Source organism: Variovorax sp. AB1(2024), from assembly GCF_037482385.2.
Lineage (GTDB): Bacteria > Pseudomonadota > Gammaproteobacteria > Burkholderiales > Burkholderiaceae_C > Variovorax.
In genome coordinates this window covers 1,751,805-1,808,101 of record NZ_JBBHKP020000001.1, presented here as the reverse complement: position 1 = coordinate 1,808,101, position 56,297 = coordinate 1,751,805, and the positions used below count along the sequence as shown (strand labels likewise).

The 56,297-nt window shown below is 68.5% G+C and carries 52 protein-coding genes and 1 other RNA gene (2 of these 53 cut by a window edge); 29 read left to right on the top strand and 24 right to left on the bottom strand.

Annotation, left to right across the window (positions count from 1 at the left end):
- Positions 1-1,337: the 5' portion of a GNAT family N-acetyltransferase gene (locus WIX39_RS08470; protein WP_409194886.1), read on the bottom strand. 136 nt of this gene lie to the left of the window's left edge; 1,337 of the gene's 1,473 nt are visible here — the first part of the coding sequence; its start codon is at positions 1,335-1,337; its stop codon lies off the left edge, out of view.
- Positions 1,338-1,818: 481 nt separating this feature from the next.
- Here WIX39_RS08470 and WIX39_RS08465 point away from each other — a divergent pair, with 481 nt between their 5' ends.
- Both WIX39_RS08465 and dkgB read left to right on the top strand, forming a co-directional pair.
- Complete coding sequence (locus WIX39_RS08465) at positions 1,819-3,021, top strand: MFS transporter (protein WP_409194885.1); 1,203 nt, start codon at positions 1,819-1,821, stop codon at positions 3,019-3,021.
- Positions 3,022-3,068: 47 nt separating this feature from the next.
- Positions 3,069-3,890 carry a 2,5-didehydrogluconate reductase DkgB gene (dkgB, locus tag WIX39_RS08460; protein ID WP_409194884.1) on the top strand — a complete coding sequence of 274 codons (822 nt, stop codon included), beginning with the start codon at positions 3,069-3,071 and terminating at the stop codon, positions 3,888-3,890.
- A gap of 10 nt (positions 3,891-3,900) precedes the next feature.
- On the opposite strand, the gene WIX39_RS08455 is transcribed toward dkgB, so the two are convergent.
- The 7 genes from WIX39_RS08455 to WIX39_RS08425 form a co-directional block, all read right to left on the bottom strand.
- Positions 3,901-4,176, bottom strand: a complete 276-nt coding sequence (locus WIX39_RS08455; RefSeq protein WP_409194883.1) for a hypothetical protein — start codon at positions 4,174-4,176, stop codon at positions 3,901-3,903.
- A gap of 97 nt (positions 4,177-4,273) precedes the next feature.
- Entirely contained in the window at positions 4,274-4,642 is a 369-nt protein-coding gene (locus WIX39_RS08450) for a hypothetical protein (protein ID WP_106935730.1), read from the bottom strand.
- Between the two features lie 81 nt (positions 4,643-4,723).
- Positions 4,724-5,218 carry a nucleoside deaminase gene (locus WIX39_RS08445; protein ID WP_285413607.1) on the bottom strand — a complete coding sequence of 165 codons (495 nt, stop codon included), beginning with the start codon at positions 5,216-5,218 and terminating at the stop codon, positions 4,724-4,726.
- An 8-nt stretch (positions 5,219-5,226) separates the two neighbouring features.
- Positions 5,227-6,471 carry a cyanate transporter gene (locus WIX39_RS08440; protein ID WP_409194882.1) on the bottom strand — a complete coding sequence of 415 codons (1,245 nt, stop codon included), beginning with the start codon at positions 6,469-6,471 and terminating at the stop codon, positions 5,227-5,229.
- A 41-nt stretch (positions 6,472-6,512) separates the two neighbouring features.
- Positions 6,513-7,715: an amidohydrolase family protein gene (locus WIX39_RS08435; protein ID WP_409194881.1), complete on the bottom strand. Its 1,203-nt coding sequence runs from the start codon at positions 7,713-7,715 to the stop codon at positions 6,513-6,515.
- Positions 7,716-7,738: 23 nt separating this feature from the next.
- Positions 7,739-9,214 (bottom strand): sodium:solute symporter family protein, encoded by a 1,476-nt coding sequence (locus WIX39_RS08430; RefSeq protein ID WP_106935732.1) that lies wholly within the window; start codon positions 9,212-9,214, stop codon positions 7,739-7,741.
- Entirely contained in the window at positions 9,211-9,420 is a 210-nt protein-coding gene (locus WIX39_RS08425) for a DUF3311 domain-containing protein (RefSeq protein WP_081271377.1), read from the bottom strand. The genes WIX39_RS08430 and WIX39_RS08425 overlap by 4 nt, the downstream gene beginning before the upstream one ends.
- A gap of 165 nt (positions 9,421-9,585) precedes the next feature.
- Between WIX39_RS08425 and WIX39_RS08420 the strand changes: the two genes are divergently transcribed.
- The 3 genes from WIX39_RS08420 (at position 9,586) to WIX39_RS08410 (ending at position 12,246) form a co-directional block, all read left to right on the top strand.
- The gene (locus tag WIX39_RS08420; protein WP_081271402.1) at positions 9,586-10,347 is read left to right on the top strand and encodes a GntR family transcriptional regulator; all 762 of its coding nucleotides are present in this window, start codon (positions 9,586-9,588) and stop codon (positions 10,345-10,347) included.
- 67 nt (positions 10,348-10,414) lie between these two features.
- Positions 10,415-11,365 (top strand): DMT family transporter, encoded by a 951-nt coding sequence (locus WIX39_RS08415; RefSeq protein ID WP_409194880.1) that lies wholly within the window; start codon positions 10,415-10,417, stop codon positions 11,363-11,365.
- A 50-nt stretch (positions 11,366-11,415) separates the two neighbouring features.
- Positions 11,416-12,246 (top strand): TorF family putative porin, encoded by an 831-nt coding sequence (locus tag WIX39_RS08410; RefSeq protein ID WP_409194879.1) that lies wholly within the window; start codon positions 11,416-11,418, stop codon positions 12,244-12,246.
- Positions 12,247-12,522: 276 nt separating this feature from the next.
- Here the strand turns inward: WIX39_RS08410 and WIX39_RS08405 are convergent, their stop codons facing one another.
- On the bottom strand, positions 12,523-13,518 hold the full coding sequence (locus tag WIX39_RS08405) for a Bug family tripartite tricarboxylate transporter substrate binding protein (protein ID WP_409194878.1): 996 nt from the start codon (positions 13,516-13,518) through the stop codon (positions 12,523-12,525).
- Between the two features lie 119 nt (positions 13,519-13,637).
- On the opposite strand from WIX39_RS08405, the gene WIX39_RS08400 reads away from it, so the two are divergent.
- The 3 genes from WIX39_RS08400 to WIX39_RS08390 all read left to right on the top strand — a co-directional run bounded on the left by WIX39_RS08400 (position 13,638) and on the right by WIX39_RS08390 (position 16,719).
- Entirely contained in the window at positions 13,638-15,317 is a 1,680-nt protein-coding gene (locus WIX39_RS08400) for an MBL fold metallo-hydrolase (protein WP_409194877.1), read from the top strand.
- A complete protein-coding gene (locus tag WIX39_RS08395; RefSeq protein WP_409194876.1) occupies positions 15,314-16,039 on the top strand; it encodes an RNA pseudouridine synthase in 726 nt (241 codons plus the stop codon). The genes WIX39_RS08400 and WIX39_RS08395 overlap by 4 nt, the downstream gene beginning before the upstream one ends.
- 134 nt (positions 16,040-16,173) lie before the next feature.
- Positions 16,174-16,719 (top strand): hypothetical protein, encoded by a 546-nt coding sequence (locus tag WIX39_RS08390; protein WP_409194875.1) that lies wholly within the window; start codon positions 16,174-16,176, stop codon positions 16,717-16,719.
- Here the strand turns inward: WIX39_RS08390 and WIX39_RS08385 are convergent.
- The 7 genes from WIX39_RS08385 to rnpB all read right to left on the bottom strand — a co-directional run bounded on the left by WIX39_RS08385 (position 16,709) and on the right by rnpB (position 23,694).
- Positions 16,709-17,950, bottom strand: coding sequence for a multidrug effflux MFS transporter (locus WIX39_RS08385; RefSeq protein WP_409194874.1), 1,242 nt, complete (start codon positions 17,948-17,950; stop codon positions 16,709-16,711). The genes WIX39_RS08390 and WIX39_RS08385 overlap by 11 nt on opposite strands.
- Positions 17,947-19,395 (bottom strand): efflux transporter outer membrane subunit, encoded by a 1,449-nt coding sequence (locus tag WIX39_RS08380; RefSeq protein ID WP_409194873.1) that lies wholly within the window; start codon positions 19,393-19,395, stop codon positions 17,947-17,949. The genes WIX39_RS08385 and WIX39_RS08380 overlap by 4 nt, the downstream gene beginning before the upstream one ends.
- Complete coding sequence (locus tag WIX39_RS08375) at positions 19,392-20,333, bottom strand: efflux RND transporter periplasmic adaptor subunit (protein WP_409194872.1); 942 nt, start codon at positions 20,331-20,333, stop codon at positions 19,392-19,394. The genes WIX39_RS08380 and WIX39_RS08375 overlap by 4 nt, the downstream gene beginning before the upstream one ends.
- A gap of 14 nt (positions 20,334-20,347) precedes the next feature.
- The gene (locus tag WIX39_RS08370) at positions 20,348-20,554 is read right to left on the bottom strand and encodes a DUF1656 domain-containing protein (RefSeq protein WP_081271386.1); all 207 of its coding nucleotides are present in this window, start codon (positions 20,552-20,554) and stop codon (positions 20,348-20,350) included.
- Positions 20,551-22,695, bottom strand: coding sequence for an FUSC family protein (locus WIX39_RS08365; RefSeq protein WP_409194871.1), 2,145 nt, complete (start codon positions 22,693-22,695; stop codon positions 20,551-20,553). Before WIX39_RS08365 ends, WIX39_RS08370 begins: the two co-directional genes overlap by 4 nt.
- 3 nt (positions 22,696-22,698) lie before the next feature.
- Complete coding sequence (locus WIX39_RS08360) at positions 22,699-23,166, bottom strand: MarR family winged helix-turn-helix transcriptional regulator (protein ID WP_106935743.1); 468 nt, start codon at positions 23,164-23,166, stop codon at positions 22,699-22,701.
- Positions 23,167-23,365: 199 nt separating this feature from the next.
- An RNA gene (gene rnpB / locus WIX39_RS08355) (RNase P RNA component class A) lies at positions 23,366-23,694 on the bottom strand.
- A gap of 97 nt (positions 23,695-23,791) precedes the next feature.
- On the opposite strand from rnpB, the gene cysK reads away from it, so the two are divergent.
- The 5 genes from cysK (at position 23,792) to WIX39_RS08330 (ending at position 28,678) form a co-directional block, all read left to right on the top strand.
- A complete protein-coding gene (gene cysK / locus WIX39_RS08350; protein ID WP_409194870.1) occupies positions 23,792-24,712 on the top strand; it encodes a cysteine synthase A in 921 nt (306 codons plus the stop codon).
- A 75-nt stretch (positions 24,713-24,787) separates the two neighbouring features.
- Positions 24,788-26,434 carry an NAD(P)/FAD-dependent oxidoreductase gene (locus WIX39_RS08345; RefSeq protein ID WP_409194869.1) on the top strand — a complete coding sequence of 549 codons (1,647 nt, stop codon included), beginning with the start codon at positions 24,788-24,790 and terminating at the stop codon, positions 26,432-26,434.
- Positions 26,434-26,991: a VUT family protein gene (locus tag WIX39_RS08340; protein WP_409194868.1), complete on the top strand. Its 558-nt coding sequence runs from the start codon at positions 26,434-26,436 to the stop codon at positions 26,989-26,991. Before WIX39_RS08345 ends, WIX39_RS08340 begins: the two co-directional genes overlap by 1 nt.
- A gap of 8 nt (positions 26,992-26,999) precedes the next feature.
- Positions 27,000-27,623 carry a flavin reductase family protein gene (locus tag WIX39_RS08335; protein ID WP_106935745.1) on the top strand — a complete coding sequence of 208 codons (624 nt, stop codon included), beginning with the start codon at positions 27,000-27,002 and terminating at the stop codon, positions 27,621-27,623.
- A gap of 50 nt (positions 27,624-27,673) precedes the next feature.
- Entirely contained in the window at positions 27,674-28,678 is a 1,005-nt protein-coding gene (locus tag WIX39_RS08330) for a ProQ/FinO family protein (protein ID WP_409194867.1), read from the top strand.
- Between the two features lie 59 nt (positions 28,679-28,737).
- Here WIX39_RS08330 and htpX read toward each other — a convergent pair whose 3' ends face one another.
- From htpX to WIX39_RS08295, 7 genes are all read right to left on the bottom strand, one after another.
- Positions 28,738-29,613 (bottom strand): protease HtpX, encoded by an 876-nt coding sequence (gene htpX, locus WIX39_RS08325; RefSeq protein ID WP_081271393.1) that lies wholly within the window; start codon positions 29,611-29,613, stop codon positions 28,738-28,740.
- A gap of 103 nt (positions 29,614-29,716) precedes the next feature.
- A complete protein-coding gene (locus WIX39_RS08320; protein WP_409194866.1) occupies positions 29,717-30,478 on the bottom strand; it encodes a DUF3025 domain-containing protein in 762 nt (253 codons plus the stop codon).
- The gene (locus tag WIX39_RS08315) at positions 30,475-31,275 is read right to left on the bottom strand and encodes an NYN domain-containing protein (protein WP_409194865.1); all 801 of its coding nucleotides are present in this window, start codon (positions 31,273-31,275) and stop codon (positions 30,475-30,477) included. Before WIX39_RS08315 ends, WIX39_RS08320 begins: the two co-directional genes overlap by 4 nt.
- The gene (pyrC, locus tag WIX39_RS08310) at positions 31,272-32,303 is read right to left on the bottom strand and encodes a dihydroorotase (RefSeq protein WP_409194864.1); all 1,032 of its coding nucleotides are present in this window, start codon (positions 32,301-32,303) and stop codon (positions 31,272-31,274) included. The genes WIX39_RS08315 and pyrC overlap by 4 nt, the downstream gene beginning before the upstream one ends.
- A gap of 85 nt (positions 32,304-32,388) precedes the next feature.
- Positions 32,389-33,123 carry a papain-like cysteine protease family protein gene (locus tag WIX39_RS08305; protein WP_159053666.1) on the bottom strand — a complete coding sequence of 245 codons (735 nt, stop codon included), beginning with the start codon at positions 33,121-33,123 and terminating at the stop codon, positions 32,389-32,391.
- A gap of 134 nt (positions 33,124-33,257) precedes the next feature.
- Positions 33,258-34,769, bottom strand: a complete 1,512-nt coding sequence (locus tag WIX39_RS08300) for a UdgX family uracil-DNA binding protein (RefSeq protein WP_409194863.1) — start codon at positions 34,767-34,769, stop codon at positions 33,258-33,260.
- Between the two features lie 22 nt (positions 34,770-34,791).
- Entirely contained in the window at positions 34,792-36,045 is a 1,254-nt protein-coding gene (locus WIX39_RS08295; protein ID WP_409194862.1) for a putative DNA modification/repair radical SAM protein, read from the bottom strand.
- Between the two features lie 128 nt (positions 36,046-36,173).
- Between WIX39_RS08295 and WIX39_RS08290 the strand changes: the two genes are divergently transcribed.
- The 3 genes from WIX39_RS08290 (at position 36,174) to WIX39_RS08280 (ending at position 38,742) form a co-directional block, all read left to right on the top strand.
- Positions 36,174-36,548, top strand: coding sequence for a Rieske (2Fe-2S) protein (locus WIX39_RS08290; RefSeq protein ID WP_409194861.1), 375 nt, complete (start codon positions 36,174-36,176; stop codon positions 36,546-36,548).
- Between the two features lie 23 nt (positions 36,549-36,571).
- On the top strand, positions 36,572-37,165 hold the full coding sequence (locus tag WIX39_RS08285) for a YbhB/YbcL family Raf kinase inhibitor-like protein (protein WP_409194860.1): 594 nt from the start codon (positions 36,572-36,574) through the stop codon (positions 37,163-37,165).
- 89 nt (positions 37,166-37,254) lie between these two features.
- Positions 37,255-38,742 (top strand): sensor domain-containing diguanylate cyclase, encoded by a 1,488-nt coding sequence (locus tag WIX39_RS08280; RefSeq protein ID WP_409194859.1) that lies wholly within the window; start codon positions 37,255-37,257, stop codon positions 38,740-38,742.
- Here WIX39_RS08280 and WIX39_RS08275 read toward each other — a convergent pair whose 3' ends face one another.
- Positions 38,743-39,636 carry a LysR family transcriptional regulator gene (locus tag WIX39_RS08275; RefSeq protein WP_106935754.1) on the bottom strand — a complete coding sequence of 298 codons (894 nt, stop codon included), beginning with the start codon at positions 39,634-39,636 and terminating at the stop codon, positions 38,743-38,745.
- A gap of 141 nt (positions 39,637-39,777) precedes the next feature.
- Here WIX39_RS08275 and WIX39_RS08270 point away from each other — a divergent pair, with 141 nt between their 5' ends.
- From WIX39_RS08270 to WIX39_RS08210, 13 genes are all read left to right on the top strand, one after another.
- On the top strand, positions 39,778-41,913 hold the full coding sequence (locus WIX39_RS08270) for a 3-hydroxyacyl-CoA dehydrogenase NAD-binding domain-containing protein (RefSeq protein WP_409194858.1): 2,136 nt from the start codon (positions 39,778-39,780) through the stop codon (positions 41,911-41,913).
- A 32-nt stretch (positions 41,914-41,945) separates the two neighbouring features.
- Positions 41,946-43,136, top strand: coding sequence for an acetyl-CoA C-acyltransferase (locus WIX39_RS08265; RefSeq protein WP_081270840.1), 1,191 nt, complete (start codon positions 41,946-41,948; stop codon positions 43,134-43,136).
- 10 nt (positions 43,137-43,146) lie between these two features.
- Entirely contained in the window at positions 43,147-44,355 is a 1,209-nt protein-coding gene (locus tag WIX39_RS08260; RefSeq protein WP_106935757.1) for an acyl-CoA dehydrogenase family protein, read from the top strand.
- Between the two features lie 10 nt (positions 44,356-44,365).
- On the top strand, positions 44,366-45,520 hold the full coding sequence (locus WIX39_RS08255; protein ID WP_409194857.1) for an acyl-CoA dehydrogenase family protein: 1,155 nt from the start codon (positions 44,366-44,368) through the stop codon (positions 45,518-45,520).
- Positions 45,517-46,344, top strand: coding sequence for an oxepin-CoA hydrolase, alternative type (locus WIX39_RS08250; RefSeq protein WP_081270837.1), 828 nt, complete (start codon positions 45,517-45,519; stop codon positions 46,342-46,344). Before WIX39_RS08255 ends, WIX39_RS08250 begins: the two co-directional genes overlap by 4 nt.
- A 61-nt stretch (positions 46,345-46,405) precedes the next feature.
- The gene (locus WIX39_RS08245) at positions 46,406-47,614 is read left to right on the top strand and encodes a CaiB/BaiF CoA transferase family protein (protein WP_409194856.1); all 1,209 of its coding nucleotides are present in this window, start codon (positions 46,406-46,408) and stop codon (positions 47,612-47,614) included.
- Between the two features lie 40 nt (positions 47,615-47,654).
- Entirely contained in the window at positions 47,655-48,644 is a 990-nt protein-coding gene (locus WIX39_RS08240; RefSeq protein ID WP_409194855.1) for a Bug family tripartite tricarboxylate transporter substrate binding protein, read from the top strand.
- 55 nt (positions 48,645-48,699) lie between these two features.
- Entirely contained in the window at positions 48,700-50,652 is a 1,953-nt protein-coding gene (locus WIX39_RS08235) for an acyl-CoA synthetase (protein ID WP_409194854.1), read from the top strand.
- A 35-nt stretch (positions 50,653-50,687) separates the two neighbouring features.
- On the top strand, positions 50,688-51,689 hold the full coding sequence (locus WIX39_RS08230) for a Bug family tripartite tricarboxylate transporter substrate binding protein (RefSeq protein ID WP_285413559.1): 1,002 nt from the start codon (positions 50,688-50,690) through the stop codon (positions 51,687-51,689).
- Between the two features lie 46 nt (positions 51,690-51,735).
- Positions 51,736-52,485, top strand: coding sequence for an electron transfer flavoprotein subunit beta/FixA family protein (locus tag WIX39_RS08225; RefSeq protein ID WP_106935764.1), 750 nt, complete (start codon positions 51,736-51,738; stop codon positions 52,483-52,485).
- Positions 52,486-52,499: 14 nt separating this feature from the next.
- Positions 52,500-53,432: an electron transfer flavoprotein subunit alpha/FixB family protein gene (locus tag WIX39_RS08220; protein ID WP_409194853.1), complete on the top strand. Its 933-nt coding sequence runs from the start codon at positions 52,500-52,502 to the stop codon at positions 53,430-53,432.
- Between the two features lie 18 nt (positions 53,433-53,450).
- Complete coding sequence (locus WIX39_RS08215) at positions 53,451-54,422, top strand: NAD(P)H-dependent flavin oxidoreductase (RefSeq protein WP_205367801.1); 972 nt, start codon at positions 53,451-53,453, stop codon at positions 54,420-54,422.
- Between the two features lie 1,099 nt (positions 54,423-55,521).
- Positions 55,522-56,297: the 5' portion of an AAA family ATPase gene (locus WIX39_RS08210; protein WP_409194852.1), read on the top strand. It continues 265 nt past the right edge of the window; the window shows 776 of its 1,041 coding nt (coding positions 1-776); it begins with the start codon at positions 55,522-55,524; its stop codon lies off the right edge, out of view.

Here is a 56,297-nt window from a genome sequence, read left to right as displayed (position 1 = left end):
CGGAAGAGGATTACTTTGGTTTTTCGATTTGCCATTGCCTCGATCTCGTCGAGCGCGTAGACAGTACGACGGCTAACCAAGCTAGCGATTTTCGCCGCGTCACTCAAGATTTCGAACCGATCTACCACTCCGATGGATGTCACAGCTTTCTCGTCTTCCGTGCGATAGAAAAGTACAACATCCCCTGGATGGATCGCGTTAGTTTGCGCATGGCAAAGGTAAGCCAGCTTGATCGCATTGCCTACGTTGCCTATGACGCCAAAGAGCCGCTGCTGCTGAGACTTGTAGTCTGGAAAAAGGGTTTCGTGAAATGGTGGTTGGATCGGAATCAGGAACTTCTGAACCGAGCCATCTTTTCGGAAATGAGGAAAGAAGCGGCGCGTGTAATCGAGTGGTGGCAGTGTGTCCCAAGTAGGAGCAACTTGGGGATGTGGTTTAACCAGCACGAGATCGCCAGCATACTGTCCACGCTCTGCAAAACCAAAGTCTTGTAGCAGGCGAATCAGGTAGTCGTGCCGCTCCGGATCAGCATGGATAAATACATGCTCACAGGCATTCTCCGTGGCGAAACGGAACGCCGCCTTGAGAAAAAGCTCACCGATTTTTCGACCTCTGACAGCCTCCCCTACCTTGAAGGTACAGAGCTTCAACGCGTGGCCAGCCAGTTGCTCACCGGCTTCATTGATCCGCTCATCGGTTTGCGAGGCGTAAACACATATCGCAGCCAGGGTTTCACTTTCGTCTCGATAGACCCAAGCCATGCGATTCTCTCGTGCTTTGCGGCGAAACCAATCATCAAATCCGTCGTAGCCTTCTCGCAGACTATCGAAGAACGTGGATGCCAACAGTGGCGTCAGACTGTGGAGAGGCACATCTTGGATGTTCGGCAGAGAGACTTGGCGGGGTTCATGCAAGCGCCGAAGCCAGTCCTCCGCTGTCTGGATCGTGTAGACACGATCACTAAGGCCACGAACTCTGGCCTTGGCATGGATGCGTCGATCCTCCGTGACAAGTGCATGCACAGCATCGCACTCAAGCGCGTACAGAATTTCGTTATCGCATGCGTCGTTTGCGTTTGTGGTGGGTGTATTCCAAGGACAGGAAGCCACACACTCCAACGCTGGGTACTGCTTGATGCGCTGCAGACTGCGCTCACGGCGACGTTCGTCGACATCACGTTCGAGATCGGTGATTGTTGCGGGGTGGTAGAGCAACGGATGCCCCCCCACACTCGCCAAGCGAACGAAGTTCGCGAGGTTCTGTTCTAAAACTTGAAACGAGTCCTGCAGCGGTATCAACACGTTCGTGTCGAGCAAGAAGCGCAATCGTTGGGTCAAGAAGCCCTCCTGCGCAAAGGTTTTGGCTCGTGCGCGAACAGCAAATCGGGCTCGAAGGAGAGAAACCCACATAGTCCGAACGTGCGGCAGGCCATTCGCGATCCTGCGTCCAGTGACGGCGGCATCACTGGGCATAGCGCTGCACTATTGCATCGTCGCCCCGAACGAAAGGTGGGGTGGCGGGATGATTCCAACTGGATCTCCTCCTAGACTTTGTGTCCGGATGTTAGACCAGATTGTTTCAGCATCCTCAAACGGTCTCTCTCGCGCAACCCGTGCCGCCCCAAGCCTTCCTCCCATCTCTCACGACTATGCGAGCACTGGATAAGACGACTCTCCACGCTGGCAGGAGGTCCAATTCGGCAACCATCGGAGGCAAAAATCATCTTTGACTAGGAAGCAACTATCTTCTGCCCCAACCCCCATTTATCCGCAAAGGTAACCGCAAGACACTCCTCCCCATCCAAGAAGGAGTGCCCTCATGCCAATCGCCCTACTGGCGCTAACCCTCAGCGCCTTCGCCATCGGAACGACCGAGTTCGTCATCGTTGGCCTCATCCCCACAGTTGCAACCGACCTCCACATCGGCCTCCCCTCCGCCGGCCTGCTGGTCAGCCTCTATGCACTGGGCGTCGCCATCGGCGCGCCGGTGCTCACGGCCCTCACGGGCAAGCTGCCGCGCAAGGCGCTGCTGCTCGGGCTGATGGCGCTGTTCACGGTCGGCAATCTGCTGGCGTGGAAGGCGCCGAGCTATGAATCGCTGATTGCCGCCCGCGTGCTCACGGGGCTGGCGCACGGGGTTTTCTTCTCCATCGGCTCGACGATTGCCACCGGCCTGGTGCCGAAGGAAAAGGCGGCGAGCGCCATCGCGATCATGTTCACGGGCCTCACGGTGGCGCTGGTCACTGGCGTGCCGCTGGGCACGTTCATCGGGCAGCACTTCGGCTGGCGCGAGACTTTTCTGGCCGTGTCCGCGCTGGGCGTTGTCGCCTTCGTCGGCAGCTGGGTCTTCGTGCCCTCCAACATCCGCCACACGCCGCCGGCCTCGCTGGCGCAGCAGGCCAAGGTGCTGGCAGAGCCGCGCCTGTTGCTGGTGTACGCGAAGACGGCCATCGGCTATGGCGGCTCGTTCATTCCGTTCACGTTCCTGGCGCCCATCCTCACTGACGTGTCGGGCTTCAGCGCGGGCGCCGTGGGCTGGGTGATGCTGGTGTACGGTGTGTCGGTGGCGGTCGGCAACATCTGGGGCGGCAAGCTGGCCGACCGCATGGGCCCCATTCCGGCGCTGAAGGTCATCTTCGCGCTGCTGGCGGCCGTGCTGCTGGTGTTCAACTTCGCGGCGCCGCACAAGTGGCTGGCGCTACTGGCGGTGCTGATGTGGGGCGCGGTGGCGTTCGGCAATGTGCCGGGGCTGCAGGTGTATGTGGTGAAGCAGGCCGAGCGCTTCACGCCGCAGGCGGTGGACGTGGCCTCGGGCCTGAACATCGCGGCCTTCAACCTGGGCATTGCCGGCGCGGCCTGGGCCGGTGGGCTGATCGTGACGCACCTGGGGCTGATGCACACGCCGTGGATTGGCGCACTTGTTGTGCTCGTGTCGCTGGCCCTCACGCAATGGAGCGGCGTGCTCGACCGCCGTGCCGGCATTCCGGTTCGCGCTTCGGGGCCGGTGCCGGCCGGCCACTGAACTTCTTTTTTTTCTTCTTCTCTTTTTTCAACGCACAAGGACAACACATGAATACGAACAACAGCAACCCCATTCCCGCCTTCGGCCTCGGCACCTTCCGCCTGAAGGGCCAGGTGGTGATCGACTCTGTGAAGAACGGCCTCGACGTGGGCTACCGCACCATCGACACGGCGCAGATCTACGGCAATGAAGCCGAGGTGGGCCAGGCCATTGCCGAAAGCGGCGTGGCGCGCAAAGACCTGTTCATCACCACCAAGATCTGGACCGACAACTACGCCAAAGACAAGCTGGTGCCCAGCCTGAAAGACAGCCTCGCCAAGCTGCGCACGGACCACGTCGACCTGACGCTGATCCACTGGCCCTCGCCCGGCAATGCGGTGCCGGTGGCCGAATTCATGGGCGCGCTGGCAGATGCCAAGGCGCAGGGGCTCACCAGGCACATCGGCGTGTCCAACTTCAACATCGCGCTCATGAAGGAAGCCATCGCTACCGTGGGCGCGCAGAACATCGCCACCAACCAGATCGAGCTGCACCCGTACCTGCAGAACCGCAAGGTGGCGGAGTTCGCGAAGAGCCAGGGCATCCACATCACCTCTTACATGACGCTGGCCTACGGCAAGGTGCTGAACGATCCGGTGATCGATGCGATTGCCAAGGCGCACGGCGCGACCACCGCGCAGGTCACGCTGGCATGGGCGATGCAGCTGGGCTACGCGGTGATTCCGTCGTCCACCAAGCGCGCGAACCTCGAAGGCAACCTGCGCGCGCAGCAGCTCAAGCTGACGGACGCGGAGATGGCGCAGATTGCCGCGCTCGACCGTGGCGAACGCCTGACCGACCCGGCCGGCCTGTCGCCGGCCTGGGACTGATCGCCAAAGCTCATCGGCACACCGACTCTTCCGGCGTCTCCACCGCGTTCACTACGAAGAAGCGGTTCATTCCGTCCATGGTGTCGAAGAAGCCACGCTTCGAGCGGCGCAGCGGCGTGCCGTCGAGCAGCCTGTAGCTCACCGCGCCCTTGATGGTCGGATAGCGCTTGGAGATGCTCACGCGCACCAGGCACTCCGTGCTCTCGATGACCGTGTGCGAACGCTCGCGCGCATCCACGACCTCGAAGCGGCCGGTCTCCTGCAGGACGGACTCGTAGGTTGCCATGACGCGGTTTTTCAGCGCAATCGCGGCGCTGGATGCCGAACAAGACGCAAATCGTGGGTAGGACGGTTCCTGCACCAAGCCGTTGCGGCGCGCCGCGCTAGTGGCCGGGAAGGCGCTCCGACTCCAGCACGAGGGCGCTGGCCTGCTCGGCGGCGCTGGCGGCCAGGCAATCGGCTCTCAGCGCAGCGGCGACTTTCTCGGGCGCCTCCTGCAGCTCGGCAATGTCGCGCTCGCCGACGCAGTAGCCGTCGAGCCGCACGTAGATGCGATGGAAGTTGCCGCCCAGCGCCCGCGCCACGTCGAGCAGGGAATCGGCAAGCGTCGGGAAGCCGCCGTTGCTGTATGAGCTGGGCGGTATCACGCCCTTGTAGCGGGGAGCACGAACCGAATAGGCATAGAAAGCGCCCTCCTTGCGGAGTTCAACCACGGGCTGGAGGCTGCGCGGAGCTTCCTTCTTTGCTTGCATGGCCGCAGTGTAGTGCGATGCATCGGCCCGCTACAGAGACCGGAGGTTCGCATGGACCGGGGCATGCCGAATACGTTTGCTCTACCTTGCCCGTCGCGTCGCAGCCCACTCCGCAAGGATGCGAACGGCCTCGCCATCGAGCTTCTGCTCGGCGGGCAGGCGGCGTTCGTCGAGCGGCGCACCGGCCTCGGCGCGCAGCGCCTCCACGTCGATGGGGTGCCGCGCCTCGACCGTCACGCCCTCGAAGGCCTGGCCGGACTGCGCCAGCGACGCCGCGTAATACAGCCTCGCGATGCCCGCGATGTGCATGGCCGCCGCGCACATGGCGCAGGGCTCGCACGATGTGTAGAGCTCGCAGCCCGACAGGTCGACGGTGCCCAGCCTGCGGCAGGCGTCGCGAATGGCTTCCACCTCGCCGTGGGAGGTCGGGTCCGAGTGCGCGACGGAATGATTGAAGCCTTCGCCGACGATCGCGCCGTCTTTCACGACGACGGCGCCGAAGGGCTCGGTTCCGGGCTGCGTCAATGCCTGCGCCGACAGGGCCAGTGCCCGTTGCATGAATTCTTGTTGGTACATGGTGGTGCTCAGGTCTTTCCGGTCGTGGCGCTGTCGAGTGCGGCAATTGGATGGGCAGCGCCGTGGCGCGGCTGCGGCTGCGGGCCGAACAGCCCGGCCGTGGCAGCGGCATAGCGGCGCGGATCGAAGCGCAGCACCAGCGGCAGCAGCACCACGACCACGGCGGCCAGGTAGGCCCACGCCATCGTGAAGCCGCCGGTGTGCTCGCGCACCCAGCCGGTAACGAAGGGCGCGAGCGCCGCGATCATGAAGCCCACGCCCTGCATGAAGGCAGCGAGCGCGCCGGCCTGCGCGGGGTCGGGCAGGTGGTCGAGCGCCAGCACCATGCACAGTGAGAAGGCACCGCCCAGGCCGAAGCCCAGCACCACCGCGATGGCGACGGCCGGCACGGGCGCATCGAAGGTCAGCGCGCAAAAGCCCGCCAGCTGCGCCGCGAGCGTGAGCGCCAGCCAGGGCCGCAGATCGCGCCCCCGGCTGCGCGCGATGGCGGGCATGGCAAGCGCGGCAATCACCTGTGCGGCCGTCATCAGCGCGAGGACCGAGCCGCCCTGCTGGGCGGTCCAGCCCTGCTGTGCGTAGAAGTGCGGCAACCATGCGACGAGGCTGGTGTAGCCGCCGTTGATGAGGCCGAAGCACGCAGCAAGAAGCCACGCGCGGCGGCTTGCGAAGCAGCGCAGCCACGAGAGGTTCTGGCGCGGCGCATCGGCAACGGTGAATTCCATGCGACGCATGTTCAGCCAATACAACAGCGCGAAGGTCGCGAGCAGGGCCCATATGGCAAGGCCCGCGTGCCAGTCGGGCCGCGCGCCGCCGACTGCATGCGCCACCCACGGGCTGGCGATGGCGCCGAGCCCGCCGCCGCCCATGATGGCGGCGGAGTACAGCCCGGTCATCACGCCGATGCGCGCCGGGTAGGCCTGCTTCACCACGCCAGGCATCAGCGCCTGCACCAGCCCGACGCCCGCACCCGCGAGCGCCGCACTCCACAGCAGCGCAGCCGCGCCGCCCGCCACATAGCGGCTCGCGCAAGCCAACGCGATGGCTCCGAGCCCGAGCGCGACGCCGCCGCGCGCGCCGATGCGCTGGCCGACCGCCGCGCCGCACAGCGACGTGGCCCCCATCGCGAACATCGGCAGCACGGTGAGCAGCGCCACCGCATGAAAGCCGATGCCGGTGGCAAGGCGGATGGGCTCGAGCAGCGGGCTGCTCGACGTGAGAAAGGCGCGCAGGTTGAGCGCCACCAGCACGATCACAACCGCAAAGGCGACGCCTGCGTCACGACTTCGCGCTGCCCTCACAAGGCAGCCAGGTCGGCCTGCAGCACGCCGTTGCGCGCCACGATGCGCCCGCCCGCCACCACCAGCTTGCGCACGGGCCGCGAGACCACGGCATGAGCGACGGTCTGCGCATCGACCAGCACCAGGTCGGCGCGGTTGCCGGGCACCAGGCCATAGGCCTCGAAGCCGCAGCCGCGCGCGCCGGCGTGCGTGACGGTGTCGAGCGCCACTTCGATCTCGTCGTCGCGGCGCAGGTTGTAGCGCAGGCCGATGATCATGGCGCGCTCCAGCATGTCGGGGTTGCCGTAGGGCGACCAGGTGTCGCGGATGCCGTCGTTGCCGCCGACCACCGTCACGCCGGCCTGACGGCAGGCCATGAGCGGCGGCACGGTGCGCGAGGGCGGCGCGCTGGTGACCAGCACCACGCCCAGCCTGGCCATGCGTGCGAGCAGCGCGTCGCGCTCGCGTTCGCTCACATCGCCGAGGCAGAAGCCGTGGCTGATGGCCACCTTGCCCTGCATGCCCAGCGCCTCGGTGCGCTGCAGGATAAGGTCGAGCGAGAAGGCGCCCATGGCGCCGGGTTCGTGCAGGTGGATGTCGACAGGGCGCTGGTGCCTGTGGGCAATGCCGAACAGCACGTCGAGCGACTTCACCGGGTCGCCGTCGATGGCGCAGGGGTCGAGGCCGCCGAGCACGTCGGCGCCCATCGCCAATGACTGGTCGAGCAGTTCGGCCGTGCCCGCCCGGCCCAGCAGGCCCGACTGCGGGAAGGCGACGACCTGGATCTGCTGGACGTCGCGCAGCGCCTCGCGCGTGCGCAGGGTGCCTTCGAGGTGGCGCAGGCCGGCCTGCGTGTCGACGTCGACGTGCGTGCGCAGCCGCGTGGTGCCGAGCGCGAGAAAGGCCTTGGCCAGCACCAGCGACTGCGCGGCGGCGTCGTGCCCGCTCGCGTGGCGGAAGGCGCGCTCGTTCTCGATCTTGTCGGTGAGGTTGGTGCCGACCTCGTTGCGGTACCAGTCCATGCCCCACATGGTCTTGTCGAGGTGGGTGTGGCCTTCGACGAGGCCGGGCAGCAGCAAGGCGCCGCCGCCCTCTTCGACGGCAATGCCGGCGGGCGCGGCCAGCGCGGGCCCGGCACCGGCAATGCGCCCTTCCTGCACCAGCACGTCGACCGGGGAAGCGCCCATGGGGCGCACATTGCGAATCAGCAGCGAAGACATGGCGACGGGTTCCTTGAAAGTCATCAGGCGGGCTGCGGCGCGGCGCCGCGCGGCAGGATGCGCGGCGTGCACAGCGCCACCAGCACGAACACCAGCGCGTTGGTCGCCAGCGCCACGAGGCCGGTGTTGAGCGACTTGAACACGACCGGTGCCGCGGGGAACAGCGTACCCAGGTTCGAGCCCGTGGTCATCATGAAGCCCAGCACCGCGCCGCCGGCCAGGATGCCCGCGAAGGCTGCATGCTTGTTGCCGAACGGCTTCTTCATGAGGCTGAACAGCAGCGAGGGCAGCAGTTGCGTGAGCAGGCTCGACGCGAAGATGGCCACCGCCACGATGGTGGTGCCGCCGCGCAGCACGAAGTACACCGCCACCAGCGCAAACACCGGCAGCACGCCGCGCGCCACGCGCGACACCTGCTTGTCGGTGGCATGGGGCGCGAAGCCTTCCTTGTAGACGTTCTTGCCGATCACGGTGGAAGCCGTGAGCAGGATCATCGAGCCCGGCACCAGCGCGGTGAGCACGCCCGTGCCGCCGATGACGCCGACGAACCACGGGTCGAAGGTGTGCTTCACCAGGCCGAACAGCGCCAGGTCGACCTCCGAGCCCTTGAGCCCCGGCACCTGCAGGATGGCCGCGAAGCCGACCAGGAACAGGAAGGCGATGACCACCTGGTACAGCGGCATCAGGATGGTGTTGCGCCGCACAGCGCTGGCGCTCTTGGCCGCATACACCGAGGTCAGGTTGAACGGATACAGGTAGTAGCCCAGCGCCGTCAGCAGGATGGTCGAGTTGTACCAGGTGAGGTTCAGGCCCTCCTTGGGAAACTCGAAGAAAGTGGGGTTGGCCGCGTGGATGGCGGTGAACATGGGCGTGACGCCGCCGTAGTAGTGCCACGGCAGGTAGATGCCGAGGAACACCGCCAGCGCAAGGATCAGCACGTCCTTCACGATGGCGATGCTGGCCGAGCCGTGGATGCCCGAGAACAGGATGTAGCTCACCATCACCACCGTGCCGATCCAGATCGCCACCTGCGGCGCGATGGAGCCGTATGAAGCTTCCGACACGATGATGCCCAGGCCGCGCAGCTGGATGGTCAAGAGCGCCACCATGCCCATGAGCGCGACGACGGACACCAGCACGCCGAGCGGCCGGCTGTCGTACTTGTGCGCGAAGAAGTCCGAGAACGACACCAGCTTGTGCGTGGTGGCGTAGCGCCACACCGCCGGCAGCATCCAGAAGGCCATGAGGTAGGCCAGCCCGCCGTACGCCAGGATGTAGAAGGCCGGCGTGCCCTTGCTGTAAGACCAGCCGCTCGCGCCCAGGAAGGTGAAGGTGGAGAACGACTCGCCCGCCATCAGCAGGAACACCATGATGGCGCCCAGCCCGCGACCGCCGAGCGCCCATTGCTCCAGGCTCATGGTGCGCCCGCGCCGCGCCAGCACCGCCAGGCCCAGCGCGCCGATCACGAACAGCGCAATGACTGCCAGCGCGGCGTTCATGGCGTGCCTCCGGCAGCGGGTGCGTCGATGTCGCCTTCGGCGCGGTCGATGACCACCATGATCAGCGAGGTCAGCACCAGCCAGCTGACGTTCCACACCATCAGGAACGGCATGCCGAGCACGAAGGTGGGCGCGACGGACGACAGCCATCCGCCGCTGAAGAAGGCGAGCACCGGCAGCGCTGCCAGCCATTTGACGGATTTCATCGGGAGCCTCGAATCATGGTTTGGTTGGGAATGTTGATTAATTTTGGTCAACCATACATATTTATTTTGGTTAACCAAACGGAGCGAATGGTAGGGAGGCGGGCCGGCCGAGTCAATCCGGGGGCTTTCCCGTAGGCGCGGGCCGCAGGCAATAATCCGGTGCCCATGCCTGCCGCCACCCGCCGAACCCCAGCGCCCTCCCCCGCCCCGGAACCCATCGACGCCGAAGACGCGAACGTGGACGAACGCGTCTACGCCGCCGTTTCCAAGGCCCTGCTCAGCGGCAAGCTGCGCCCCGGCACCCCCCTGCGCGAGCGCGCGCTGGCCGAGGCCCTGGGCTGCACGCGCGGCGCGGTGCGCAAGGTGCTGGCGCGGCTGGGCTCCGAAAAGCGGCTGGTGCTGGAGCACAACCGCGGCGCCTTCGTGCCCAACCCGTCCATCGACGACATGCGCGGCATCTACCGCGCGCGCCGCATCGTGGAGGCGGGGCTGATCACCACGCTGTTCGGCAACCTCGAGCGCGAGCAGGTGGCCGCCCTGCGCAAGCACGTGCAGGCGGAGCAGAAGGCGTTCAAGGAAGGCCGGCGCGAAGACTCGATACGGCTGGCCGGCGACTTCCATCTGCTGCTGGCGCAGATGGCGGGCAGCGACGAGCTGCTCTCATACATACAGCGGCTGATTTCGAACACCGAGCTGTACAAGGCGCTCTACGACTCCGCCGAGGCCGCGAGCTGCGCGCCCCGGGAGCACGAGCAGATCATCGAGGCGCTGACCACCGGCAAGTCGCTCGACAAGGCGCTGGCCGTGGCGATGGAGCATCTGGACGAGCTGGAGCAGCGCGTGATCGCCGGCGCGGCGGCCGAACAGGAAGTGGACCTGGCGACGCTGCTGAACGGCGGCGGCAAGCCGCACGACCACCCGCACTGACAGCGACATCCACGCTTCGCCCGCGGGCGAAGTGCCGGTGCGCCGCCGCCGGGATGATCGGCGCACCATGCACGCATCGACGCCCTCTTCCGCCTCCCACGCCCCGGTCAACCCCGCCTTCGAATGGGCGCTCCTCGCGGTGCTCGCCACCTGCTGGGGCGCTTCGTACACCTTCATCAAGATCGGCGTGGCAACCATCCCGCCGGTCACGCTGATCGCGGCGCGCACGCTGGTTGCCGGTGCGCTGCTGCTCGCGGTGCTGCGCATGCGCGGCGTGAAGCTGCCGAAGGAGCCGGCGATGTGGGCCCGCTTCGCGGCGCAGGCCTGCCTGAACAGCGTGCTGCCGTTCACGCTGATCGCCTGGGCCGAGCGCAGCGTGGACGCGGGCCTGGCGACCATCCTGAACTCGACCTCGCCGATCTTCATCTTCCTGCTGGGGCTGGGCCTGGGCAGCGCGGGCAGGCCGACGCTGCAGCGCTTCTTCGGCGTGGGCGCCGGGCTGGCGGGCATCTGCCTGATTGTCGGCCTGGAGGCGCTGAACGGGCTCGGGCATTCGCTGCTCGCGCAACTCGCGCTGGTGGCGGCGGCCGTGTGCTACGGCTGCGCCGCGATGTTCGGCCGGGTGTTCAAGGGTCTGGACCCGATGGTGCCGGCAGCCGGCTCGCTGCTGAGCGGCACCGCGATGCTGCTGCCCGCGAGCCTCGCCATCGACCGGCCCTGGACGCTGGCGCCTTCGGCCGCATCAATGGCGGCAGTGCTGGCGCTGGCGGTGCTGTCGACGGCGCTGGCCTTCACCATCTACTTCCGCCTCATCAGGACGCTGGGGCCGATGTCGACTTCCGCGCAGGCCTACCTGCGCGTGCCCATCGGCGTGGCGGTCGGCGTGCTGTTCCTCGGCGAAACGCTCGCGCCCACGGCGTGGATCGGGCTGGGGTGCGTGGTGGCCGGCGTGATCGCGATGACGATGCCCGAGGCGAAACTTTTGCGCCGCGGCCTGCATTTTTTACGCGGCTTTTAGACGCCCGCTCCTACGCTGCCGGCTCCTCTACAAGTTGGCTTTTTCCAGCAATGAAACATCTGATCCGCATCGCCCTGCCGGTGCTCGTTCTCCCCACCCTGGCCGCCCTGCCGATGCTTGCGAACGCGCAGCTCTCGGGCAACGTGGCGTTCACCACCGACTACAAGTTCCGTGGTCAAGACCAGGACATGCTGGGCAAGAACGACTACGCCAAGACCAAGGCCTTCAAGCCGGCCATACAAGGCGGCTTCGACTACGCCTTCGGCGACAGCGGCTTCTATGTGGGCAACTGGAATTCGAGCGTGAACTGGCTCAAGGGCAACAGCATCGAGAGCGACATCTACGGCGGCTACAAGTTCAAGGCCGGCGTGTTCGACATGGACGTGGGCGCGCTCACGTACATCTACCCTGGCAATTCGTCGGGCAACACGACGGAGATCTACGGCAGCGCGGGCTACACCGACGAGGCCATCGGCTCTTTCACGCTGAAGTATTCGCACACGGTGTCGAAGGACTACTTCGGCTATGCGGGCAGCAAGGCCGGCTCGGGCCTGAAGGGCACGAACACGGGTTACCTGAACCTGGCCTACAGCAAGGAGATTGTTCCGAAGGTCACGCTGAAGGCGGCGGTGGGCTACACCAACATGTCGAGCGACATCCGAAGCCTGGGCTACAAGAGCTATGTGGACTACAACGTGGGCGCAAGCTACGACTTCGGCAACGGGTTGTCGCTGGCGGGCTCCGTGCAGGGCGCGAACAAGCAGAGCTCTTATCTTGCGGTGAGCAATCCGGGAGTCGACCTGGGTTTTGGTGCGTTCGGCAGGCAGACCTACTCGCCCAACAAGGCGCGCTTCGTCGTTACTCTTACCAAGACGCTTTGAGCTGCTTTGTTCGGGGCGTGTGCACAGGCCACCGGGTACTCCCCTCCGCGAATGTCCCCCGGGGCTGCGCCCCTCCTCCTTTATTTCGCTGCGGGGAGCACCCGGCGCCCTGCGCACGATGGACGCAGCGCTTGTGCCGGCTGATCAACAAGTGCTCTGAACGCTCACGACGGCGGGGTGCCTTGCGCAGCGAAATAAAGGAGGAGGCCGAAGGCCGGGGGACATTCGCGGAGCAAGGTACCCCGGCGGCGTGAGCGAGCCCCGAAACAGCAGCGCTCAATCGATGCTGATATTCGCCGCCTTGGCAACTTCAGCCCACTTCACGCGATTCGCGTGCACGGTCTTCTTGAACTCGGCTGGCGTCTCGATGCGCACCGTGTTGCCCTGGCTCTCGAAACGTTCGCGAATCTCCGGCGTCTCCAGCACCGCCTTCACCGCCGCGTTGAGCTTGTCGACGATCTGCGGGTCCGTGCCCTTGGGCGCGAAGATGCCGAACCAGATCGAGCTGTCGAAACCCTTGGTGCCCGGCAGGCCGCTCGATGCAATGGTGGGCACCTCCTTCACCGCCGGCACCGGCGTGGCGGTGGTCACGCCCAGCAGCCGCACCTTGCCGGCCTTGTAGTGCGGAAGCACCGTCTGCACCTGGTTCATGATGCAGCAGGTCTCTCCGCGCACCACCGACGTGATCGCCTCCGGCCCGCCCTTGTACGGCACGTGCACCATGTTCAGGCCCAGGCGCGAGTTGAACTCGGCAAACGCCATGTGCGTACCCGCGCCGTTGCCTGTAGACGCATAGTTGTACTTGCCGGGATTGGCCTTGACCAGTTCGACAAACTCCTTCAAGGTCCTGACGTTGATCACGTCGGGATTGATGGTGAGCACGTTCGACACGTCGAGCACCGGCGCCACCGCAATGAAGTCGGCCTCCACGTCGAAAGGCAGCTTCTTGTAGAGCGCGGCATTGCTGCCGTGCGTGGCGGCGGTGCCGAAGGCGAGCGTGTAGCCATCGGGCTTGGCGTGGGCCACGTAGTCGCTGGCGATGTTGCCGGCGGCGCCGGACTTGTAGTCGATGATGACGGGGCGGCCCAGCTGTTTCGACAGCGGCTCCTGGATGGTGCGCGCGACAACGTCGACGCCCGAGCCGGCCGGGAAGCCCATGATCAACGTGACGGGCTGTTGCGGCCAGTCCGACTGGGCCGGGGCCGTGGCGGAAAAGAGCGCGGCGGCGGCGGCCACCAGAAGCGAACGACGCGAAAAGGGAGAATGAGCCATGACAGTCTTTCTTCGAGGCAAGCGGTGCATGCGCGAATTGTGGCGCGGCACTCATGCCCGAATCCACATGAGCTTATGCGCGACACACGCGCACGGCACCTGCTCCCGATAATCCCCCCATGGTCCGTTCCTCCCAACAAATTCACCCCGCACGCGAGCCCGCGCCCGTGCGCGCGGCAGCCACCGTGCTGCTGCTGCGCGACACCGCCGCCGGCGTCGAAGTGCTGATGACGCGCCGCTCGGCCACCGCGAGCTTCGCACCCGGCGCCTATGTGTTCCCCGGCGGCCACATCGACGCGGCCGACGAAGCCGCCAAGCGCATCGCCACCCGCCGCCCGACGCAGAGCCGGGTGCAGCGCACGCAGGCCATCGCAGCCATTCGCGAAGCCTTCGAAGAGCTCGGCATCCTGCTCGCGCACCATGCTGCCGACGGCCGCCCCGTGAGCGCCGCGGACATCGCCGCGATGGACCGCGCCGATACGGCCGGCACCGCCTTCGCCGACCAGTGCGCCGCGCGCGGCCTGGTGCTCGACTCCGACAAAGTATTCACCTTCGCGCACTGGATCACCGACCGCGACCTGCCCAAGCGCTTCGACGTGCCATTCCTGGTGGCGCGCATGCCCGAGGGCCAGACGCCCACGGCCGACGAGAGCGAGCAGTTCGAGCCCTGCTGGGTGCGCCCGGCCGATGCGCTCGCGCGCCACGCGGCAGGCAGCTTCTTCATGATCTTCCCGACCGTGCGCACGCTGCAGCGCATGGCCGCCTATGCCAGCGTCGACGCGGTGCTCGCGGCCTGCGCGCCGGGCGGTGCCGGCGAGGCGCCGCTTTGGACCAGCTGCCCGCGCGCCGGCCTGCTCAAGGGCGAGGACGCGCGCTACATGGAACACGAGTCGCCCTTCGGCGAGCTCGCGCTGGTGTGCCCCGACGGCCAGATCGCGCATGCGCTCGACTGGCAGAGCGAGCACCCGGTGGCGCTGCTGAAGAACGTGATGCGCCTCACCGCGCCCAACCCCAGCGCCATGACCGGCCCCGGCACCAACAGCTACATCGTGGGCGACGCGGCCACCGGCTACATCGTCATCGACCCGGGCCCGAACGACTTCGACCACATCGGCCGCCTGTGGCGCGCCACGCATGGCGACATCCGCATGATCGTCTGCACGCATTCGCATGCCGACCACTCGCCCGGTGCCGCGCCGCTGCAGGCGCTGTGCAAGGAAACGAGGCCGCCGATCCTCGGGCTGGCCTCGCGGCCGACCGCCCGTGCCACGGCGCGCTTCACGCCCGAACGCGAACTGGACGACGGCGAGCGCCTCGCGCTCTCGGGCACATCGCCCGAGGGCACGGCCATCACCCACACGCTGCGCGTGATCCACACGCCCGGCCATGCGGCCAACCACCTGTGCCTGCTGCTCGAGGAAGACGGCCTGCTGTTCTCCGGCGACCACATCCTGAACGGCAGCACCACGGTGGTCGACCCGCCCGACGGCGACATGACGGACTACCTCGAATCGCTCGACAAGCTCGACGCGGCCTGCGAGGCCGGCGGCGTCGAATTCATCCTGCCCGCGCACGGCTACGTGATCGGCTTCGCGCGCACCGCCATCTCGATGCTGAAGGCGCACCGCCTGAAGCGCGAGGCCAGGATCGCCGCCGCCATGCAGAAGCTGCCCGACGGCACGCCCGAGCAATGGCTCCCCATCGCCTACGACGACGTGCCCGAGCGCATGTGGCCGGTGGCGGCACGCTCGCTGGCCGCGCATGTGGCGCGCATCCAGCAACTGAATGCGGCCCGATGAACAGAAGCGCCCCTGAAAAAGACGACGGCGAAGGCATCCGCCTGGCCAAGCGCGTGGCGGCCATGGCCGGCGTGTCGCGCCGCGAGGCCGAGCTGCTGATAGAGAACGGCGCCGTGCGCGTGGACGGCGTGCAGCAGATGCTGCCGCAGTCGCGCGTGCTGCCTCGGCAGCAGGTAGAGATCGCAGCCGGCGCCAGGCCGCAGCCCATCCTTCCCGTCACGCTGCTGCTCTACAAGCCCGCGGGCATGCCGACCGACAAGGCGCACAGCCTGCTGGTGGCCGCGAACCACCACGAGCCCGAGCGCGCCGGGCAGCGCTTTCTGCCGGCCCATGCGAAGGGGCAGCAATGCATGACGCCGCTGGAGACCGGCGCCAGCGGGCTGGTCGCGTACACGCAGGAGTTCCGCATCGAACGCAAGCTGCACGAAGACGCCGGCATCCTCGAGCACGAGGTGATGGTCGACGTGGCCGGCCCGGTGGCCCCCGAGGTGCTGGCGCGGCTGGAGCGCTCGCCCGCGCGGGTGAGCATCGGCCGCCAGAGCGACGAACAGACCGGCCTGCGCTTCGCGCTCAAGGGCGCGCAGCCGGGGCAGATCGCCCACATCTGCGACAACGTGGGCCTGCGGATCCTGGCGATGCGGCGCATCCGCATCGGCCGCGTGCCGCTGGCGGGGCTGCAGCCCGGCCAGTGGCGCTACCTGGCACCCCAGGAACGCTTCTGAACGACGACAAAAACCACAACCACGAGACAAAGACGATCGAACGGAAGAGGACGACCCCCGACGATGCACCGCATGTTCGCGGCCTGCAATTTTCAGCCTGCGGCCTTGAAGCGCCGCCGACAGGAGACTCAGCCATGAAGTTCGGATCACCGAGCGCCGCCCTTGCCCTCACCGTGCCGCTGGCACTGGTGACGGGCTGCAGTTACTTCTCCCCCGCCCCGCCGCCCGCGCCGGCGGCTCCGCCACCGCCGCCCGTGATCTCGAAGGACGGCCTCGCGCCCATCACCGGGGAACAGGTCGAGCGCATCCGCGAGGCCATCGGCGGCAAGGCGCCGAGCCCCGCCGTCGGCAAGGTGGTGCGCAGCGCGTCGCCGACCATCGAGTCCTTCGTGCGGACCGAGGGCTGCATCACCGCGCACAACGGCGCCGTGCTCAACCCCTTTGCCGCGCCGGGCCGGCTGTTCGACGGCAACGGCTTCCAGGGCGGCCCGATGACGGAGATGCAGTTCCACGACAAGACCTCCTGCGTGACGGTCAAGCGCATCCAGAACTGGAAGATGGTGTCGCCGAAGCTGCTGCGCTTCGAGGTGGTCTACGTGGGCGACGACGGCGAGGAACACGCCGTGAAGCGGCACGAGCTGATGCGCCAGCCCAAGGGCGGCTGGCTCTTCACGCGCTGAGCGTCTTGGCGGCGGCGGCGGCGGCATCGGCGCGCCGCTGCGCGCGCAGCGCTACCGCAAACGACAGCTGCGCCACGATGCCCGCCCCCGCCAGCACGATGGCCGATGCCAGCGCGGGGTTGCGGTGGCCCATTCCCGCAAGCGCGGTGCACAGCGCGCCCACGGCCATCTGCGTGAAGCCGTAGAGGCCCGAGGCCGAGCCGATGACCTGCGGGTTCACGCTGATCGCCTGCGTGAGCGCGGCCGGCGACGCCATGCCGACGCCCACCGTGAACATGAACATGGAAGCGACGATGAGCGGCACCGACAGATGGCCGCTCAACGCCGCGCCGAGCAGCACGAAGGCCGCGGCCACGCTCAGCGCGTTGGAGCGGATCATGAGCCGGTCGACCCGCACGCGCGAGATCAGGCGGCTGGTGAGAAAGCTGCCGAGCCACACGCCCGACACCAGGATGGCGAGGTAGATGCCCGCCTCGTGCGCGGGCCGGTGCAGCTGGTCCACGAAGATGAAGGGCGCCGAGGCGATGAAGGCGTACATCGACGTGGTGGCGCAGCCGCCGCCCACCGAAAAGCCCAGGAACGCGGGCGAGCGCAGCAGCTTGCCGTAGTTGCGCGCGAGGTCTCGCGCACTCACCGCAGACCCGGGCGCACCCGTCTCCGGCAGCATGCGCCAGGTGAAGAGAAAGCCCACCACGCCCAGGCCGAAGAGCGCATGGAAGATCGATCGCCAGCCCAGCGCGGTGGCCAGCGCGCCGCCGATCAGCGGTGCGAGGCTGGGGCCGATGGTGACCATGAGGTTCATCAGCGCAAGGCGGCGCGTGGCCTCCTGCGGCCCGGCGGTGTCGCGCACGATGCTGCGGCCCAGCACCAGGCCGGCGCAGCCGCCCATGGCCTGGAACAGCCGCGCGGCGATGAGCGAATGCACCTCGGGCGCGAGCGCCGCGGCCAGGCCCGAGACACAGTAGATGCCGAGCCCCCACAGCAGCACCGGCCGCCTGCCGAAGCGGTCGGCCAGCGGGCCGTACACCAGCTGCCCCACCGCGAGGCCGAAGATGTAGAGGCTCACCGTCATCTGCATGGCGCCGACGCTGGCGCCCAGGCTCGCCGCGGCGATCGGCAGCGCGGGCACGAAGATGTGCATGGCCAGCGTGCCGCTGAAGGTCACCAGCGCGAGCAGCCACAGCGGCGCGTGCGCCCGGTGCTGCGGCTCGGGTGGCGCGGCGGCGGTCATTGCTTCGCGGTCGCGGTGTCGGGCTCCCAGCCGCCGCCCAGCGCCATGAACAGCACCACCTGGTCGTCGGAAAGCTGCGCCTCGCTGGCCGCGAGCGCGGCTTCGCTGGCGGCCAGCGAGCGCTCGGCGTCGAGCGAATCGAGGTAGCCGGTGCGGCCGTTCTGGTAGAGCTGGCGCGCCTGCGCGGCGACCTTGGCGCTTTCGTCGCGCGAGGCCTGCAGCGCGGCGCGGCGGTCGAGTTCGCGGGCGTAGGTGGCCAGCGCGGTCTCGGTCTCGCGCAGCGCGGTGAGCACGGTGCCGTCGAACCTGGCGAGCGCGGCGCGCGTGCCGGCCTCGGCCTGCGCGATGTGCGACTGAACGACGCCGGTGTTGGGCACCGTCCACGAGATCAGCGGGCCCAGGCTCCAGGCGAAGGTGTCCTTGCGGCCGAAGCCGTCGGCATGGCCGACGGAGGAGCCCGAGAGCCCCAGCGTGATCTTCGGATAGAGGTCGGCCGTGGCCACGCCGATGCGCGCGGTCGATGCGGCGAGGCTGCGCTCGGCCTGGCGGATGTCGGGGCGGCGGCGCAGCAGCGCGGCGCCGTCGCCCATCGGCAGCACGCCGGCCACGCGCGGCGGCACGGTGCAGTCGGCCACCTCGCGCGGAAAGTCTTGCGGCAGCGCGCCGGTGAGCGTGGCAAGGCGGTAGAGCGCGCCCTGGCGCTCGGCCTTCAGCGGCGGCAGCGCGGCATTGAGCTGCTGCAGTTGCGAACGGGCGCGGCCCGCGTCGATGGCGCCGGCGCGGCCGGCGCGCTGCAGGCGATCGGTGACGTTCACCGCGTCCTGCTGCAGCGACACCGACTTCTGCGCGATCTGCAGGCGCAGGCCGGTCGAGCAGGCTTCGGCATAGGCGCGCGCGGTACCGGCGGCGACGTTCACGCGCACCAGGTCGAGCGCGGCTTCGGCCGCCTGCGTGCCGGCCTGCGAGGCCTCGATGGCGCGGCGGATCTGGCCGAACAGGTCGACCTGGTACGACAGCGAAGCGCCCGCGCTGTAGTTGAATGTGTTCGGCGGCTCGTAGCCCTTCTGCAGCAGCGACAGGCCCGACACGTGGCCGTAGGAAGGCCCGCCGTTCACGCCGATGCTGGGGTACCTGGCGCCGGCCACTTCGTCTTCGATGGCGCGTTCGCGCTCGAGGTTGGCCACGGCCTGGCGCAGGTCGGTGTTGTGCGCGAGCGCCTGCTCTACCAGCTTGTCGAGCAGCGGGTCGTGGTACAGGCGCCACCAGTGCGGCGGCAGTGGCGCGGCGTCGGCCGGTGCCTCGGCGAAGGGCTTGCCGGCGGCGCTCTGGCTGGCCAGCGCCTCGGGCGGCTGGTGGTAGTCGGGGCCGACCGCCGCGCAGGCCGCGAGCCCGGCGGCGACGGCCAGCGATGCGAGGCGGAATGCGAAGCTGGTCATGTCGTTCATCCCTTCTGCTGCGGCGCGGTGGCCGGTGCGGCTGCGTTGTGCGCCGGCTTGTTCTCCAGCACCTGCACCGTGACGGTCTGGCCCGCGACGAGGCGCGCGCCCTGCGGCAGCGGATCGAGCTTGATGCGAACCGGAATGCGCTGCGCGAGCCGCACCCAGTTGAAGGTCGGGTTCACGCTGGGCAGCAGGTTGGCGCTGGTGGAGCGGTCGTGGTCGGCAATGCCGGCGGCCACGCTGTCGACCGCGCCTTCGAGCACCGCGCCGCCGCCCATGGGCGTCACGCGCACGCGGTCGCCGAGGTGGATGCGCGGCAACTTGGTTTCCTCGAAATAGCCCTCGACGTAGAACGACTGCGCATCGACCAGCGCGAGCACCGGGCGGCCCGCCGCGGCGTAGCTGCCCTGGCGCAGGTCGAGGTTGGTGACGAGGCCGCCGGTGGGCGCGCGCACTTCGGCGCGCTGCAGGTTGAGGCGGGCCGAATCGAGCGCCACCTCGGCCTGCGCGACGGCGGCCTGCATCTGCTCGACGCGCGAGCGGGTCTGCTCGCGCGACTCCTTCGAGATCAGGTCGTCGAGGCCTACGTTGCGCGCGTTCTCGCGCTGCACCTGCGCGCTCATGGCGCGCTGCGCGGCGAGCGCGGCCTGCGCCTGGCGCACGGCGAGGTCGTAACGCGCGCGGTCCACCTCGAACAGCAGCGTGCCGGCGGCCACCGGTTGGTTGTCGCGGATCGGCACCGATGTGACGAGGCCCGACACGTCGGGCGCGATCTGCACGACGTTGGCGCGCACGCGGCCGTCGCGCGTCCACGGCGCAAGCTCGTAGTGGTCCCACAGTCGCAGGCCGGCCCAGACGGCGGCGGCTACCACGAGCACGGTGAAGAGAACGCGCCCCAGGCGCGGGGCCCAGGGGTTGTCGGAGGAAGAACGGACAGCTTTCATTGGAATCTCGTTTCTTATTGGAAGCAGGAGGAGACGCGGCTCAGCGCGTAGAGCAGCAGCAGGTACAGCGCCATGTCGAACAGCGCCGGGTGCCACACCCAGCGGTAGGCGCCGGTGGCGGCCAGCAGGCGGCGCACCGCCCACAGCGCCAGCAGCGCGCCAAGGGCCAGCACCATGATCCAGGGCAGGTACAGGCCGTAGAAACTTGCTTCGCCGATCATGCGGAAGCTCCTTGAATGGGTGCGCCGGCCAGCACGGGCGGCGCGTCGGGGAACAGGTTGCGGCGCAGGCCGACCAGCGCGGTGACGGCCGAGCGCGAAGCGGCGGGCGCAGCGGATGCCGGCGCGTCGGGCACGGCGTCGAGCACCGCGTTGAGCACCGCGTTGAGCGCCTCGTCGATCTGCGGCAGCAGGTCGGCCGGACGCGGGTTCATGCGGCCTTCGCCGCGCTGGCGGAAGAAGCGTGCGATGCCGCCCAGCAGCGCGGCCGAGGTGCTCATCGGCAGTTGCGCGCGCACGCGCTGCAGCACTGCGATGTCGGCGCCCATGCGCAGGTCGCGCAGCGCGTCGTTCGCGGCCACGCCTTCGACGGTGCCGCCGGCCTGCGCGATGCGCGGCGCCAGCAGGCCGATGCGGTCGAGCATGCGCACGGCATAGGCGTCGCTCTGCGCGTACTGCGGCTGCGAAGACGCGGCCATGTCGCCCAGTTCGCGCCAGGTGGCGCGCTGGATGCGCCGCGCGCTCCAGTCGGCGCCCACGGAGCGAACCAGCCGCGTGACGCGCGCCGCGACCACCACGCCGACGATCTGGCCGATCATGCTGTTGATGAAGCTCACGAGGTCGGAGCTGGCGGTGTCGTGCAGCGCGAGCGTGCCGCACACGCCGAAGATCAGCGCCATCGCGGCCATGAAATGCGTGGGGCGCGGCAGGTACAGGCCCAGCAGCAGAAAGAGCGGCGCGCAGATCAGCACCAGCATGCCGAAGTCCTGCACCAGCGGCATGAGCACCAGCACGTAGAGCGCCGAGATCGGAACGGACCACAGCGTCCACTTCAGGAAGCCGTGGATGGCCGGCACCGGGTCGTCCATGGTGGCGAAGAAGCAGCAGAAGACGGCGGCCATCATGGTCGCGGCCGAGCCCATGGGCCAGCCGGTGAGGATCCAGAACGCGCCGCACAGGCAGATGGCGATGACGGCGGCCAGCGCCGACAGCAGCGCCATGCCGTAGTCGCGGTGCAGCACGCGGCTGCCGAGCGCGGCAGTGCGGCGCAGCGGCGCGGCGCCCTTCAGGCCATCGTCGATGTCCTGGCGCAATTGCGCGCAGGCGGTCCAGCCGTCGACAAGTTCTTCGAGCCGGCCCGCGAGTCCGATGCGCAGCGCGCGGCCCCATGAAGTCTGCTGCTGCGCGTTCGCGGGCGTGGCGCTCAGCGCGTCGAGGGCGCGGCGCAGGGCCTGCAGGCGCCCGGCGCGGGTTGCCGCATCGGCGGCGGGCTCGGCTTCTTCGCGCAGCCACTCGGCGGCCTGCGCGAGCACGGCGGTCACGTCGGGAGCGAGCCGGCCTTCGGCCTGCACCAGCGCCTGCAGCCGGTCTTCGACGGCGGACAGCGCGGGCGTGAGCGCGGCGACGCGGTCCTGCATCGCGCGGATGGCGCCGGCCGTCCAGCGCAGGTGCGTGGTGTCGAAGGGCACGTGGGTCGAAAGCAGGCGCAGCTGCGTGATGTCGCCGGCGAGGCGGCGGCGGTCGTCGTCCAGGCGCTTCGGGTCGCCGCCGTTGCCGCCGCTGCGGGCGGCGGGCTGCAGCAGGTCGCCCAGCCACTTGCGCGCGTCGAGCAGCGTGCGGTCGAGCAGGCCCAGCACGGTCGGCGCGAGCCCCGCCGGCAGCACCAGGCTGTGGACCAGCGTGGCGCAGAAGATGCCGAGGCCGATTTCCTCGACGCGCGCCACGGCGGTGTCGAACAGCGCGAGCGGCGTCTGCACGGAAGGAAAGCCGATGAGCGCGGCGGTGTAGCCCGCGAGCATGAACACGTACGAGCGCGGCGTGCGGTCGAACAGCGAGATGCACAGGCACAGCCCGACCCACAGCGCGAGCACCAGCGTCAGCAGTTCGGGCGCGTTGGACAGCGCGGGCACCAGCAGCACCGTGGCGGTGCTGCCGATGAGCGTGCCGCAGAAGCGGTACACCGCCTTGGAGCGCACCGCGCCGGCCAGCGGATGGGCGACGACGTAGGTGGTCATGAGCGCCCAGAACGGGCGCGGCAGGCCGGCGCGGCTGGCGAGGTACATCGCCAGCATGGCGGCGACGAAGCTCTTGGCGGAAAAGAGAAGCTCCGCGCGGCTGAAGCGCGGCAGGCTGAACGCGGACATCGACTACCTGCGCCCTTCCTGAGACGGCTGCTGCTGCGGCGGCAGGCTCTGCACGGCGCGAACGCCCATGCGCTCTTCAAGCACCGAGAACACGCGCAGGCAGGCGGCAACGTCCTCGTCGGGCACGCCGTCGAACAGCGACACCCGCATCAGCGCCAGCGCCGCCTCGATGGGCTCGCAGACGGCCTTGCCGGCCTCGGTGAGATGCAGCGTCTTGGCGCGGCGGTCGGCCGGGTCTTCGCGGCGTTCGACGAGGCCGGCTTCCACCAGCTGGTCGACCGAGCGCACCAGCGACGGCCCTTCGATGCCCAGCGCCTCGGCCAGCACGCCCTGGCGCACTTCGCCGTTCATGCGCCCGAGCATCACGATCGGGTAGGCCAGCGTCTGCGACACGCCGACGTGCGCCACCGCCTTGTCGGCCGCGGCGCGGTAGCCGCGCTGCAGCACCGCGAGCGACGTGCCGAGGCGCATCAGCGATTGTTCGCGCGTCGGTTCAAGCGCCTGTTCAGGCGCTGTTCGGGGAGTGGTCGGGTTGGTCACGATAGCCGGCTATTAATTAGCATGCTATCGATTGTACGGGTAACTACCAATCCCTGCTGGCGGCAAGGCTTACGCCCGCCCTGGCGGGGGCCGAGGGCGCGAGAACGCGAAAAGGGGGAAAGAAAGAAAAGTGTGAAGCTCGCCGATAAGCCGGATTCTGTGCACCGGAGGCCTCTTGCGAAACCTCCGGCGTGACCGCCATTACTCTGGGCCGTTTGTCGCCAAACGGCTCGATGCCACCTACCCGCCAGCTCAGCGGAACCACCTCAATACTGGCCTACTTGGTGTTGCTGCGCGCAGAGATTGCCCGTTTCACCCGAACTCAATCGGCTCGTCTCTGTTGCTCTGATCCTCACCTCACGGTGGAGAGTCGTTAACTCCTGCGCTGTCCTGTGCAGTCCGGACGTTCCTCCAGTGCGGCCTTTCGGCACTTGCACCAGCGGCGGTCTGGCGTGCTTCACGGGGTGGATTATCGCCTGTGCCCGGGCGTGCCTTCGGGCTGGTCTCACAATGCGCGCTGTCCGTCCGACAAACGCATCGATCCAAGGAGATTCCCATGAAGGCCCAGAACATCCTCCAGACCATCGGCAACACGCCGCACGTGCGCATCAACCGCCTGTTCGGCAATGCGAAGCAGCAGGTGTGGATCAAGTCCGAGCGCGCCAACCCCGGCGGCTCCATCAAGGACCGCATCGCGCTCGCGATGGTCGAAGACGCCGAGAAGAGCGGCGCGCTCAAGCCCGGCGGCACCATCGTCGAGCCCACATCGGGCAACACCGGCATCGGGCTGGCCATGGTGGCGGCCGTCAAGGGCTACAAGCTGATCCTGGTGATGCCCGACAGCATGTCCGTCGAACGCCGCCGCCTGATGCTGGCCTACGGCGCCACCTTCGACCTGACGCCGCGCGCCAACGGCATGAAGGGCTCCATCGCCCGCGCGGAGGAAATCGTGGCCGGCACGCCCGGCGCGTGGATGCCGCAGCAGTTCAACAACCCCGCCAACGTCGAGGTGCACGTGCGCACCACGGCCGAGGAGATCGCGGCCGATTTTCCTGACGGCATCGACGTGATCATCACCGGCGTGGGCACGGGCGGCCACATCACCGGCGTGGCGAAGGTGCTGAAGAAGAAGTGGCCGAAGCTGCAGGTGTTCGCGGTGGAACCGGTGGCCTCGCCTGTCATTTCGGGCGGCGCGCCGGCGCCGCACCCCATCCAGGGCATCGGCGCGGGCTTCATCCCGAAGAACCTCGACACCTCGCTGCTCGACGGCGTGCTGCAGGTCGACGCCGAGCCGGCGCGCGAAATGGCCCGCCGCTGCGCGCAGGAGGAAGGCATCCTGGTCGGCATCTCGTCGGGCGCCACGCTCGCGGCCATCGCGCAGAAACTGCCCTCGCTGCCCGCCGATGCGGTGGTGCTGGGCTTCAACTACGACACCGGCGAGCGCTATCTGTCGGTCGAAGGCTTCCTGCCCGCCTGACCCGCTATCCCTTTCATAGCGCCCCGGGCGCTTAAAATGCGCGGCCTGCTTGATAACCACAAGCCCCACGCCGCCATGCTGAGAATCTCCGAACTCAAACTCCCGCTCGACCACGCGCCCGACGCGCTGGCCGCACTGATCGCCAAAACGCTCGACGTTCCGCTCGACGCGATCGCCTCCCACAACGTCTACAAGCGCAGCTTCGACGCGCGCAAGGCCGAGCTGCTCACGGTCTACATCTGCGACGTGCAGCTGGCAGACGCGAAGCTCGAAGCCGGGCTGCTCGCCAAGCACGCGGGCCATCCGCATATCCAAAAAGCGCCCGACATGCGCTACACGCCGCCTGCCAATGCCCCCGAGGGCACGTCCCGGCCGGTGGTCATCGGCTTCGGCCCCTGCGGCATCTTCGCGGCGCTGATGCTCGCGAAGATGGGCTTCAGGCCCATCGTGCTCGAACGCGGCAAGACCGTGCGCCAGCGCACCCGCGACACCTGGGGCCTGTGGCGCAAGAGCGTGCTCAACCCGGAGTCGAACGTGCAGTTCGGCGAAGGCGGCGCCGGCACCTTCTCGGACGGCAAGCTCTACAGCCAGATCAAGGATCCGCGCTTCCTCGGCCGCAAGGTGATGGAAGAGTTCGTGAAGGCCGGCGCGCCGCCGGAAATTCTCTACGTCGCGCATCCGCACATCGGCACCTTCAAGCTGGTGAAGGTGGTGGAGAACATCCGCGAGCAGATCGTGGCGCTGGGCGGCGAGATCCGCTTCGAGCAGCGCGTGACCGACGTGCGCATCGAGGACGGCCACCTGCGCGGCCTCACCGTGCTCGACCAGACCACGGGCACCAGCAGCGAACTGCGCGCCGACCACGTCGTGATGGCGCTGGGCCACAGCTCGCGCGACACCTTCGAGATGCTGCACAAGCGAGGCGTGCACATCGAGGCCAAGCCGTTTTCCATCGGCTTCCGCGTGGAGCATCCGCAGGGCCTGATCGACCGCGCGCGCTGGGGTCGCCATGCGGGCCACCCGCTGCTGGGCGCGGCCGACTACAAGCTGGTGCACCACGCGAGCAACGGCCGCTCGGTCTACAGCTTCTGCATGTGCCCCGGCGGCACCGTGGTCGCGGCCACCAGCGAGCCGGGCCGCGTGGTCACCAACGGCATGAGCCAGTATTCGCGCAACGAGCGCAACGCCAACGCGGGCATCGTGGTGGGCATCGACCCGCGCGACTATCCCGGAGATGCGCTCGCCGGCATCGCGCTGCAACGCGAACTGGAGAGCAACGCCTTCGTGCTCGGCGGCGGCGACTACCGCGCGCCGGGCCAGCTGGTGGGCGACTTCATCGCCGGCAAGCCGTCCACCGCGCTGGGCAGCGTGATCCCTTCGTACAAGCCGGGCGTCACGCCGACCGACCTGCACAAGGCCCTGCCCGCCTACGCCATCGAGGCGATGCGCGAGGCCTTTCCCGCCTTCGGCCGCAAGATCAAGGGCTTCGACACGCACGACGCGGTGCTCACCGGCGTGGAAACGCGCACGTCCTCGCCCATCAAGATCACGCGCGGCGACGACTTCCAGAGCCTGAACGTGCGCGGCCTCTACCCCGCCGGCGAAGGCGCGAGCTACGCGGGCGGCATCCTGTCGGCCGGCGTGGACGGCATCAAGGTGGCCGAGGCCGTGGCGCACAGCGTGCTGGCCGAAGCCGAACGCGAACGCACCGCCAGCGTCTGATGCCGGCCATGCACTTCGAACGCCCCACCTTCGGCCAACTGACCGCGGCCACGCTGGCCATGGCCGCGGTGGTGCTGGCCTCCAACATCCTGGTGCAGTTCGCCATCAACGACTGGCTGACCTGGGGCGCCTTCACCTATCCGGTGGCCTACCTCGTGAGCGACCTGGTCAACCGGCGCTTCGGTCCCGGCATGGCGCGGCGCGTGGCGTGGGTGGGCTTTGCGGTTGCCGTGGGCGTGTCGCTGCTGCTTGCGCCGGTGCGCATCGCGGCGGCCTCGGGGCTGGCCTTCATCGCCTCGCAGCTGCTCGACATCGGCGTGTTCGACCGGCTCCGGCGCGGCCTCTGGTGGCGTGCGCCGCTGGTGGCCACGGTGATCGCCGCGGTGCTCGACAGCATCGTGTTCTGGGGCATCGCCTTCGCGGGCACCGACGGCCCCTGGCTCACCTGGGCGCTCGGCGACCTGGCGGTGAAGCTGGGCGTCGGCGTGCTCATGCTGCTGCCGTTCCGGCTGCTGATCGGCCGGCAGGCCGCGCGGGCATCGGCCCTGAGCCGCTGAGGACATCGATGGCGAACGACGACTTCCACTTCTACGAACCCGCCAAGGGCCACGGCCTGCCGCACGATCCGTTCAACGCGATGGTCGGGCCGCGCCCCATCGGCTGGATCTCGTCGCAGGACGAGCACGGCGTGCTCAACCTCGCGCCCTACAGTTTCTTCAACGCCTTCAACTACACGCCGCCCATCGTCGGCTTCGCGAGCATCGGCGCCAAGGACAGCCTGCACAACATCCGCCAGACGCGGGAGTTCGGCTGGAACCTGGCCACGCGCCCGCTGGCCGAGCAGATGAACCGTTCCTGCGCGGCCGTGCCACCCGAGGTGAACGAGTTCGAGCTGGCCGGCCTGCAGACCGCCGCCTCGCGGACCATCGCCGTGCCGCGCGTGGCCGAAAGCCCCGTGTCCTTCGAATGCCGGCTCACGCAGATCCTGCAGCTCGAAGGCGTGGACGGCGTGCCGGTGCAGACCTGGCTGGTCCTTGGCGAAGTGGTGGGCGTGCACATCGCGCGCCGCCTGCTGAAGGACGGCATCTACGACACCGCTGCGGCGCAGCCCATCCTGCGCGGCGGCGGGCCGGCCGACTATTTCGAAGTCGGCCCCGACAATCTCTTCAGGATGTTCCGGCCGCGCTGAACGCGCACCGCCGGCATTCTTTTTTCCATTTCATTCCACCGCGCCCCCGCATGACCGACGCTTCCACCGCCACCCCGAAGACGAACGCACGCCCTCCCCGGCGCCAGCAACTGGACATGGCCGACCAGCTGAAGCAGCTGAAGGCCGGAGCAGACACGGACACCGGCACCGACGAGGCGCCCGCTCAACAGCAACCTCGGCAGCAGCAGCGCCAGGACGCGCGCCCGCCCCGGCAGAAGAACGGCGGCGGCCGCAACAACCAGCGGCGCCCCCAGCAGCCCCGCCAGGAGCAGCAACAGAAGGCGCAGGCGCCGCAGCAGCAACAGCCGCAGCGCGCCCCGCGCAAGGTCAACCCGGTGCTGGAACGCCTGTTCGAGCTGTATCCGCAACTCTTCGGCGCGCGCTTCGTGCCGCTGAAGCTCGGCGTCTACGAAGAATTGCTGGCGCGCCACCCCGAGGACTTCAAGGCCGAAGACCTGAAGATCGCAATGGGCCAGCACGCGCGTTCCACCCGCTACCTCGAGGCCGTGGCCGCCGGCCTGGCCCGCCACGACCTCGACGGCAACGCGCTCGACCCGGTCGCGCCCGAGCATGTGCACCACGCCATCCTCGAGCTGCACCGCCGCCGCCAGCAGCGCAACCCCGGCGGCGAAGACCTGCGCCCGCAACTGGTGGCGCGCATCGCCAAGGCCATCGAAGCATCGGGCCTCGACCGCGAAACCTATGCGGTGCTGGTGCGTTCGCGCGACCAGAACAACAACGCCGTGGTCGACGAAGCCCTGGCCGAACTCGCCCAGCAGGCCGCCAAGCGCGAAGCGCTGCTGCGCGCCTTCGAGGCCAGCGGCCGCACCGAGCAGGAGTTCGCCGACATGTACGGCATGAAGCACGGCGAGGTGACGCGCACGCTGCAACGCGTGCGCAACGACCAGAAGGCGGCGCAGGCGGCTGCGGAAGCTGCTGCTGCAGCAGCGGCAGCGGCACCCGTGGAAGCCGCGCAAGCCGCGGAACCCGCCGCGGAGGAGCCTGCCGCCGCCCCGGCCCCCGCCAGCGACTGACCGGGCGCGCAAAAAAAACGCCACCCGGAGGTGGCGCTACAAAACAGTAATAGCGGGTTTCAGCGCTGCGCGTTCTGCAGCGCGGCAATGCGCTCTTCGATCGGCGGGTGCGTGGCAAACAGCTTGCCCATGCTGCCGGTGATGCCCATGGCTTCCACGGCCTTCGGCAGTTCGCCGGCAGGCAGGCCGCCCAGGCGCGCGAGCGCGTTGATCATCGGCTGCTTCTGGCCCATGAGCGCGGCGGCGCCGGCATCTGCACGGAACTCGCGGTGGCGGGAGAACCAGGCCACCACCATCGCGGCGGCAAAGCCCAGCACGATGTCGAGCACGATGGTGCTCACGTAGTAGCCGATGCCGGGGCCCGAGCTGCGGTCGTCGCCGCGGCGCAGGAAGCTGTCGACCGCATAGCCGATCACGCGCGACAGGAACACGACGAAGGTGTTCATCACGCCCTGGATGAGCGTCATGGTGACCATGTCGCCGTTGGCGATGTGCGCCACCTCGTGGCCGATGACGGCCTCGACCTCTTCGCGCGTCATGTTCTGCAGCAGGCCGGTGGACACCGCCACCAGCGACGAGTTCTTGAACGCGCCGGTGGCGAAGGCATTGGGCTCGCCTTCGAAGATGCCGACCTCGGGCATGCCGATGCCGGCCTTGTCGGCGAACTTGCGCACCGTGCCGACGATCCAGGCCTCATCGGGCGTCTGGGGGTTGTCGATCATGTGCAGGCCGCTGGTCCACTTGGCCATGGGCTTGCTGATGAGCAGCGAGATGATCGCGCCGCCGAAACCCATCACCAGCGCAAAGCCGAGCAGCGCCGTGAGGTTGAGCCCGTTGGCCGTGAGGAAGCGATTGACGCCGAGCAGGCTGGCGACCACGCCGAGCACCGCGACGACCATCACGTTGGTCAGGACGAACAGAAGGATACGTTTCAAGTTGAATTCTCCGTGGGGAACGCTTCCATCCAGATAAGGGCCGCGGGGCTCACTTCAACCCGTGCGCTGCATGGAGGTGGCAACCATGATAGGAGCAAAAGTTCTAGCGCCCGTGTATTCCCCGCTCCGGCAAAGGCCTGAAAACCTGCGGGTCGTCATAGAAAGACGCGGCCTCGTTGCCGGGCCACCAGCCGGGCACGCCGAGCAACGGCAGCGGCACGAAGGGCTTGCGCTCCAGACGCGCCGGGTCGAGCGCCTGCGCCATGCGCGCGTCGTCGAAGGCCACGGCGCCCGCCGCCTCGTGCGCCAGCAGCACGTGCGCGGTGATCGGCTTGCGCGGCGCGGCGAGCTTTTCGAGCAGCGCATGGCCGAACACCAGCAGCCGCGCCTGCGCCCACCACTCGCGCCGCTCGACGAACAGCGTGTGCCAGTCGCGCGCGACCAGCGCCTGCCACAGCGCGGGCGGCGCATCGAGCACGGCGCCGTTCTCGTCGAACAGCGTGAGCGCGTCGCGCAAGGGGCCGCGCACCGCCGCGACGCCGTGGCGCGCGATCTCGCCCGCCTGCAGTTCGTTGAGCCGGCGCTTGGCAAGCGGAAACGCAAGCCACACGAGTCCGTTGAAGAAGTCGTGCAGGTTGTCGCGCGTGGGCACCGTGCGGGTCTGGAAGATGTGGGCCTCGTAGGCCTGCCCGGCGGGCAGCGCGTGCTGCTGCACGAAGTCGGGCACGGATGCATGGGCCGGCCTGGCGCCCTGCAGCGCTTCGGCGACCGAGCCGTGCACGGAGGCGGCCTGCGCCACGGCTCGGCCACGGGCGCGGTAGGGCGCGAGCCAGGGCTGCGCCCAGTCGACCGCCGGCAGGGTCAAGACGCGGGCGCGTCCGTCCAGCGGATGCGGTCGGGGTGCTGCATCACCGCGAATTCCGCCGTGAGCTTGTCGAACAGCTTGAGCGAGCTGCCGTGCTTGCCCAGCAGGCCCGCCGCGCGCAATGCCTGCGCCACGTCGTTGAGCGGCACGTCCTTGCCGCTGCGCAGCGCGGGCACGGCCTGCAGGATGAACTCGGCCGCCTCGGAGGTCTGCGGTTGCGGCGCAGGTGCGGGCTTGGCCGCCTTGGTGCTGCTCTTGCGGGCCGCCGTCTTGGTGGCGGCCTTCTTCGCAGCCGTTTTCTTGGCGGCAGGCGCGGTCTTGGCAGCGGCCGTCTTCTTCGCGGCGGCGGTGCGGGCCGCGGGCTTCGCGCTGGCGTGGTGCTCGAGGTCCATGAACGCGTCGTAGATGCCGACCGTCTCTTCGCCCGTCTTGCCCCGCTGGCCGATGCCGCACACGCGGCAGCCCTTTTCGCGCAGCCGGATCACCAGCGGCGCGAAGTCGGAGTCGGAGGACACCAGCACCACCACGTCGGGCCGCTCGTCGATGACGAGGTCGATGGCATCGACCGCGAGCGCGATGTCGGTGCTGTTCTTGCCGGTCGAGAGATTGACCATCGGCCGCACCGACAGCCGCTTGAACATCGCCTGCCGGTTGACGGCCATCTCGGCGTTGCAATAGGCGCGGCGCACGTGGATGGCGCCGTATTCGTCCATGGTGCGCTGCACGGCCTGCTCGATCACGTCGGCCGAGACGTTGTCGGCGTCGATCAGCAGCATCACGCGCGGTGTGGGCGTCATGCCAGCTTCCAGTGGATGGTTTCGCCGCCTCGCAGCGGCTTGAGCGTGGCGTCGCCGTAGGGCACGGTCTCCGGCACGGCCCAGCTTTCGCGCTTGAGGGTGACGGTGTCGGCGTGGCGCGGCAGGTTGTAGAAGTCGGGGCCGTTGAAGCTGGCGAAGGCTTCGAGCTTGTCGAGCGCGCCCGCGTTGTCGAAGGCCTCCGCGTACAGCTCGATGGCGGTGAGCGCGGTGTAGCAGCCGGCGCAGCCGAGTGCGTGTTCCTTCAGGTGGGCCGGGTGCGGCGCGCTGTCGGTGCCCAGGAAGAAGCGGTCGCTGCCGCTGGTGGCGGCCTCCACCAGCGCCACGCGGTGCGTCTCGCGCTTGAGCACGGGCAGGCAGTAGTAATGCGGGCGGATGCCGCCGGTGAAGATGGCGTTGCGGTTGTAGAGCAGGTGATGCGCCGTGATGGTGGCTGCCGTGAAGGGCCCGGCGTCGCGCACGTAGTGGGCGCCTTCCTTGGTGGTCAGGTGTTCGAACACCACCTTGAGCTCGGGGAAGTCGCGGCGCAGCGGGATCATCACGCGGTCGACGAACACGGCTTCGCGGTCGAACAGGTCGATGGCGGGGTCGGTCACCTCGCCGTGCACCAGCAGCAGCAGGCCGTGCTTCTGCATGGCCTCGAGCGTCTTGTAGGTGTGGCGGATGTCGGTCACGCCGGCATCGCTGTTGGTGGTGGCGCCGGCCGGGTACAGCTTGAGCGCGCGCACGCCGGCTTCGGCGGCCAGCGCGATTTCTTCGGGCGGCAGCTTGTCGGTCAGGTAGAGCGACATCACGGGCTCGAAGGCCACGCCCTGGGGCACGGCGGCGCGGATGCGGTCGCGGTACGCCACGGCCTGCGCGGCGGTGGTCACGGGGGGGCGGAGGTTCGGCATGATCAGCGCGCGGCCGAACTGGCGCGCGCTGTGGGGAACGACGGCTTCGAGGGCGGCGCCGTCGCGCACGTGCAGGTGCCAGTCGTCGGGGCGGGTGATCGTGAGGGTGTCTGTCATGGCGGGGCGATTGTCGCATCGCCCCCTGGAAGGCAAGGAGGCGGCGAACCCGCCGAACGGTTCGCGGAACTCCGCAAATCTCTTTCTACTTGTGGAACACCCGGCAGGTGCGCGAGGCGGCGCCCTGCAGCCACTTGACGAAATTGACCGATGTGCGCGCGCCCTTGTGCGGGGGCCAGGGATCGAGGATGCGCAGCGTGGTGCCCCGCCCGCTCGGGTCGTCGTCGCCGCGGATGCCGGCGATGACGACCATGTGCCCTGGCCGGCCGGCGCCGGCCGCGTAGCCGCCGCGGTTGGTACCCCACAGCATGTCGAACATGAGCGGGCCGTCCTGCAGCGCCGCGCGCAGCGCCTTCAGCGACCATGCCGACGGCGGGTGCACTTCCAGGCCGTGAGCGGCGGCCACGCGCTGGCCGACTTTCATTTGCGCGTCGTGCGTGTCGACGCTCTCCTGCAGCCCGCCGTCGGCCGCGACCAGTTCGGCCGGGGTGCGCGCGAGCACTGCCTGCACGGTGGAGCGCGTCATCATCGCGACGCCGGCGGCCCAGCACAGCGCGGCGGCCGGGGGCGGGATCAGCGCGACGGGATGCAGGATGGGCGCGTCGCGCTCGCCGTCGAACGCGACGTTCTGGGTGCAGGGGCCGGCCTCGCCGTCTTCCACCAGCCAGTGCGCGGCCTGCAGGCGCAGCACGGCCGCGCGCGTGAGCGGGCCGAAGTCGCCGTCGGTGGCGAGCCGCGGGCTGGGCTGCAGCTTGCGGTTCAGCGCTTCCTGCAGGCGGCGGACGTCGGCTCCTCGCCAACCCTGTTTGAGCGTGGTCATAGGCATGCTTTCCTTCACCCCTCGGTGGAATCGCGGACTTTGGAATACGGGCGTCGGAATTGTCAAAACCGCGGCCGCGGGCGTCTACTCGCCGTATGGCGTAGTCGGCGGCGCCCGATCAGGGCGCCTGCCTGCTACTCGAGTACGCGCGCGGGAGCCGATTGGATTTCGCCGCTGTCGCCTTGGAGACTCTGGGGATTCTCGAACGCACCCGCCAGGTCGGCCAGCCAGCGGTCGTAGGCGGTGGCGCGCTCGGCGTCGGGCAGGCGCAGCAGCGCGGACGGATGCAGCGTGACGAACACGGGCCGGCCATCGGCGCGCTCGTGCAGCCACGCGCCGCGCTCGGCCTGCACCGCCACCGGCCGGCCGAGCAGGGCGCGCGCGGCGGTCGCGCCCAGCGCCACCAGCGCCTGCGGACGCACCAGCGCGATTTCGCTGTCGAGCCAGTGCGCGCAGGCTTCGGCCTCCCGCTGGCCCGCCGTCTTGTGGATGCGGCGCTTGCCGCGCAGCTCGTACTTGAAATGCTTCACGGCATTGGCCAGGTACACCGTGTCGCGCGGCCGGCCCAGTTGCGCCATCGCGCGGTCGAGCAGCTGGCCGGCCGGCCCGACGAAGGGCCGCCCGGCCAGGTCTTCCTGGTCTCCGGGCTGCTCGCCGACCAGCATGCGCTGCGCGCCCACGGGCCCTTCGCCGCACACGGCCTGCGTGGCGAGCGCGCCGATGGGACAGTCGCGGCATGCATGCGTGGCCGCGCGCAGTTCGTCGAGGCTGGCGGGCGCCGCGCGGTCGGCCGGCAGCGGGTGCAGCGGCACCGGGGCGCGGATACGGCGCGCGGGCGTGGCCGGCGCGTCGATCATCGACTGGCTGCGCGCCTGCGCCGCTTCGGCCAGCGGCTGGATCAGCGCGGCCTCGGGCAGGTTGTGCCAGTAGCGGGCCGGCATCTCGCGGCGCATCATCGCGAGCTTCAGGCGCGCGGGGTTGAAGATGTTCTCGTAATAGACCAGCCAGAGCTGCTCGCCGGCATCGGGCGGCGGCTTCTCGCGCCGGTCGGCGCCTTCGCGGAAAGTGAGCGCCTGCCCGTCCCACGCCACGCAGCGCTCGGGCGTGAGGATGGCCCAGTTCATCTGCGCGAAGCGGCGCGCGAAGAAGGGCGCGTTGGCTTCCACGATGCGGTGGTCGGGCTCGAACCATGCCACGTGACGCTCGCCCTGCTCGCCTTCCACGCGCGTGAAGCGCACGAAGGCGCGCATCTTGTGGATGTCGCGGTGCACGGCCTTGGCCATCTGCCGGGCCTGCAGCATGTCGGGGTCGAGCGGGTCGTGGCGAAGGGCCGGTTCGTGCACCAGGCGCCAGAGCAGCCGGTACAGGAGCGCCAGGCGGCCCGCGTCGCGATGCAGGATCACGTCGGCGCACAGCGCGACGAACGACGCGGGCACCGGCTGGCGCGCGGCGCCGGCGGGCGGCGGCAAAGGCGCAGGCTCGAACAGGCCGCCGGCCGGCGCGTCCGCGAACAGGTCGGAACCGCCTTCGCCCTGCGTGCCGTCGCTCCATTCGACATGGTCGGGCGGCACGCCATTCGCCAGCAACCGGCGCGCCTCGCGGCGGAAGGCGTCGAGGTCGACCGGGTTCCCTAGCCGTACGCGCATGGCGGCTTGCTCGCGGCCCAGCTCAGAACAGCGCCGCCTGCGCCGGCCGGGCTGCCGGAACTGCGGCGGCCATGGCGCCCGCCGCCGGCCGGTGCCCGTCGGCCACCACGAACGGCAGCACCTTGCGCGAGGGCACGTGCAGCCGGCGCAGATCGTCGGCGCGCACACGGCGCACACGGCGCGCCTGCAGCAGGCGCTCGACCGCCTTCACGCCCAGGCCCGGCACGCGCAGCAGCATCTCGCGCGGGGCGTGGTTCAGGTCGACGGGAAAACGCTCGGCGTGCGCCAGCGCCCAGGCCAGCTTGGGGTCGACGTCCAGCCGCAGCAGGCCGTCGGGCGCGGCCACGATCTCCTGGTGCTCGAAGCCGTAGAAGCGCATGAGCCAGTCGGCCTGGTAGAGCCGGTGCTCGCGCATCAGCGGCGGCGCCACCAGCGGCAGCGCGCGGGCGGCATCGGGAATGGGGCTGAAGGCCGAGTAGTACACGCGCTTGAGCTTGTAGGCGCCGTACAGCGTGGCGCTCGACGCGAGGATGTGGCGGTCGTCGGTGGCGTCGGCGCCCACGATCATCTGCGTGCTCTGGCCGGCGGGCGCGAACGGCGGCGGCCTGGCGGCGGCGGGGGCCGCGCCGGGCAGCGCGCGGATCGGCACCACGCGGCGCGCCTCCTCGCGCGTGTCGTCGATGCGCAGGCGCAGCCGCGCCATGGAGCGGCGGATGGCGCTTTCGTTCTTCTCGGGCGCCAGCGCCTGCAGGCCCTCGGTGGTGGGCATCTCGACGTTGATGCTGAGCCGGTCGGCATAGCGGCCGGCGCGCGCCAGCAGCTCGTCGCTGGCGTCGGGGATGGTCTTCAGGTGGATGTAGCCGCGGAAGTCGTGCTCCTCGCGCAGCAGGCGCGCCACCTCGACCACCTGCTCCATGGTGTGGTCGGGCGACTTGATGATGCCGCTCGACAGGAACAGGCCCTCGATGCAGTTGCGCCGGTAGAAGTCGAGCGTGAGCTGCACCACCTCTTCGACGCGGAAGCGCGCGCGCGGCACGTTGCTCGATGCGCGGTTCACGCAATACAGGCAGTCGTACTGGCAGTGGTTGGTGAGCAGCACCTTCAGCAGCGAGATGCAGCGGCCGTCGGGCGCGTAGCTGTGGCAGATGCCCGCGCCCTCGGTGGAGCCGATGCCGCGGCCGCCCACCGAGTCGCGCGGCTGCGAGCCGCTGGATGCGCAGGAGGCGTCGTACTTGGCGGCGTCGGCCAGGATGGCGAGTTTGCGATGGATGTCCACGGGAGACCTCTTGGTTACTGTATGAATATACAGTCATCGGCCATCCCAAAGGCTGCGATTTGTAAGCGGGCCGGCCGCACCGGCGCGGCGTTGCGCCGCACTCCAACCTTGGCTACCCTCGCTGCCAGATGACCGACGACCCGACAGCACCCGCCTCCGCCCCCGCGCCCTCCCCCGCTCCCACGCCCATTTCCACCGCGCTTGCCGCCGATCGCATCGCGGTCAAGTTCACCGCACCGGACGGCACCCCCGCCTTCGCCGTGCGCTGGCAAGACGGCGTGTACGCCTACATCAACCAGTGCCCCCACGCGGGCGGGCCGCTCGACTTCGAAGGGCAGATCATCGAGAGCTCGGGCCGCTTCCTGATGTGCGCGCGGCACGGCGCGATCTTCGAGCCCGACACCGGCAGGTGCGTGGGCGGCCCGTGCAAGGGTGCCAGCCTCGTGCCGGTTCCGGTTCACGAGCGGCCCGACGGCAGCATCTGGCCGGGCCAGGCCGAATGAACACAACCTTCAAGGAGAACCCTATGCGCAAGAACACCCGACCTCACCCCCTCGCCCTGTCGGTCGTGGCGCTGGCCCTCGCCGGCGTGCTGGCGGGCTGCACCGGCATGGCGGCCGGCACCGGCGGCAAGGCTTCCACGGGCATGAGAGTGACGTCCGCAGCGTTTGCCGACAACGGCGTGATCCCGGCCGAGCATGCCGGCGCGGGCGAGTGCGGCGGCAGGAACATTTCTCCGCCGGTGGCCTGGAGCAACCTGCCGGCCAAGACCCGGTCGGTCGCCGTGCTGGTGTTCGACCCCGACGGCGCGGCCGGCCTCGGCGTGTCGCACTGGGTGGCCTACAACATCGCGGCCGAGCGCGGCGAGCTCAAGGCGGGCGAAGGCCAGGCGGGCTCCAACTTCAACTTCACCATGGGCCCGAACGTGGCCGGCGCGCCGGCCTATCGCGGCATGTGCCCGCCGGTGGGCGACCGGCCGCACCATTACGTGCTGACCGTGGTCGCCACCGACCTGGCGCCCGGCAGCCTGCCGGCCGGTCTCGGGCGCGACGCGCTGCTGGCCGCGCTCAAGGGTCATGCACTCGGCGGACAGAGCGTGGTGGGCCTCTACAGCCGCTAAAGCCCTCGGGCTGCCGGGTAATAATCAGGCTCCCGATCTGCCGGCGGCCCGTCAGCCATGGCTGCAGCCGCTTTTCCGAAAGCCCATCGATGGCCCTGACCGCCGCCGCGTCCGACGTTGCCCCGTCATCCGAACTCGACGCCATGTTCGACCTGGCGCCCGTCTCCCTCTGGATCGAAGACTACAGCGGCCTCAAGCGCAAGCTCGACGGCTGGCGCGCCGAAGGCGTCACCGACCTGGTGGCGTTCCTGTCGGAAGACCCGGGCCGCGTGAGCGAATGCATGGCACTGCTGAAGGTGCTGCGGGTCAACCAGCACACCCTGAAACTCTTTGCCGCCGACAGCCAGCAGACCCTGCTCGATTCCCTGGACCGCGTGTTCCGCGGCGACATGTCGGCCACCGTGGTGCACGAGCTCGACCAGCTGTGGCGCGGCCAGCTCACCTTCGAGAGCGAAACGGTCAACTACGCCCTGGACGGCCGGCGGCTCGACGTGCGCGTGCGCGCCCGCGTGCTGCCCGGCCATGAAGCCACCTGGGAGCGCGTGCTGGTCTCGCTCGACGACGTGACCGAGCGCGTGGCCGCGCAGCGCCTGCGCGACGAAAGCGCCACCTACGCGCGCAGCCTGTTCGAGCGCTCGCCGGTGTCGCTGTGGGTGGAAGACTTCAGCGCCGTGCGCGCGCTGCTGCAGAGCATCCGCGCGCGCGGCATCACCGACTTCGCCACCTTCATCAAGGTGCACCCCGAATTCGTCACCCGCTGCATGCAGGAGATCCGCGTCATCGACGTGAACCGCGAAACGCTGCGCATGTTCGGCGCGCCCGACCTGCAGACCCTGCTGGGCAGCCTCTCGCGCATCTTCCGCGACGAGATGCGCGAATCCTTCGCCGAGCAGCTGCAGGACCTGTGGAACGGCAAGACCGTGCAGCACCGCGAGGTGCTCAACTACTCGCTGTCGGGCGAGGTGCTGAACATCCACATGCAGTTCGCGGTGCAGGACGACCGGCTCGACACCTGGGACCTGGTGCTGGTGTCGCTGGTCGACATCACCGCGCGCAAGAAGGCCGAGGCCTACCTGGAATACCTGGGCAAGCACGACGTGCTCACGCAGCTGTGCAACCGCACCTATTTCACCGAGGAGCTCACCCGCCTCGCGCGCAAGGGCCCGTGGCCGGTGTCGATCGTGGCTATCGACCTGAACGGGCTGAAGCAGCTCAACGACCAGGAAGGCCACGCCGCCGGCGACTCGCTGCTGCGCCGCATGGGCGAGGTGCTGGACAAGGCCGTCGACCCGCCGGCCTGGCCCGCGCGCATCGGCGGCGACGAGTTCGCGGTGCTGCTGCCCATGACCGACGAGCGCGGCGCCGAAGCCATGCGCGAGCGCATCCTCACGCTGCTGGAAATGAACAACCAGTTCCACGCCGGCCAGAGCGGCCATGCGCTGAGCCTTGCGATGGGCCTGGCGACCTGCCACGCGGGCGAGTCGCTGGAATCGGCGCTGCAGCGCGCGGACCGGGCGATGTATGTCGACAAGGCGCGGCACTACGAAGGCTCGTCGGGGGATCGGCGGCGGGCGTAGCTACTCCGGCACCCGCACTCGCTCCAGCACGAAATCGATGAACGTCCGGATCGCCCGCGTGTGCTGGCGGTTCGGCATGTAGAGCATGAACATCTGCGTGCCGAAGATGGACAGGCGCCAGTCGTCGAGCGTGGTCACGACGTCGCCGCGGCGCACATCCTCCTGCACCACGTAGTCGGGCACGAGGCCGATGCCCAGGCCGGCGAGGATGGCCTGGCGCAGGAACAAGAAGTTTTCCGAGATCAGCGTCGGCTCCAGGATCACCTCGCGACGGGTCTCGCCCTGGTACGCCGACACGCGCAGCTGCCGCCCGATGACGGCGGCGGTGACCACCGGCGCGCCCTGCAATGCGTCGAGCTGCACCGGCAGCGGATTCTTCGCCGCGTATTCCGCCGAGGCGCAGGCCACGTAGCGCACCGGCCCCATCGCGCGCGCCACCAGGTTCTGCGGCGGCTCGGGGATCACGCGGATGGCGATGTCGACCTCGTCGCGCAGCAGGTCCTCGATGCGGTTCTCGAACACCACGTCGAGCACGATGCCGGGGTACTGGCGCTTGAAGTCGATGAGCCAGTCGGCCATGACCAGTTGCCCGTAGCCGCTGGGCACGCTCAGCCGCACGCGGCCCTGCAGGCCCTGGCCCAGCGTGGTGACAGATTCGCGCGCCGCCAGCAGTTCGCCCTGGATCGCCACGCCGTGCTGGTAGAGCCGCAGGCCGATTTCGGTCGGCTCGGCGCGCCGGGTGGTGCGCCGCACCAGCTGCGCGCCCACCGAGCGCTCCAGCTGGTTCAGGTGGTAGCTGACGTTGGCGCGCGTCATCTTGAGCCGGCGGGCCGCCGCGCTCAGGTTGCCGGCATCGAGGATTTCCACCAGCAGGGTGAGCGATTGCAGGTCCATGCACCCGATTGTGTCAAAAATCCTTTGACAGTCTGTCAACCGCCTATGCAATTGTCAAAGCGGGGATACCGGCCAAGAATGCTTGGTTCACCCCAGAGCCTCGAACCCGCACGGTTCGCAACGCACGAGACAAGCAAGCACATGGCCACCAACACTCCCAGCCCTTCCACGTCCACCGGTCCCGTCACCTTCGAGCGTCGAGGCGACGTTTTCGTGGTGACCATCGATAACCCGCCTGTCAACGCCCTCGGCGTGGACGTGCGCCGCGGCCTCGTGGCCGCCATCGACGCGGCGGAGGCCGACGGCGCCGCCAAGGCGGTGCTGATCGCCGGCGCGGGCCGCAACTTCATCGCGGGCGCCGACATCCGCGAGTTCGGCAAGACGCCGCAGCCGCCGTCGCTGCCAGAGGCCTGCCTGAAGATCGAGAACTGCACCAAGCCGGTGGTTGCCGCCATCCACGGCGCCGCGCTCGGCGGCGGGCTCGAAGTGGCGCTGTCGGCGCACTACCGCATCGCATCGCCCACCGCCAAGCTGGGCCTGCCCGAAGTGGCGCTGGGCCTGCTGCCCGGCTCGGGCGGCACGCAGCGCGCGCCGCGCCTCATCGGCGTGAAGCCCGCGCTCGAACTCATGCTCAGCGGCCGCCATGCGGGCGCCAAGGAAGCGCTGTCGCTCGGCCTCGTCGACCGCCTCGGCACCGACGCCGACGCGCTGGCCGAAGGCCTGGCCTACGCGAATGAACTGGTCGCCGCCAACGCGCCGGTGCGCCGCACCCGCGACGCCGGCGCGCTGGCCGACAAGGAAGCCAGCCGCGCCGCGCTCGAAGCCGCGCGCGCCGAAACCGCCAAGAAGAGCCGCGGCCTGTTCTCGCCGATGAAGATCATCGAAGCCGTCGAGGCCGCGCTCACGCTGCCTTTCGACGAAGGCATGGCGCTGGAGCGCAAGCTGTTCCTGCAGTGCATCGACAGCCCGCAGCGCGCCGGCCTGATCCACGCCTTCTTCGCCGAGCGCGAAGTGCTGAAGGCGCCCGAGACCAAGTCGGCCAAGCCGCGCGCGCTGGAGTCGGCCGGCATCGTCGGCGGCGGCACCATGGGCGCGGGCATCGCGGTGGCCATGCTCGACGCCGGCATGCCGGTGACCATGATCGAGCGCGACGACACCCAGCTCGCACGCGGCCGCGCCAACGTGGAGAAGGTGTACGACGGCCTCATCAAGAAGGGCCGCATGACGCCCGAGGCCAAGGCAGCCGTCATGGCGCGCTTCTCCGGCTCCACCAGCTACGACGCGCTCGCCAGCGTCGACATCGTGGTGGAAGCCGTGTTCGAGGAAATGGGCGTCAAGAAGGCCGTGTTCGCCGAACTCGACCGCGTGTGCAAGCGCGGCGCGGTGCTGGCCACCAACACCTCGTACCTGGACATCGACGAGATCGCCGCCAGCATCTCGCGCCCGCAGGACGTGGTGGGCCTGCACTTCTTCTCGCCCGCCAACATCATGAAGCTGCTGGAGATCGTGGTGCCCGCCAAGGTGAGCGCCGACGTGGTCGCCACCGGCTTCGAGCTGGCGAAGAAGCTCAAGAAGGTGCCGGTGCGCGCCGGCGTGTGCGACGGCTTCATCGGCAACCGCATCCTGGCGGTGTACCGCCAGGCCGCCGACCACATGATGGAAGATGGCGCCTCGCCCTACCAGATCGACGAAGCGGTGCGCAACTTCGGCTACCCGATGGGCCCGTTCCAGGTGTCCGACCTGGCCGGCGGCGACATCGGCTGGGCCACGCGCAAGCGCAAGGCCGCCACGCGCGACCCCGAGGCGCGCTACGTGCAGATCGCCGACCGCATCTGCGAGCGCGGCTGGTTTGGCCAGAAGACGCAGCGCGGCTACTACCTGTACCCGGAAGGCGCGCGCACCGGCGTGCCCGACCCCGAAGTGCTGGCCATCATCGACGCCGAGCGCGAGCGCGCCGGCATCAAGCCGCGCGCCTTCACCGAAGAGGAAATCATGCGCCGCTACATGGCCGCGATGGTCAACGAAGGCGCCAACGTGGTGCTGCAGCGCATCGCGCTGCGCCCGCTGGACGTGGACGTGACCTTCCTCTACGGCTACGGCTTCCCGCGCCACCGCGGCGGCCCGATGAAATACGCCGACACCGTGGGCCTGCCCAAGGTGCTGGCCGACATCCGCGAGTTCGCGAAGGAAGACCCGATCTTCTGGAAGCCGTCGCCGCTGCTGGTGCAGCTGGTCGAACGCGGCGCCGATTTCGCCAGCCTCAATCAATCCGAGTAACCACAGAGCCAGCCCTCCAGGAGACACACCCCATGCGTGAAGCCGTCATCGTTTCCACCGCCCGCACCCCGCTCACCAAGGCGCACCGCGGCGAATTCAACATCACCCCCGGCCCCACGCTGGCGGCCTTCGCCGTGAAGGCGGCGGTGGAACGCTCGGGCCTCGACCCCGCGCTGATCGAGGACGCCATCCTCGGCTGCGGCTACCCCGAAGGCACCACCGGCCGCAACATCGCGCGCCAGGCCATCATCCGCGCGGGCCTGCCGATCGGCATTGCCGGCACCACGGTGAACCGCTTCTGCGCCTCGGGCCTGCAGGCGATTGCCATGGCCGCGGGCCGCATCGTGGTGGACGGCGCGCCGGCCATGATCGCGGGCGGCGTGGAAAGCATCTCGCAGATCCGCTCGCGCAGCGCCACCGATGCCGGCGACAGCGGCATGGACCCGTGGATCGTCGAGCACAAGCCCGAGCTGTACATGGCGATGATCGAAACGGCCGACATCGTGGCCAAGCGCTACAACATCAGCCGCGAGGCGCAGGACCGCTTCTCCGCCGAGAGCCAGCGCCGCACCGAAGAAGCGCAGATCGCCGGCCGCTACAAGGACGAGATCGTCGCCTGCACCACCACCATGGCCGTGACCGACAAGGAGACGAAGGAAGTCACCTACCGCGAAGTGACGGCCACCGAAGACAACTGCAACCGCCGCGGCACCACCTACGAAGCGCTCGCCAAGCTGAAGCCCGTGATGGGCGAAGACAAGTTCGTCACCGCCGGCAATGCCTCGCAGCTGTCCGATGGCGCATCCGCCTGCGTGCTGATGGAAGCCAAGGACGCCGAGCGCGCCAACATCAAGGCGCTGGGCGCCTTCCGCGGCCTGGCCGTGGCCGGCTGCGAGCCCGACGAGATGGGCATCGGCCCGGTGTTCGCGGTGCCCAAGCTGCTCGCGCGCCACGGCCTCAAGGTGCAGGACATCGGCCTGTGGGAACTCAACGAAGCCTTCGCCTCGCAGTCGATCTACTGTCAGGACAAGCTGGGCATTCCGTCGGAGCTGCTCAACGTGAACGGCGGCGCCATTTCCATCGGCCACCCCTTCGGCATGACCGGCGCGCGCCTCGCGGGCCATGTGCTCATCGAAGGCAAGCGCCGCGGCGCGAAGTACGCCGTGGTCACGATGTGCATCGCCGGCGGCATGGGCGCTGCGGGCCTGTTCGAAATCTATTGAGGAGCCCGCGATGGACCTGAACTTCACGACCGAAGAAGAAGCCTTCCGCAGCGAGGTGCGCGCTTTCCTGGCCGCCAAGCTGCCGGTGCGGCTGTCCGAGAAAGTGCGCAGCGGCAAGATCCTCGAGAAGGCCGACATGCAGGAATGGCACGCCATCCTCAACGAGCGCGGCTGGCTCGCCAACCACTGGCCCGAGCAGTACGGCGGCCCGGGCTGGACGGCGGTCGAGAAGTTCATCTTCGAGAACGAATGCGCGCTGGCCTTCGCACCGCGCATCGTGCCCTTCGGCGTGAACATGCTGGGGCCGGTGCTCATCAAGTACGGCAACGAGGCGCAGAAGCAGCATTGGCTGCCGCGCATCCTGAACGGCGCCGACTGGTGGTGCCAGGGCTATTCGGAACCCGGCGCGGGCTCCGACCTGGCGGCGGTGAAGACCTCGGCCGTGCGCGGCATCGACGCGCAGGGCGACCACTACATCGTGAACGGCCAGAAGACCTGGACCACGCTGGGCCAGCACGCCAACATGATCTTCTGCCTGGTGCGCACCAACCGCGAGGCGAAGAAGCAGGAAGGCATCAGCTTCCTGCTGATCGACATGACATCGCCCGGCGTGGAAGTGCGCCCGATCATCACGCTCGACGGCGAGCATGAGGTGAACGAGGTGTTCTTCTCCGACGTGCGCGTGCCCGCCGAGAACCTCGTGGGCGAGGAGAACAAGGGCTGGACCTGCGCCAAGTACCTGCTGACCTACGAGCGCACCAACATCGCGGGCGTGGGCTTCTCGGTGGCCGCGCTCGAACAGCTGAAGGGCATTGCCGCCACGCAGACCAAGAACGGCAAGCCGCTGGCGGAAGACCCGGCCTTTGCGGCGCGCATGGCGCGCGTCGAGATCGACCTGGAGAACATGAAGACCACCAACCTGCGCGTGATCGCGGCGGTGGCAGGCGGCGGCGTGCCGGGCGCGGAAAGCTCGATGCTGAAGATCCGCGGCACCGAGATCCGCCAGGAGATTTCTTCGCTGGCCCGCCGCGCGATGGGCGTGTACGGACGCCCCTTCATCGCCGAGGCGCTGAAGGATGGTTTCACCGGCGAGACCTTCGGCCCCGATTACGCATCGGCCGCCGCCTCGCGCTACTTCAACAACCGCAAGCTGTCGATCTTCGGCGGCTCCAACGAAATCCAGAAGAACATCATCTCCAAGATGATCCTGGGCCTGTAAGGAGAACGGCATGAACTTCGAACACACCGAAGACCGGCGCATGCTCGCCGACAGCCTGAACCGCTTCATCAGCGAGCAGTACGCGTTCGACGCGCGCGACCGCATCGCGAAGTCGGAGCACGGGTTCAGCAAGGAAATTTTCCAGCAGTTCGCCGAACTGGGCGTGATCGGCGCGCTGTTCAGCGAGGCCGATGGCGGCTTCGGCGGCGGCGGCTTCGACATCGCCGTGGTCTTCGAGGCACTGGGCCGCGGCCTGGTGGTCGAGCCGATGCTGGGCGCGGTGATGGTCGGCGAGGCGCTCAGCGCCGCCGGCACCGATGCGCAGAAAGAAAAGCTCGCGGACATCATCAACGGCGTGACGGTTGCGGCCTTCGCGCACGACGAGGCCGACACGCACTACGAACGCACGCGCGTGGCCACCAGGGCAGAACGCTCCGGCGACGGCTGGGTGCTGCACGGCGCCAAGGCCGTGGTGCCGCAGGGCGAGCAGGCCGACCTGTTCCTGGTCTCGGCCCGCACCTCGGGCAACGTGGACGACGAAGCCGGCATCTCGCTGTTCCTCGTGCCCGCGAAGACCGCGGGCCTCACGGTGCGCGGCTGCCCCGCCATCGACGGCGGCCGCGTGGCCGAGCTTGCATTCGACGGCGTGAAGCTGGGCGCCGACGCGCTGCTCGGCGCCGAAGGCCAGGGCCACGCGACGCTGGAACGCGCCATCGGCCGCGGCGTGCTCGCGCTGTGCGCCGAGGCACTGGGCGCCATGGAAGCCGCCAAGACCGCCACGCTGGAATACCTGCGCACGCGCAAGCAGTTCGGCACGCTGATCGGCAGCTTCCAGGCCCTGCAGCACCGCATGGCCGACCTGCTGCTGGAGATCGAGCAGGCCCGCTCGGCCGTCATCAACGCGGCCGCCGCCATCGACACCGGCGAGCGCCTGGCGCGCGAGCGTGCGCTGTCAGCCGCCAAGTTCAGCATCGGCCGCATCGGCGCGCTGGTGGCGCAGGAAAGCATCCAGATGCACGGCGGCATCGGCATGACCTGGGAACTGCCCCTGCCCCACTACGCCAAGCGCCTGGTGATGATCGACCACCAGCTGGGCGACGAAGACCACCACCTGCAGCGCTACATCGCCCTGGGCAAAGAGTGCGGCAAGGAGGTGGCGGCATGAGCGACACGACGAACAAGACAGTGCTGATCTCGCAGGAAGGCGCCGTGCGCATCCTGACCAACAGCAACCCCGCCGCGCGCAACGCGATCACGCCCACGCTGTACGCCGAGCTGAGCGCCGCGCTGGCCGACGCCGAGAAAGACCCCGAAGTGGGCGCCATCGTGTTCACCGGCGCGGGCGATTTCTTCTGCTCCGGCGGCGACCTGAACCTGCTGGCCAAGCGCCGCGAGCTGCCGGTGGCCGAGCGCCGCCAGATCCTCGAAGGCCTCAACAACCTGATCCGCGCGCTGCGCGATTGCGGCAAGCCGGTGATCGCGGCGGTCGAAGGCGGCGCCGCCGGCGCGGGCCTGTCGATGGCGCTGGCCTGCGACATGCTGGTGTCGGCGCGCGACGCCTTCTTCACCGTGGCCTACGTCAAGGTCGGCCTCACGCCGGACGGCGGCGCCACGGCCTTCCTGGCGGAGTTCGTCTCGCGCCAGGTGCTGACCGAGATGTGCCTGACCGGCGACCGCATGCCGGCAGAGCGCCTGCATGCGCTGGGCGCCGTCAACCGCCTGACCGACAAGGGCGCCGCGCTGGCCGAAGCCATCGCGCTCGCGGCCAAGGTGGCCAGCGGCCCGCAACGCGCCAGCGCGCGCATCAAGACGCTGTGCCGCCAGGCGCACCACGCCACGCTGGAAGAGCAGCTCGACGCCGAGGCCGTGTTCATGGTCGAGTCGCAGGGCGACGCCGAAGCGGCCGAAGGCATCGGCGCGTTCCTCGGCAAGCGCAAGGCCGACTTCGTGGCGCTGCGCCGCGCCGGCGGCAAGGCGGACGCGTCCTGACACCCGCCCTGCCCGCCCCCTGCGCATGCGCACGGGGCTTTTCGTTTTTCCTGGAGTAGCCATGTCCTCGCTGAATTCCTCGCTGCCGCTTGCCGGCGTGCGCGTCCTCGATCTGTCCCGCATCCTGGCGGGCCCCTGGTGCGGCATGGTGCTGGCCGACATGGGCGCCGAGGTCATCAAGGTGGAGCACCCGGGCCGCGGCGACGACACCCGCGACTGGGGCCTGCGCGTGGGCAAGACCGAGACCGCCTACTTCAACAGCGTGAACCGCAACAAGCGCTCGGTCACGCTCGACCTGCAGACGCCCGAAGGCCAGCAGCTCGCGCGCGACCTGGCGAAGCAGTGCGACGTGGTGATCCAGAACTTCAAGTTCGGCGGCATCGACAAGCTGGGCCTGGGCTACGATCAGCTGAGCAAGGAGAACCCGCGCCTCATCTACTGCTCGATCTCGGGCTACGACCGCACCGGCCCCGAAGCAGCGCGCCCCGGCTACGACCTCGTCGTTCAAGGCGAAGCCGGCCTGATGGCGCTGAACGGCGAAGCCGACCAGCCGCCGCTGAAGTTCGGCGTGGCGGCTGTCGACCTTTTCACCGGCATGTACTCGGCGCAGGCCATCCTGGCGGCGCTCTACCAGCGCGAGAAGACCGGCAAGGGCCGGCACGTGGAGATGGCGCTGTTCGACTGCGGCCTGATGATCACCGCCTACTACGGCCTCGAGGCGCTGCTCATGGGCGAAGACCCGCCGCGCTACGGCAACTCGCATCCGTCGATCGTGCCGTACGGCGTGTTCGACGCGGCCGACGGCCCGCTGGTCATCACCGTGGGCAACAACGCGCAGTTCGCGCGCTTCTGCACCGAGGTGATCGGCCGGCCCGACCTCGCGGCCGACGAGCGCTTCAAGACCAACATCCTGCGCTCGGCCAACCGAGCGGTGCTGCTGCCCGAGCTGCACGCCGAACTGGCCAAGCGCCAGCGCGCCGACCTGCTCGAGAAGCTCACCGCCGCCGGCATTCCCTGCGGCGAGGTGCTGGGCCTGCTGGAGGCGCTGCAATCCAAGCGCGCGACCGACGCCGGCCTGGTCACCACGCAGCCGCACCCGGTGGCCGGCACGGTCAACGTGCTGGCGCCGCCGTACCGTTTCGATGGCGAGCGCCTGCCGGTGCGCAGCGCGCCGCCCACCCTGGGCGAAGGCACGCACGACGTGCTGAAGTCCCTGCTCGGCCTGTCGGATGAAAAGCTGGCGGCGCTGAAAACGAGTGGCGTCGTCTGAAGAAGACAGGCGTCCGAATTTCCCAAGTAGACAAGACCCAATGGCATCCCTTTCCCTTCGCAGTCCCGTTCGCCGCGCCCTTCTCGCCCTCGCCCTGCCCCTGGTGGCCGGCACCGCCTTCGCTCAGGCGTGGCCCGCCAAGCCGATCACGCTGATCGTGCCCTTCCCGCCGGGCGGCCCGACCGACGTGGCCTCGCGCATCGTGGCGCAGAAGATGTCGGTCGCGCTCAAGCAGAACATCGTGATCGACAACCGCAGCGGCGCATCGGGCACCGTGGGCGCCGCCACGGCCGCGCGGGCCGCGCCCGACGGCTACACCTTCGTGATGCTGGCCACGCCCACGCTGCTGGCCTCGCACCTGTACGGCCCCACCGGCTACGACATCTTCAAGAACTTCACGCCCGTGGGCTCGGTGTACGACCTGCCGATCGTGCTGGTGGTGAACCCCAAGTCGCTGCCCGACGTGAACGGCGTGCAGGACCTCATCGCCAAGGCCAAGGCCGAGGGCGGCAAGCTCAACTACACCACCGCCGGCGCCGGCAGCTTCGGCCACCTGACGACCGAGCAGCTCAAGACCATCGGCAAGTTCGACATGCAGCACGTGCCCTACCGCGGCAGCGCACCGGCCGTGACCGACCTGATCGGCGGCCAGGTGCCCGCGATGTTCTCCGACCTGGTGGGCGTGCTGCCGCACATCAAGGCCGGCAAGCTGCGCGCCATTGCCGTGGGCTCGGGCAAGCGCGTGAGCCTGCTGCCCGACGTGAAGACGGTGGCCGAGCAAGGCTTCCCCGGCTTCGACGCCACCTCGTGGGGCGGCCTGCTGGCCCCGGCCGGCACGCCCAAGGAAGTGATCGACCGCATGAGCGCCGAGCTGAAGACCGCGCTGGCAGACAAGCAGGTGCAGGAGAAGCTCGAGAGCGTGGGCTCCTTCGCGGCCTACCGCACGCCGGCGCAGACGGGCGCGCGCATGCACGAGGACTTCGAGCGCTGGGGCAAGGTCATTCGAGACAACCACATCACGAACCAGTAAAACGAACCGGGCCGGCAGGGCCCGGCACCGCGGCGGCACCAAGGAGACAAAAGACATGACAGGCAAGCACGAAAACAACTACGGCACCCCGGTCGGCGCACCGTTTCGCCCGGCCCTTCCCGTGCGCAGCCTCGCGGACATCCGCAAGCTCGAAGAAACGCCGCTCGCGCAGGCGCTCACGGTGCGCAGCACCTACGAGATCTTCCGCAACGCCGGCCATGCCTTCGGCGGCAAGACGGCGCTGACCTTCCTGCGCACCGGCAACCCGGCCGACGAACCCATCCGCTGGTCGTATGCCGAACTGCTCGCGCGCATCCACCAGACCGCGAACATGCTGCACACGCTGGGCGTGGGCCCGCAGGACGCCGTGGCCGTGCTGCTGCCCGGCTGCCTGGAGTACCACCTGGCGCTGTGGGGCGGCGAGGCGGCCGGCATCGTGCAGCCGCTGAACCCGCTGCTCACCGACGAGAAGCTGGTGGCGCTGATGACCGCCGCGCGCGCCAAGGTGCTGATCGCCTACGGCTCGGACAGCGAATCGGGCATGTGGTCGAAGGCCATGCGCCTGCGCGGCCAGGTGCCCACGCTGACCACGGTGCTGCGCGTGGCGCCGCATGACGAGGCGCCGGGCGCGGCCGGAGCAATGCCCGAGGGCGTGGCCGAATTCGACGTGCTGCGCGCCGCGCAACCCGACGACCACCTGGTTAGCGGCCGCGACATCGCGCCGACCGACATCGCCGCGTACTTCCACACCGGCGGTACCACCGGCGCACCCAAGCTCGCGCGCCACAGCCACGGCGCGCAGGTGTTCACCGCCTGGGCCAGCGTGCAGGTCGCGGGCATGAACGAGCAGGGCATCTCCATCAACGGCTACCCGCTGTTCCATGTGGCGGGCGTGCTGCCGGCTTCGCTGTCGTCGCTGTCGGCCGGCGTGGAAGTGATCATTCCCACCACCTCGCTGCTGCGCAACAAGGAGGTGCTGGCCAACTACTGGAAGCTGGTGGCCCGCTACCGCCCCACCTCGCTGTCTGCCGTGCCCACGGTGCTCGCGGCGCTGGCCAACGTGCCGCTGGACGGCGCCGACATTTCATCCATCACTTACTGCCGCACCGGCGCCGCCGTGCTCGCGCCCGAGCTGGCCGCGCGCTTCGAGCGCCTCTTCGGCCTGCACGTGCATGAAAGCCTGGGCATGACCGAGATGGCCGGCATCTCGACCATCACGCCGCCCGGCGTGAACGGGCCCGCGGGCTGCGTCGGTTTTCGGCTGCCGTACATGCAGATGCGCGTGGTGGCGCTCGACGAGAACGGCAACGCCACCGACCGCGAGATGCCGCCCGGCGAACAGGGCATGGTGCTGTTCAAGTCGCCCAACGTGTTCTCGGGCTTCGTGGACCCGGCCGACAACGCCAAGGCATTCACTGCCGATGGCTGGCTCGCCACCGGCGACCTGGGCTGGATCGACAGCGAGGAGCGGCTCAACCTCACGGGCCGCTCGAAGGACCTGATCATCCGCAGCGGCCACAACATCGACCCCAAGACCATCGAGGACGCGCTGGGCGCCCACCCAGCCGTGCAGCTGTGCGCCGCCGTGGGCGCGCCTGATGCCTACGCAGGCGAGCTGCCGGTGATCTTCGCGACGCTGGTGCCCGGCGCATCGGCAACCGAAGAAGAACTGCTGGCCTTCACCGCCGCGCGCGTGGACGAAGCGCCCGCGCGGCCCAAGTGGGTGTCGGTGATCGAGACCATGCCGATGACCAACGTCGGAAAAATCTACAAGCCCGAACTGCGCGCAATGGCCGCGCGGCACGTGGTGGCCGCGACGGTGGCCGAGGCCTGCGCCGCGCTCGGCGTGCCGGAGGCGGCGCGCCCGGTGGTGAAGACCGAAGGCGAGAGCCTGGTGCGCGTGCTGGTCGACGAGGCAGTGGCCGGCGCGCTCGCCGCGCCGCTGCGCGAGCGGCTGCAGGCGGCGCTGGAGCCGCTGCCCTTCAAGACGCGCATCGCGTCGCAATGACCCCTTTCAAAACCAAGACCGAGAGACAGAGACAAGTGACGACCTTCCGCCTTCCGACCCGCCGCGCCCTGCTGTGCGCCGCCGCTTCCGCCGCCACGCTGTGCGCGCTGCCCCACGCGCAAGCACAGGGCACGTACCCGAACAAGCCGATCCGCATGGTCGTTCCCTTCGCCGCGGGCGGCGCCACCGACGTGCTGGCGCGCGTGATCGGCCAGAAGATGTCGGCCGGCATGGGCCAGCCCGTCGTCATCGACAACAAGCCGGGCGCGGCCGGCATCATCGGCACCGACGCCGTCGCCAAGTCGCCGGCCGACGGCTACACCATCGTGCTGGGCCTGAGCAACTCGCTCATGACCAACGAGTTCCTCTACGACAAGCTGCCCTACGACACGCAGCGCGACCTCACGCTGGTCTACCAGATCGCGATGGCGCCGCTGGTGCTGGTGGTGCACCCGAGCGTGCCGGTGAAGACCGGGCCCGAGCTGCTGAAGTACGTCACCGCCAACAAGGGCAAGGTGGCCTACGGCTCCTACGGCGTGGGCGCATACCCGCACCTGGCCGGCGCGCACATGAGCCTTGCCACGCACGCCGACATGAACCACGTCGCCTACAAGGGCGAGGCGCCGATGATGCAGGACCTGATCGGCGGCCAGATCCAGATGGCCTACGCCAGCGCGCTGGTGGCCAAGCCGCACATCGACTCCGGGAAGATCCGCGCCATCGGCGTGAGCGGCGAGCGCCGCATGAGCACCCTGCCCGACGTGCCCACGCTGGCCGAGCAGGGCCTGAAGGACGAGGCCTACCGCGTGACCGGCTGGCTCGCCATCGCGGTGCCCGCCAGGACGCCCAAGCCCATCGTGGACCGCATCGCCGAAGAAGTGCGCAAGGCCACGCAGCAGCCCGACGTGCGCGAGCGCGTGGCGGCCATGGGCTTCGAGATCAAGGACAGCTCGCCCGAGCTCTTCGCCACCGCCTGGAAGGCGGAGCGCCCGGTGTGGGAGCGGCTCATCAAGCAGTCGGGCGCCAAGCTCGAGTAACCCATTCATTCGTTCATTCATTTCTTCGTCATTCAAAGGAACAGCCATGAAGGTTCTGGTACCTGTCAAACGGGTCGTCGATTACAACGTGAAGGTGCGCGTGAAGAGCGACGGCACCGGGGTGGACATTGCCAACGTCAAGATGAGCATGAACCCCTTCGACGAGATCGCTGTCGAAGAGGCCGTGCGCCTGAAGGAAAAGGGCGTGGTCACCGAAGTGATCGCCGTCTCCTGCGGTGACGCCAAGTGCCAGGAAACCCTGCGCACCGCGATGGCCATCGGCGCCGACCGCGGCATCCTGGTCGAGACCACCGAAGAGCTGCAGCCCCTGGCCGTCGCCAAGCTGCTGAAGGCGCTGGTCGACAAGGAACAGCCCCAGCTGATCATCCTGGGCAAGCAGGCCATCGACGACGACGCCAACCAGACCGGCCAGATGCTGGCTGCACTGGCCGACCTGCCACAAGCCACCTTCGCCTCCAAGGTCGAAGTCGCCGGCGACAAGGCCACCGTGACGCGCGAAGTCGACGGCGGCCTGGAGACCATCTCCCTGAGCCTGCCCGCAGTCATCACCACCGACCTGCGCCTGAACGAGCCGCGCTACGTGACGCTGCCGAACATCATGAAGGCCAAGAAGAAGCAGCTGGACACGGTCAAGCCCGAAGACCTGGGCGTCGATGTGAAGCCGCGCCTGAAGACCCTGAAGGTCGCGGAGCCGCCAAAGCGCGGTGCCGGCATCAAGGTGCCCGACGTTGCAACGCTGGTGGACAAGCTGAAGAACGAAGCCAAAGTGATCTGAGGAAGAAAAAGAACATGACCGCACTCGTCATTGCAGAACACGACCACGCCAGCATCAAGCCGGCGACCCTCAACACCGTGACCGCAGCGCTGGCTTGCGGCGGCGATGTCCACGTGCTGGTGGCTGGCGCCAATGCCGCCGAAGCCGCCAAGGCAGCCGCCCAGATCGCAGGCGTGACCAAGGTCATCGCGGCAGACAGCCCCAGCCTGGCCGAGAACCTCGCCGAGAACGTCGCAGCCCAGGTGCTGGCGATCGCATCCAACTACAGCCACATCCTGTTCCCCTCGACCGCCAACGGCAAGAACGTCGCACCGCGCGTGGCCGCCAAGCTCGACGTGGCGCAGATCAGCGACATCACCAAGGTCGACAGCCCCGACACCTTCGAGCGCCCGATCTACGCAGGCAATGCGATCGCCACGGTGCAGAGCAGCGACGCCACCAAGGTGATCACGGTTCGCACGACCGGCTTCGACGCAGCCGCCGCCACCGGTGGCAGCGCAACCGTCGAAACCGCTGAAGGCGTGGCCGACAGCGGCAAGAGCAGCTTCGTGGGCCGTGAAGTGACCAAGAGCGACCGCCCCGAACTGACCGCCGCCAAGATCATCGTCTCCGGTGGCCGTGCGCTGGGCAGCGCAGAGAAGTTCACCGAAGTGATGACGCCGCTGGCCGACAAGCTGAACGCGGGCCTGGGCGCCAGCCGCGCAGCCGTCGACGCAGGCTACGCACCGAACGACTGGCAAGTGGGCCAGACGGGCAAGATCGTCGCGCCGCAGCTGTACATCGCGGCGGGCATCTCGGGCGCGATCCAGCATCTGGCCGGCATGAAGGACTCGAAGGTCATCGTCGCGATCAACAAGGACGAAGAGGCACCGATCTTCTCGGTGGCCGACTACGGCCTGGTGGCCGACCTGTTCGTGGCAGTGCCGGAACTGGTGAAGGCGCTGTAAGAAAGAGGCCGCCGCAAGATGAAGACCCGCATCACCGAACTGCTCGGCATTCGCTACCCCATCATCCAGGGCGGCATGCAATGGGTGGGCCGTGCCGAGCTGGCCGCGGCCGTGTCGAACGCCGGCGGCCTGGGCATCGTGACCGCGCTCACGCAGCCCACGCCCGACGACCTGCGCAACGAGATCGCGCGCACGCGCACGCTCACGGACAAGCCCTTCGGCGTGAACCTCACGATCCTGCCGGCGGTGAAGCCGCCGCCGTACGCGGAGTACGTGCAGGCGATCATCGACAGCGGCGTGAAGATCGTGGAGACCGCGGGCAACAGCCCGAAGGATTTCATCGAGGCGCTGAAGCGGCATGACGTGAAGATCGTGCACAAGTGCACGTCGGTGCGCCATGCGTTGTCGGCGGAGCGCAATGGCGTGGACGCGGTGTCGGTGGACGGCTTCGAATGCGCGGGCCATCCCGGCGAAGACGACGTGCCCGGCCTGGTGCTGCTGCCGATTGCGGCGCGCAAGCTGCGCATTCCGATCATCGCGTCGGGCGGTATCGCAGACGGTCGCGGCATGGCCGCGGCGCTGGCGCTGGGCGCCGAGGGCATCAACATGGGCACGCGCTTCTGCGTGACGAAGGAAGCGCCCATTCACGACAACATCAAGCAGGCGCTGGTGGACGCGACCGAGCGCGACACGAAGCTGATGTTCCGCACCATGCGCAACACCGCGCGCGTGTTCCGCAACGCGATTTCCGAAGAGGTGGTGGCCACGGAGAACCGGCCCGGCGGTTGCGAGTTCGAGGAAGTGCGCCCACTGGTGGCCGGCGCGCGCGGCCGTGCGGCGCTGGAGTCTGGCGAGGTGCAGAACGGAGTGGTGTCGGCGGGGCAGTGCATCGGGCTGATCGACGACATTCCTACCTGCGCCGAACTGCTGGAGCGCATGGTGCGTGAGTGCCGGGAGCATCTGGAGCGGGCGCGGTCCTTGATGGGCTGATTCCGTTCGGCTTGCATCGGGGGGCGCTCACGCCGACGGGGTACCTTGCTCCGCGAATGTCCCCCGGCCTTCGGCCTCCTCCTTTATTTCGCTGCGCAAGGCACCCCGCCGGCGTGAGCGTTCAGTGCTGCTGTGGAAGCTGCATTTGTTGGCGCTCTGCGGGACTTCTTGCCGCATCAACCGGCTACTTCGCCGGGTTCTTCTCTAGAGTGAATGCCCCTGTCACTCCACACCCCACCAAGGGAAGCAACACACCCCACCACTTAGATGCTTGAAGGCTGCTTGCCTCGCGGCAGGTCGTCGGTGCGAAAGCACTGATGCACATGCGAGGTATCAAAAGGCGACGGCCGAGGTGTTCTCAGCACCCCGACCGTCTAACCAAGTTCGTGCACTTGCCTTGGAAGGAACCGCACAAAAATGGCTACCAAGACTATAGCCCGGCCTCGCACGCCGGTAGCTTCCGAAGACAACGCCCAAGATGCGGCGGATCTTCTTGAAAACACCCTCTCTCAACTCGAAGCTCTACTGTGGGTCTGCCACGGGGAAGACATCGACTGGTGCAGCGGGGATGGGCCTCGACGACTGGACAACCTGCTTTGGCTTGCGGCTGAGCTGGCTAGCAAGGCGGGGGAGTTGTTTCAGGTGAGCGAGATGGCGCGGCGTGGGGCGCTTGAGACTGGCGGTTAGCGACTTCTCCGCGGGCTGCGGATTTCGCGGCCCGCTTGAAGCGTTCGTATCGAGGGGAATTCGGTTCGGTTGAGGTTTGTGGGGTAGGCCTCAGTGGCAGCTATGCGTTCCATGCTGATCGCCGGCAGACGATGCGAGCATCGGCTTTGTAGCGGTTGCCGTCATTCGCGCTGACGAAATTGACGCGTCAAAGCTGCCGCTCATCGTTCGAGTGGCTGAATGATGGGATGAGTTCCGTTCGTCTGCCGTTCAAGATCGCGGCGCTGGATTCCATGAGGTGATCCTTTGCGGGCTGAGAGATAGCTCACGACCGGGTTTGAAATCGCGAGATTGGGTCGACCCTCTGAGGTTCGGTGGGTTCCCAAGCGATAATGGCCTCGCGCAGCAACTTCAACGATTCCTGACGTCCACCGTGGCTAGCTCCGAACAGCTCAAGGCTCTCATCAAGTCGCACATCAGTCGCGACGATGGACACTTTTTGTCTGTAGCGATGCAGGTCGCTGCGCATGAAGCCAAGCTGGGTCACGGCAAGCTGGCAGCGGAACTGCGCGAGATGATCGATGCCGCCAAGAGCCGCATTGGTCAAGATTCGACCGGCAAGCTCGTCGCCATCGGAAGTATTGCCAAGCCGCGTGGGGAACTAGCGAACCTGCTTACGGTGAGCCACCCGGCGAACCGGCTGGGGGACATGGTCCTCGACGAAGTGGCTTCAAACCAGCTTCAGCGGGTGCTCAATGAGCAGCGGCAACTGGCGCGGATCAAGGAGCATGGGCTCTCGCCGCGCCGCAAGCTATTGCTTGTGGGGCCGCCGGGTACAGGCAAGACGATGACCGCCGCCGCCTTGGCCGGCGAACTTGGCATCCCGCTCTTCTTGGTACGGCTTGACTCCCTGATCACCAAATTCATGGGCGAAACCGCCGCGAAGCTGCGGCAAGTTTTCGACGCGATAACCGACATTCGAGGGGTTTACTTCTTCGACGAGTTTGACGCCATCGGATCGCAGCGCGGACAAGCCAACGACGTGGGCGAGATTCGTCGTGTCCTAAACAGCTTCCTGCAGATGATCGAACACGATCAGTCGAACAGTCTGATCATCGCGGCAACGAACCACCCCGAAGTTCTCGATTACGCGCTGTTCAGACGATTCGATGACGTGGTGGAGTATCACCTACCCACGTCCGAACAGGC

Coding starts and splice junctions, on each gene's coding strand:
- WIX39_RS08390 (WP_409194875.1), top strand. CDS start 16,174: ATGAAGTTCGGATCACCGAGCGCCGCCCTTGCCCTCACCGTGCCGCTG.
- WIX39_RS08465 (WP_409194885.1), top strand. CDS start 1,819: ATGCCAATCGCCCTACTGGCGCTAACCCTCAGCGCCTTCGCCATCGGA.
- WIX39_RS08260 (WP_106935757.1), top strand. CDS start 43,147: ATGGACCTGAACTTCACGACCGAAGAAGAAGCCTTCCGCAGCGAGGTG.
- WIX39_RS08420 (WP_081271402.1), top strand. CDS start 9,586: ATGCCTGCCGCCACCCGCCGAACCCCAGCGCCCTCCCCCGCCCCGGAA.
- WIX39_RS08375 (WP_409194872.1), bottom strand. CDS start 20,333: ATGAAAGCTGTCCGTTCTTCCTCCGACAACCCCTGGGCCCCGCGCCTG.
- WIX39_RS08215 (WP_205367801.1), top strand. CDS start 53,451: ATGAAGACCCGCATCACCGAACTGCTCGGCATTCGCTACCCCATCATC.
- cysK (WP_409194870.1), top strand. CDS start 23,792: ATGAAGGCCCAGAACATCCTCCAGACCATCGGCAACACGCCGCACGTG.
- WIX39_RS08275 (WP_106935754.1), bottom strand. CDS start 39,636: ATGGACCTGCAATCGCTCACCCTGCTGGTGGAAATCCTCGATGCCGGC.
- WIX39_RS08270 (WP_409194858.1), top strand. CDS start 39,778: ATGGCCACCAACACTCCCAGCCCTTCCACGTCCACCGGTCCCGTCACC.
- WIX39_RS08405 (WP_409194878.1), bottom strand. CDS start 13,518: ATGGCTCATTCTCCCTTTTCGCGTCGTTCGCTTCTGGTGGCCGCCGCC.
- WIX39_RS08335 (WP_106935745.1), top strand. CDS start 27,000: ATGGCGAACGACGACTTCCACTTCTACGAACCCGCCAAGGGCCACGGC.
- pyrC (WP_409194864.1), bottom strand. CDS start 32,303: ATGACAGACACCCTCACGATCACCCGCCCCGACGACTGGCACCTGCAC.
- WIX39_RS08285 (WP_409194860.1), top strand. CDS start 36,572: ATGCGCAAGAACACCCGACCTCACCCCCTCGCCCTGTCGGTCGTGGCG.
- WIX39_RS08370 (WP_081271386.1), bottom strand. CDS start 20,554: ATGATCGGCGAAGCAAGTTTCTACGGCCTGTACCTGCCCTGGATCATG.
- WIX39_RS08290 (WP_409194861.1), top strand. CDS start 36,174: ATGACCGACGACCCGACAGCACCCGCCTCCGCCCCCGCGCCCTCCCCC.
- WIX39_RS08220 (WP_409194853.1), top strand. CDS start 52,500: ATGACCGCACTCGTCATTGCAGAACACGACCACGCCAGCATCAAGCCG.
- WIX39_RS08280 (WP_409194859.1), top strand. CDS start 37,255: ATGGCCCTGACCGCCGCCGCGTCCGACGTTGCCCCGTCATCCGAACTC.
- WIX39_RS08455 (WP_409194883.1), bottom strand. CDS start 4,176: ATGGCAACCTACGAGTCCGTCCTGCAGGAGACCGGCCGCTTCGAGGTC.
- WIX39_RS08265 (WP_081270840.1), top strand. CDS start 41,946: ATGCGTGAAGCCGTCATCGTTTCCACCGCCCGCACCCCGCTCACCAAG.
- WIX39_RS08235 (WP_409194854.1), top strand. CDS start 48,700: ATGACAGGCAAGCACGAAAACAACTACGGCACCCCGGTCGGCGCACCG.
- WIX39_RS08250 (WP_081270837.1), top strand. CDS start 45,517: ATGAGCGACACGACGAACAAGACAGTGCTGATCTCGCAGGAAGGCGCC.
- WIX39_RS08315 (WP_409194865.1), bottom strand. CDS start 31,275: ATGACGCCCACACCGCGCGTGATGCTGCTGATCGACGCCGACAACGTC.
- WIX39_RS08425 (WP_081271377.1), bottom strand. CDS start 9,420: ATGAAATCCGTCAAATGGCTGGCAGCGCTGCCGGTGCTCGCCTTCTTC.
- WIX39_RS08380 (WP_409194873.1), bottom strand. CDS start 19,395: ATGAACGACATGACCAGCTTCGCATTCCGCCTCGCATCGCTGGCCGTC.
- WIX39_RS08240 (WP_409194855.1), top strand. CDS start 47,655: ATGGCATCCCTTTCCCTTCGCAGTCCCGTTCGCCGCGCCCTTCTCGCC.
- WIX39_RS08245 (WP_409194856.1), top strand. CDS start 46,406: ATGTCCTCGCTGAATTCCTCGCTGCCGCTTGCCGGCGTGCGCGTCCTC.
- WIX39_RS08300 (WP_409194863.1), bottom strand. CDS start 34,769: ATGCGCGTACGGCTAGGGAACCCGGTCGACCTCGACGCCTTCCGCCGC.
- WIX39_RS08435 (WP_409194881.1), bottom strand. CDS start 7,715: ATGTCTTCGCTGCTGATTCGCAATGTGCGCCCCATGGGCGCTTCCCCG.
- WIX39_RS08450 (WP_106935730.1), bottom strand. CDS start 4,642: ATGCAAGCAAAGAAGGAAGCTCCGCGCAGCCTCCAGCCCGTGGTTGAA.
- WIX39_RS08360 (WP_106935743.1), bottom strand. CDS start 23,166: ATGCGCCTCGGCACGTCGCTCGCGGTGCTGCAGCGCGGCTACCGCGCC.
- WIX39_RS08385 (WP_409194874.1), bottom strand. CDS start 17,950: ATGACCGCCGCCGCGCCACCCGAGCCGCAGCACCGGGCGCACGCGCCG.
- WIX39_RS08395 (WP_409194876.1), top strand. CDS start 15,314: ATGAACAGAAGCGCCCCTGAAAAAGACGACGGCGAAGGCATCCGCCTG.
- WIX39_RS08430 (WP_106935732.1), bottom strand. CDS start 9,214: ATGAACGCCGCGCTGGCAGTCATTGCGCTGTTCGTGATCGGCGCGCTG.
- WIX39_RS08330 (WP_409194867.1), top strand. CDS start 27,674: ATGACCGACGCTTCCACCGCCACCCCGAAGACGAACGCACGCCCTCCC.
- WIX39_RS08365 (WP_409194871.1), bottom strand. CDS start 22,695: ATGTCCGCGTTCAGCCTGCCGCGCTTCAGCCGCGCGGAGCTTCTCTTT.
- WIX39_RS08340 (WP_409194868.1), top strand. CDS start 26,434: ATGCCGGCCATGCACTTCGAACGCCCCACCTTCGGCCAACTGACCGCG.
- WIX39_RS08415 (WP_409194880.1), top strand. CDS start 10,415: ATGCACGCATCGACGCCCTCTTCCGCCTCCCACGCCCCGGTCAACCCC.
- WIX39_RS08345 (WP_409194869.1), top strand. CDS start 24,788: ATGCTGAGAATCTCCGAACTCAAACTCCCGCTCGACCACGCGCCCGAC.
- WIX39_RS08305 (WP_159053666.1), bottom strand. CDS start 33,123: ATGACCACGCTCAAACAGGGTTGGCGAGGAGCCGACGTCCGCCGCCTG.
- WIX39_RS08400 (WP_409194877.1), top strand. CDS start 13,638: ATGGTCCGTTCCTCCCAACAAATTCACCCCGCACGCGAGCCCGCGCCC.
- dkgB (WP_409194884.1), top strand. CDS start 3,069: ATGAATACGAACAACAGCAACCCCATTCCCGCCTTCGGCCTCGGCACC.
- WIX39_RS08410 (WP_409194879.1), top strand. CDS start 11,416: ATGAAACATCTGATCCGCATCGCCCTGCCGGTGCTCGTTCTCCCCACC.
- WIX39_RS08255 (WP_409194857.1), top strand. CDS start 44,366: ATGAACTTCGAACACACCGAAGACCGGCGCATGCTCGCCGACAGCCTG.
- WIX39_RS08225 (WP_106935764.1), top strand. CDS start 51,736: ATGAAGGTTCTGGTACCTGTCAAACGGGTCGTCGATTACAACGTGAAG.
- WIX39_RS08445 (WP_285413607.1), bottom strand. CDS start 5,218: ATGTACCAACAAGAATTCATGCAACGGGCACTGGCCCTGTCGGCGCAG.